This window comes from Streptomyces sp. NPDC093546 (assembly GCF_044765045.1).
Classification (GTDB): Bacteria; Actinomycetota; Actinomycetes; order Streptomycetales; family Streptomycetaceae; genus Streptomyces.
On the sequence record NZ_JBIWJG010000001.1, the window covers coordinates 515,006 to 571,612 of the forward strand.

Below are 56,607 nucleotides of genomic sequence, written 5' to 3' on the forward strand. Positions count from 1 at the left end.
GCGGTGCAGCCGCTCCGGCTCCTCCCAGGCCATGAGGATCTGGGCCGAGGAGCCGGCCTTCATGGTGAGCGTGGAGCCGACCGGCACGGTGTCCCGCAATCCGGACAGCCGCTCCGCCGCGGCGACGCAGATGCGCATGTCGCCCTGGCGCCGGTAGAGCTGCGCGCTCTCCCCGGTCACGTCACGCAGATGAGTCAGTACCGGTCCGGCCGTGGCCAGCAGGCGGTCCTCACCGGCCGCGGCGGCGAGCTCCGCCAGCCGCGGTCCGAGGATGAACCGGCCCTGCATGTCCCTCGCCACCATCCGGTGGTGTTCCAGTGCCACGGCAAGGCGATGTGCCGTGGGTCGTGCGAGCCCGGTCGCCGCGACCAGCCCGGCGAGGGTGGCCGGACCGGACTCCAGGGCGCTCAGAACCAGAGCTGCCTTGTCGAGAACGCCGACGCCGCTAGAGTTGTCCATGCAACGATATTCACGTCTCACTCTGTGAAACGCAAGTTCAATTTCCCGGGGAACTTGCCACCCTGTACTCACGGCCCGCGGACCAACGGGTCCCAAGCCGACGTCCGGCACGTGGAACGGGGTACGGACGTGGGCCCACAGATCTCTAGAGGTGCCGGCCCAAGACGCCGGCCGGAGGGAAAGCGATGGGTAGGACTCTCGCGGAGAAGGTCTGGGACGACCACGTCGTCCGGCGCGCCGAAGGCGAGCCCGACCTGCTCTACATCGATCTGCACCTGCTGCACGAGGTGACCAGCCCCCAGGCCTTCGAGGGGCTGCGCCAGGCCGGCCGGCAGGTGCGGCGGCTCGACCTCACCATCGCCACCGAGGACCACAACACGCCGACCCTCGACATCGACAAGCCCATCGCCGACCCGGTCTCCCGGGCGCAGCTGGAGACCCTGCGCAAGAACTGCGCCGAGTTCGGGGTCCGCCTGCACCCGCTGGGCGACGTCGAGCAGGGCGTCGTCCACGTCGTGGGACCGCAGCTGGGCCTGACCCAGCCGGGCACCACGGTGGTCTGCGGTGACTCCCACACCTCCACGCACGGCGCCTTCGGCGCTCTGGCGTTCGGCATCGGCACCTCCCAGGTCGAGCACGTGCTGGCCACCCAGACGCTGCCCATGGCCCGCCCCAAGACCATGGCGATCACGGTCGACGGCGAGCTGCCCGAGGGCGTCACCGCCAAGGACCTGATCCTGGCGATCATCGCCCGGATCGGCACCGGCGGCGGCCAGGGCTACGTCCTGGAGTACCGCGGCTCCGCCATCGAGAAGCTCTCGATGGAGGCCCGGATGACCATCTGCAACATGTCGATCGAGGCCGGCGCCCGCGCGGGCATGATCGCCCCGGACGAGACCACCTTCGCCTACCTCCAGGGCCGCCCGCACGCCCCGCAGGGCGAGGACTGGGACGCGGCGGTCGCCTACTGGAAGACGCTGAAGACGGACGACGACGCGGTCTTCGACGCCGAGGTCGTCATCGACGCCACCGAGCTGTCCCCGTTCGTCACCTGGGGCACCAACCCCGGCCAGGGTGCGCCGCTTTCGGCGACGGTCCCCGACCCCGCTTCGTACGAAGACGCTTCGGAGCGGCTGGCGGCGGAGAAGGCCCTGGAGTACATGGGGCTGACCGCCGGGCAGGCGCTGCGCGACATCAAGGTCGACACCGTCTTCGTGGGCTCCTGCACCAACGGCCGCATCGAGGACCTGCGCGCCGCCGCCGACATCCTGGGCGGCCGCAAAGTCGCCGACGGCGTACGGATGCTGGTGGTCCCCGGTTCGGTCCGGGTGGCCCTGCAGGCCGTCGAGGAGGGCCTGGACAAGGTCTTCAAGGAGGCCGGCGCCGAATGGCGGCACGCGGGCTGCTCCATGTGCCTGGGCATGAACCCCGACCAACTCGCGCCCGGTGAGCGTTCCGCGTCCACCTCCAACCGCAACTTCGAGGGCAGGCAGGGCAAGGGCGGCCGCACCCACCTGGTGTCGCCGCAGGTCGCCGCCGCCACCGCCGTGCTCGGCCACCTGGCCTCGCCCGCCGACCTGTCCGAAGCCCCCGCGACCGCCGGAGTCTGAGAACCATGGAAGCCTTCACCACCCACACCGGCCGGGCCGTTCCGCTGCGCCGCAGCAACGTCGACACCGACCAGATCATCCCGGCGCACTGGCTGAAGAAGATCACCCGCGACGGCTTCGAGGACGGGCTGTTCGAGGCCTGGCGCAAGGACCCCGAGTTCGTCCTCAACCGCCCCGAGCGGCAGGGTGCCACCGTCCTGGTGGCCGGCCCCGACTTCGGCACCGGCTCCTCGCGTGAGCACGCCGTCTGGGCGCTGCAGAACTACGGCTTCAAGACCGTCATCTCCTCCCGCTTCGCGGACATCTTCCGCGGCAACTCGCTGAAGAACGGCCTGCTCACGGTCGTCATCGACCAGAAGGTCGTGGACGCGCTGTGGGAGCTCACCGAGGCGGACCCGCAGGCGGAGATCACCGTCGACCTCCAGGACCGCCAGGTGCGCGCCGAGGGCATCGTCGCCGACTTCGAGCTCGACGAGAACGCCCGCTGGCGGCTGCTGAACGGCCTGGACGACATCAGCATCACCCTGCGGGAAGAGGGTGACATCGCGGCGTACGAGGCGAAGCGCCCCGCGTACAAGCCGCGCACCCTCCCGGTCTGACCCTCCCGGTCCTCCGCGCTCCCCTCCGGTGCCCCCGGCCGATCGACGGCCGGGGGCACCGGCGTGTGTGCCCTCCGGCGGCCCCCCGGCGGACCTCCGACGGCTCCGTCAGGTTGGCGTGAAAGTGACGTTGCCGGGCAGCAGGATGACGTGCGCGGGGCCATCCGGCTGACGCCTCCCGCGTGTGTCGCGGTCTCGCGCGCCCCGCCCTTCCGGAGCCGCGCGGCGTGCCCCAACTCCCTTCTCATGAAGGGGGTTTGGCGTCCGACCGGGGGGTACTCGAATGCCGTCCAGGCAAGCGGTGAAAGGCCGTTGGGGCACGACAGTTACCCCCTACGGAGGCGACAACTCGCCCCAGATGGCACAATCGGTGCATGGAACGCGACAGCCAACTCCAGCTCTACGAGGCCGTCGCAGCCCGACTGAAAGAAGCGCACACCCGCGTGCGCGCACTGCAAGTCCCGGAGGGCGTAAGGATGGCGCTGTCCCGGAAGCTGTTGGCCATCACGGCCGCGGCGAAGCACGATCTCGCAGGCGCCGCACAGCGCCTGGACCGGTTGATGAAGGACCTCGACGAGGGCCGATTCCCTGAAGGTGACTAACACTCCGAACTCCGCAGCCGCCTACTTCGTTGCGGCACTAGGGTGATTAGCCCGTTTCGTGTTTGATTTGCGGTATATATCTGCCTAACGTGCGAAAAAGCTTGAACACTTTCGTTCCGGCAATGTCTCCGAAGGGGAAGACGTGAACAAGGCGCAGCTCGTAGAAGCGATTGCCGACAAGATGGGCGGTCGCCAGCAGGCCGCCGATGCCGTCGACGCGGTGCTCGACGCGATCGTGCGTGCCGTGGTCGCCGGTGACCGTGTCTCGGTCACCGGCTTCGGCTCGTTCGAGAAGGTGGACCGTCCGGCCCGCTACGCCCGCAACCCGCAGACCGGTGAGCGCGTACGGGTCAAGAAGACCTCGGTTCCGCGCTTCCGCGCAGGTCAGGGCTTCAAGGACCTGGTGAGCGGCTCCAAGAAGCTGCCCAAGGGCGGCGAGGTGGCGGTCAAGAAGGCGCCCAAGGGCAGCCTTTCCGGCGCGCCGCCCACCATCTCCAAGGCCGTGGGCAAGAAGGCCGCCGCCAAGAAGACCACCACCGCCACGGCGAAGAAGACGGCGGCCGCCAAGAAGGCGACCCCGGCGAAGAAGACCACGGCCGCCGCGAAGAAGACCACCGCGAAGAAGGCCACCCCCGCCAAGAAGACCACCACGGCGGCGGCCAAGAAGGCGACCCCGGCGAAGACCACCGCCGCCAAGAAGACCGCGCCGGCGAAGAAGGCCACCGCGAAGAAGGCCCCCGCCAAGAAGACGACGGCCCGCAAGACCACCGCCAAGAAGACCGCCACCGCGCGCAAGTAAGCGCCGCAGGCCCACCGGGCCCCTCACGCGCCGGGCCGGGCTCCCAAGAAGGGGAGCCCGGCCCGCGGTGCGTCGTCGGTCGTGGGGCGCGTCAGAACGTCTGCAGCGTGATCAGCGTGATGCGGAGGGACTCGCCCTCGCCCTCCGTCTCGATCCGCACCCGCTGCCCCGGACGCAGCAGCCGCAGGCCGCCGGCGTCGAAGGCCGGGGCGGCGAAGGGCACCGGCGTGCCGTCGTCGAGGAGGACGCTGCCGCTGCGGGATTCGGGGTCGTACGTGTACGCGGTGGCCTGCATGGACCGCAGCCTATCCGGCCGTCCGCACTACGCGGGTTCGGGTTCGGGTTCGCCCAGGGGCCGGAGTTCGGCGGTGTGCGGGCCCACGCCCAGTTCCAGGGCGGCCCGCAGGTCCGCGCCGGTGTCCACGTCCCGGCGTACGGACGTCACGCCGTCCGGCGGAATTTCCACCGCGCCCGACGACAAATGGCGGAGCCTGGACGCCCCGCCGAAAGCCGGGAGCAATTCCATTCCGGGGGCGGCCGACAGCAAAGTCGTGCCGATTTCGGCGGCGTCCGCCAGAAATGCCCGCGGGAATTGGCCCGCCATTCCCAGGACCCGGGACAGCTCCGCCGGGCGCAGCGCCGGCAGGTCCGCGTTCAGGGCCGCCACCGGAGCGCCGGGCCGCCGCGCGCGGGCCGCGTCCGCCCCGTACGCCAGTGCGGCGTTCAGGCCCGCGGCCGGGGCGTCCGCCACCACGGCCGCCCCCAGCGCGCTCAGCGCCCCCGCCGCCAGGGGGTCGTCCGTGACGACCACCACATCCCGCACCGCCGGACAGGACAGCGCCGCGGCCACCGTGTCCTGCGCGAACGCCAGCGCGAGCCGGGGTCTGAGCATCGGCCCGACGGCGCCGGCGAGCCTGCTCTTGGCCAGCGGGAGGGGTTTGAGCGGCACGACCAGGGACCAGGAGCCGGTCGGACCGGCCGGGCCGGCGGTGTTCGCGGGGAGCTCTCCGTCCTTGCGCATCGCGCCCATTGTCCACAGCCCGGACGGTCGCTGTCCGAGGCGGGGCGTACGGTGTTCTCGACAGACCAGGGGCCTGGGGCGACACTTGACCCCCGGCGAAGCAGCCCAGAGGAAGGTGTCCGAGTGTCCCGCCGCAGAATCGGCTTCTGGTACCGCCTGGCGGCGGTCATCGCAAAACCACCGTTGGTGGTTCTGTTCAAGCGGGACTGGCGGGGAATGGAGCACATTCCGGCCGAGGGCGGATTCATCACCGCGGTCAACCACAACTCCTATCTGGACCCGTTGTCGTACGCGCACTACCAGTACAACACCGGACGGGTTCCGCGTTTCCTCGCCAAGGTCGGGCTTTTCAAGGGCTCCTTCGTCGGCATGATGCTGCGCCGCACCGGGCAGATCCCCGTCTACCGCGAGACGACCAACGCCCTGGACGCCTTCCGCGCCGCCGTCGCCGCCATCGAGCGCGGCGAGTGCGTCGCCTTCTACCCCGAGGGCACCCTGACCCGCGACCCCGACATGTGGCCGATGGCCGGCAAGACCGGCGCCGCGCGCGTCGCCCTGCTGACCAAGGTGCCCGTCATCCCGGTCGCCCAGTGGGGCGCCAACTTGGCGATGCCGCCGTACGCCAGGGAGAACAAGCTCCGCCTCTTCCCGCGCAAGACGCTGATCGTGCAGGCCGGGCCGCCCGTCGACCTCACCCGGTTCTACGACAGGGAACCCACGCCCGAGGTGCTGCGCGAGGCGACCGAGGCCATCATGGCGGCGATCACCTCCCTGCTGGAGGAGGTCCGCGGGGAGAAGGCCCCCGCGCAGCCGTACGACCACCGCAAGGCCCGCCTGGAACAGCGGCGCAGGGCCGCAGGGGAGGAAGCGAAGTGACACACGCGGACAAGGGGCGCGACGAGGCGCCGGAGAAGACGCAGCCCGTCAAGGCGGCCGTCTTCGGAACCGGCTCCTGGGGCACGGCCTTCGGCATGGTCCTCGCCGACGCCGGCTGCGAGGTGACCCTGTGGGGCCGCCGCCAGGAGGTCGCCGACGCGATCAACGCCACCCGCACCAACCCGGACTACTTCCCGGGCGCCCGGCTCCCCGACTCCGTACGCGCCACCACCGACCCCGCCGAAGCCGCGCACGGCGCCGACTTCACGGTCCTCGCCATCCCCTCCCAGACCCTCCGCGGCAACCTCGCCGACTGGGCCCCCAAGCTGGCCCCCGGCACGGTCCTCGTCTCCCTGATGAAGGGCATCGAACTGGGCACCGCCAAGCGGATGAGCGAGGTCGTCGAGGAGGTCGCCGACGTCTCCCCGGACCGGATCGCCGTGGTCACCGGCCCGAACCTCGCCAAGGAGATCGTCGCCCGCATGCCGGCCGCCGCCGTGGTCGCCTGCCGCGACGAAGCGGTCGCCCGGCGCCTCCAGGCCGCCTGCCACACCCCGTACTTCCGTCCGTACACCAACACCGACGTCATCGGCTGCGAGCTCGGCGGCGCCGTGAAGAACGTGATCGGGCTGGCCGTCGGCATCGCCGACGGCATGGGCCTGGGGGACAACGCGAAGGGCTCCCTCATCACCCGCGGCCTCGCCGAGACCACCCGCCTCGGCATGGCCATGGGCGCCGACCCGCTGACCTTCTCCGGCCTCGCCGGCCTCGGCGACCTCGTCGCCACCTGCTCCTCCTCCCTCTCCCGCAACCACACCTTCGGCTTCAACCTGGGCAAGGGCATGACCCTGGAGGAGACCATCGCGGTCACCAAGCAGACCGCCGAAGGCGTCAAGTCCTGTGAGTCGGTGCTCGATCTGGCCCGGCGCCACGGCGTCGACATGCCCATCACCGAGACCGTCGTCGGCATCGTCCACGAGGGCAAGCCCCCGATCGTCGCCCTCAAGGAGCTGATGTCGCGCGCCGCCAAGCCAGAGCGGCGCTGACCCGAACAGACGGCCACTCGGTCGCTGACGCGAGGGGTGGGAGCAGGTACGCTCATCGCGATATGAGCAGCGAGAACCTCCCCACCAGCCCCGGGCGCAAGCCGCGCGTGGCCGTCGTCTTCGGCGGCCGCAGCTCCGAGCACGCCATCTCCGTCGTCACCGCCGGCGCCATCCTGCGCGCCATCGACCGGAGCAAGTACGACGTGCTGCCCATCGGCATCACCACCGACGGCCGCTGGGCGCTGACCGCCGACGAGCCGGAGCGGATGGCCATCGCCGACCGCGCGCTGCCGAGCGTCGCCGACCTCACCGACTCGGCCGAGGGCACGGTCGTCCTCCCCGTCGACCCCGGCACCCGCGAGGTCGTCTACAGCGAGCCGGGCGCCGTGCCCAAGGCGCTCGGCGACGTCGACGTGGTCTTCCCCATGCTCCACGGCCCGTACGGCGAGGACGGCACTCTCCAGGGCATGCTGGAACTCTCCGGAGTGCCGTACGTCGGCGCCGGTGTGCTCGCCTCGGCCGTCGGCCAGGACAAGGAGTACATGAAGCGGGTGTTCCAGTCGTACGGGCTGCCCGTCGGCCCCTACGAGGTGATCCGCCCCCGCGAGTGGGCGCAGGACCCCGCCGCCGCCCGCACGCGGATCCTCGACTTCGCCGCCGAGCATGGCTGGCCGCTGTTCGTGAAGCCCGCCCGGGCCGGCTCCTCCTTCGGCATCACCAAGGTCGACGACCCCTCCCGGCTCGACGAGGCCATCGAGGAGGCCCGGCGCCACGACCCCAAGATCCTCGTGGAGGCGCTGCTCACCGGCCGCGAGATCGAGTGCGGCGTGCTGGAGTTCGAGGACGGCCCGCGCGCCAGCGCGCCCGCCTGGATCCCGCCGGTCACCGACCACGAGTTCTACGACTTCGAGGCCAAGTACATCGACTCGGCCTCCGGCGTGGTGCCCGCCCCGATCACCCCGGAGCAGACCGCCGAGGTCCAGCGGCTCGCGATCGCCGCGTTCGAGGCGGTCTCCTGCGAGGGACTGGTCCGCGCGGACTTCTTCCTCACCGACGACGGCGAGTTCGTCATCAACGAGATCAACACGATGCCCGGTTTCACGCCGATCTCGATGTACCCGCGCATGTGGGAGGCGAGCGGTGTGAGCTACCAGGAGCTGATCGACCGGCTGATCCAGGCCGCGCTGAGCCGCTCGACCGGCCTGCGCTAGAAAGCCACCCCCGTAGGGCCCGCCGGACCGCCCGCCCGGGCCCTCACAGGCTCGGCGGGACGGCCTTCTTCACCGGCCCGGCGAACGCCGCCAGCGGGCTGGCGTCGTGCGCGTACCGCTCGTCCAGCGACACCTCCACGTACGCCTGGCGATACGTGGAGGTGAAGCGCGGCCCGGTGCCCTCGCGCGGCTCCAGCAGCCAGTTCACGCCGTCCGCCTCCACGCCTTTGGCCTGGGGGTCGCTCATCCTGTCGGGCCGCGGGACACCGCAGCGCAGTACGATCGCCCCGTCCCCCCATCCGGCGGTCAGCTCCGAATCCGGCTCCGGATCGCTCCGGTCCAGTCCGGCGACGGTCGCGGGCAGCTCCTTGTCCAGCGCCCGGCAGACGGCCGCCTCCTCCGCCGTCGGGCGGGGAACCGCGACCGACGGCCCGGCGTCGTCGCCGAAGGCGGAACAGCCCGCGGCGGCCAGCAGGACGGCGGCCGTGGCGACGGCCGCGACGGCGGTGCGGACGGTGGTGGCGGAGGGGGAGGGCAAGGACCGGTGGCAGGACATCACCGGCCAAGGGTAGACGGGGGCTAGAGATGCACGACCGGACAGGTCAGAGTGCGGGTGATGCCCTCGACTTGCTGGACCTTCGCGACCACCATGCGGCCGAGCTCGTCGACCGTGTCGGCCTGGGCGCGCACGATCACGTCGTACGGCCCCGTGACGTCCTCGGCCTGGATCACCCCCGGGATCTTGGAGATGGTCTCGGCGACGGCCGACGCCTTGCCCACCTCGGTCTGAATAAGGATGTACGCCTGAACCACGGAACCTCCAGGGCGGCCACGAGGATCTTGTGGAAAGAGAAAGGGACGCCACGGTACCGCGTCGCCGCGGGCCGCGGGGAGACCTGCGCGGCCGGTGGCGTGCACGGTCGGCGTACAGGCACGGAACAGTTGACGGTCTACTTGACCTACGTGACGGTACCGAGAGCGATGACGGGTCGCGACCCGTCGCACGGTGCGTCCGCGACGACATGGAGAGGTGAACCTCGGTGAAGGGCACTGTCGGAGAGCTCGGCGAGTTCGGGCTCATCAGGGAGCTCACCTCCCGGCTCACCTCCACCCCGGCGGTACGGGTCGGGCCGGGCGACGACGCCGCGGTCGTGGCCGCGCCCGACCGGCGCGTGGTGGCCAGCACGGACATCCTGCTGGAGGGACGGCACTTCCGCCGCGACTGGTCCACCGCCTACGACGTCGGCCGCAAGGCCGCCGCGCAGAACCTCGCGGACATCGCCGCCATGGGCGCCGTACCGACCGCGCTGCTGCTCGGCCTGGTCGTCCCCGCCGAACTCCCGGTGACCTGGCCCACCGAGCTCATGGACGGCCTGCGCGACGAGTGCCAGGTCGCGGGCGCGGCCGTGGTCGGCGGCGACGTCGTACGCGGCGACACCATCACCGTCTCCATCACCGCCCTCGGCGACCTGCGCAACCACGAGCCGGTCACCCGCGGCGGCGCGCAGCCCGGCGACGTCGTCGCGTACACCGGCTGGCTCGGCTGGTCGGCGGCCGGTTACGCGGTCCTCTCGCGCGGCTTCCGCTCCCCGCGCGCCTTCGTCGAGGCGCACCGGCGCCCCGAACCGCCCTACCACGCGGGCCCCGCGGCGGCCGGGCTCGGCGCGACCGCCATGTGCGACGTCAGCGACGGGCTGATCGCCGACCTCGGCCACATCGCCGAGGCCAGCAAGGTGCGGATCGACCTGCGTTCCGGGCTCATCGACATCCCGACCCAGATGAACGACATCGGCCAGGCCGTCGGCGTCGACCCCATGCAGTGGGTCCTCACCGGAGGCGAGGACCACGCGATCGTCGCCACGTTCCCGCCGGACGTGAAGCTGCCCGCGCGCTGGAAGGTGATCGGCGAGGTGCTCAACCCCTCCGCGCTGCCCCAGGTGACCGTCGACGGCGCGCCCTGGCACACCCAGGGCGGCTGGGACCACTTCGGGGAGGGCGAGTGACCTCCCGGGCCTCCCGCGCGCTCCCGAACGTCCTGACCGTCGCCGGATCCGACTCCGGCGGCGGCGCCGGCATCCAGGCCGACCTGAAGACCATGCTGGCGCTGGGCGTGCACGGCATGAGCGTGATCACCGCCGTCACCGCCCAGAACTCCCTGGGCGTGCAGGGCGCCTGGGAGCTGCCCGTGGAGGCGGTACGCGCCCAGTACCGCAGCGTCGTGGACGACATCGGCGTCCAGGCCGTGAAGACCGGCATGCTGGCGTCCGCGCCGCTGGTGGAGGCGGTGGCGGAGCTGCTGGCCGGGACGGACGCGCCCGTGGTCGTCGACCCGGTGGGGGTCTCCAAGCACGGGGACTCCCTGCTGGCGGCCTCGGCCCTCGACTCCGTACGCACCAAGCTGCTGCCCGTCGCGACGGTGGCGACACCGAACCTGGACGAGGTCGCCCAGCTCACCGGCGTCACCGTCAGGGGCGAGGACGATCTGCGGCGGGCCGCCGCGGCGGTACTGGAGTACGGGCCGCGCTGGGCGCTGATCAAGGGCGGGCACCTGCCCGGAGCCGACGCCGACGCCGTGGACCTGCTCACCGACGGCTCCGAGGAGCACTGGCTGCGCGCCCCCCGGCACGACAACCGGCACACCCACGGCACGGGGTGCACGCTCGCCTCGGCGGTGGCGGCGGGCCTGGGCAAGGGCCTCGCGGTGCCCGAGGCCGTACGGGCCGCGAAGGAGTACGTGACCGGGGCCATCGCCGCCGGGTTCGCGCTGGGCGGCGGGATCGGCCCGGTCGACCACGGGTGGACCTGGCGGTCGTAGGAGTACGGCAAAAAGCCGGTCCACCGAGGTGGACCGGCTTTTCAAGGCAACCGCAGAGGCTGCGCTACGACGACACGTCGCCGGTATTAGCGCGAGACCTTGCCGGCCTTGATGCACGAGGTGCAGGCGTTGAGCCGCTTCGGCGTCCCACTGACCACGGCACGCACGCGCTGGATGTTCGGGTTCCAGCGACGGGACGTACGGCGGTGCGAGTGCGAGATGTTGTTGCCGAAGCCCGGCCCCTTGCCGCAGACGTCGCAGTTGGCAGCCACGGGTCACTCCAAAGACTTCAGATGCACTTACAGTGAAATCCGGCGAGCCGGAATCAGATCGGGTGACTGAAGTGGCGTTGCCGGGGGAACGGCCCGATTTTCATCGGGCAACCGGAGCAGCATACAACGGCTGCTTCGGTACAACGAAACTACCACGGCCCGCCCGGCCCCCGCGTGGGCCCCCGGGGCCGGACGGGGTCTACCCTGCGGTGCAGCCCCAGGCCGCAGCCAAGGAGGACCGCCCCGGTGCCGCAGACCCTCGACTCCACCGTGGTCCGTACCTGGTGCTCACTGGCGCTTCAGGCGCTCGGCCGGGAGCGCGAGGAGATCGACGCGATCAACGTCTATCCCGTCGCGGACGGGGACACCGGCACCAATCTCTACCTCACCGTCGAATCCGCCTCCCAGGCGGTGGACGCCGTCTTCACCGCGATCGCCGCGCCCGACTTCGGCGATGCCGTACGGGCCATGGCGCACGGCGCGCTCATCGGGGCGCGCGGCAACTCCGGGACGATCCTGGCGCAGCTGCTGCGCGGCATGAGCGAGGTGCTGGCCGAGGGCCGTGACGGGGATCACCTGGCGCGGGCGCTGCGCCGGGCGGCCGCCTCCGCGCGGCAGGCCGTGGCCCACCCGGTCGAGGGCACGATCCTGAGCGTGGCCTCCGCGGCGGCGGACTCCACCCTTCCGGGCGGCGCGGACGGGGCTGAGGGCGCGGCCGCCCCGGACGGCGCCGACGTGGTGGCGGTGGCGCGCGCCGCGTACGAAGGGGCGCGTACGGCGCTGGAGCGCACGCCCGCGCAGCTCGCCGTCCTGGAGCGCGCCGGCGTCGTCGACGCGGGCGGGCGCGGGCTGGTCGCGGTGCTGGGGGCGCTGGTCGAGGCGGTGTCGGGGCAGCGGGTGCCGGGGCGGACGCCCACGCGGCACGCACGCGGCCCCCGGGCGGCCGTGGTGCCGGACCCGGAGCCCTGCCCGGCGGGCGGCCCCGCCTTCGAGGTCATCTACCTCCTGGAAGCGGACGACACGGCCGTGGCGCGGCTCCGCGGCCGGCTGGACGCGCTCGGCGACTCCCTCGTCGTGGTCGGCGGCGACGGCCTGTGGAACGTCCACGTCCACGTCGACGACGCGGGCGCGGCCGTGGAGGCCGGCGTCGAGGCGGGACGCCCGTACCGGATCCGGATCACCCACTTCGGTACGCAGGCCACGCAGGCGCCCGAGCGCGCGGGGCGCGCCGTCGTCGCCGTCCTGCCCGGCGAGGGCCTCGCGGCGCTCTGCGCCGAGGCGGGCGCGACGACCGTACTGGCCCGGCCCGGGGAACCGCCCGCCAGCGGGGAGCTCCTCGACGCCATCCGCCGGGCCCACGCGCGCGAGGTGGTCCTCCTGCCCAACGACGCGGAGCTCCGGCACACCGCCGCGGCCGCCGCCGAGCAGGCCCGCGCGCAGGGCATCCGGGTCGCGCTCGTCCCCACCCGCGCCGCCGTCCAGGGCATCGCCGCCCTCGCCGTGCACGAACCGGACCGCCGCTTCGACGAGGACGTCGTCGCGATGACCGCCGCCGCGGGCGCCACCCGCTACGGCGAACTGGCCGTCGCCGAGCACCAGTCGTTCACCTCGGCGGGCGTCTGCCAGGCCGGGGACGTCCTCGGCCTCATCGACGGCGACGTGGCCGTCATCGGCCACGACGTGGCCGCCACGGCCGAGACGGTCCTGGACCGCATGCTCTCGGGCGGCGGCGAACTGGTCACCCTGGTCGTCGCCGAGGACGCCCCGGACTGCCTCGCCGGCCGCCTCGAAGCCCACGTCCGCGAAACGCACCTGGCGGTCGACACGGTCACCTACTCCGGCGGTCCGCAGGCGCCGCTGCTGCTGATCGGCGTCGAATAGCGCGTCCGTCCACAGGTGTGCCCGCCTGTCAGTGGTGTGGTGTGCAATGGGAGACGTGTCAGCCCTCGACGAACCACTGAAGAAGCAGCTCGGCGCCGCCACCGCCAAGGTGATGGCCGAGCACCTCGACCTGCACACCGTCGGCGACCTGCTGCACCACTACCCGCGGCGGTACGCGGAGCGCGGCGAGCTCACCACACTCGCCGACCTGCCGCTGGACGAGCACGTCACCGTGGTGGCCCGCGTGGCCGACGCGCGCCTGCTGACCTTCAACAGCGCCAAGGGGCGCGGCCAGCGGCTCGAAGTGACCATCACCGACGGCAGCGGCCGCCTCCAGCTGGTCTTCTTCGGCAAGGGCGTCCACAAGCCCCACAAGGACCTGCTGCCCGGCACCCGCGCGATGTTCGCCGGCAAGGTCTCCGTCTTCAACCGCAAGACGCAGCTCGCCCACCCCGCGTACGAACTGCTGCGCGGCGAGGACGGCGAGAGCGCCGTGGACAGCTGGGCCGGGGCACTCATCCCGATCTACCCGGCCACCACGAAGCTGGAGTCCTGGAAGATCGCCAAGGCGGTCGACGCGGTGCTGCCCAGCGCGGCGGACGCCGTCGACCCGCTGCCGCCCCGGCTCCGCGAGGGCCGCGGGCTCACCGCCCTGCCGGACGCCCTGCGCAAGATCCACCGGCCGCGCACCAAGGCGGACGTCGCCGAGGCCCGCGACCGGCTCAAGTGGGACGAGGCGTTCGTCCTCCAGGTCGCCCTCGCCCGCCGCCGGTACGCCGACACCCAACTGCCCGCCGTGGCCCGCAAGGCGGCGCCCGGCGGCCTGCTGGACGCCTTCGACGCCCGGCTGCCGTTCACCCTCACCGAGGGCCAGGAGAAGGTCTCCCGCGAGATCTTCGACGACCTGGCCACCGAGCACCCCATGCACCGCCTCCTCCAGGGAGAGGTCGGCTCGGGCAAGGCACAGCCCCTCGACGCCCTCGTGCTGACGCCGAGCGGCTTCCGGAAGATGGGCGAGATTTCCTCGGGAGACGAGGTGGTGGTGCCGTCGGGCGAGATCGCCGTCGTGAACGGCGTCTTCCCACAAGGCGAGCGAGACGTCTGGCGGCTCGTGCTCTCCGACGGAACGTCCGTCGAATGCGACGAAGAACACCTGTGGATCGTTGGTACGAGCTGCGGATGGCACCGAGGCCAGCAGCCCAAAGTCATGACCACCCGAGAAATCCGGGAGGACATGTTCAAGGCCAACGGCGCATCCAAGTGGTATCTCCCCGTGGCCGCTCCGGTGGACCTCGACTGCGGTGCGACCCTTCCACTCGAGCCCTACTTGCTGGGTGTCCTTTTGGGAGGCGGATCATTCCGGCACAACCTGCGACTCGCCGGCCTCGACCAGGAGATCATCGAAGACGTCAGAGCAATGATCGCACCTGGGTGTGACCTGGTGCCCGTCCCTGGATCTTCCTGCGATTACACCCTTCGCATGGCCGCGCCCAGGGGCGGAACCCCCAGGAATCCCGTGATCGATGCCCTGCGCCATCTCGGATTGTGGGGCCTGACCTCGCACGAGAAGTTTGTGCCCGACACGTACAAGAACTCATCGATCAAGGACCGCGTCGCGATCCTGCAAGGCCTCATGGACACGGACGGCACCCTCCAGGCGGACGGCATGAGCACTTCCTTCTGCTCGGCATCACGAAGGTTGGCGGACGACGTGGCGTGGCTGGTGCGGTCCCTGGGAGGGCGCGCACGGGTTCTGCGGAAGAAGGACGCCTTCAACGTCTCGGTGGCGTTGCCCGAGGAGTACGTGCCGTTCAGGCTGTCTCGCAAGGCGGACCGAATGACACCTCGACCGAAGTACAACACCTTCCGTCGAGGTGTCCGCGCTGTCGAATACGTGGGCAGAAAGCCAGTCCAGTGCATCAGCGTCGCCCACCCGAGCCACGCGTACGTCACAGACAACTTCACTGTCACGCACAACACGATGGTCGCCCTGCGCGCCATGCTCGCCGTCGTCGACGCGGGCGGCCAGGCGGCCATGCTCGCCCCCACCGAGGTCCTCGCCCAGCAGCACCACCGGTCCGTCACGGAGATGATGGGCGACCTCGCCGAAGGGGGGATGCTGGGCGGCTCGGACCAGGGCACCAAGGTCGTGCTGCTCACCGGCTCCATGGGCGCCGCCGCCCGCCGCCAGGCGCTGCTGGACCTCGTCACCGGCGAGGCGGGCATCGTCATCGGCACCCACGCGCTGATCGAGGACAAGGTCCAGTTCCACGACCTGGGCCTGGTCGTCGTCGACGAGCAGCACCGCTTCGGCGTCGAACAGCGCGACGCCCTGCGGGGGAAGGGCAAGCAGCCCCCGCACCTGCTGGTCATGACCGCCACGCCCATTCCGCGCACGGTCGCGATGACCGTCTTCGGCGACCTGGAGACCTCCGTCCTCGACCAGCTCCCGGCCGGCCGCTCGCCGATCGCCAGCCACGTCGTCCCGGCGGCCGACAAGCCGCACTTCCTCGCCCGCGCCTGGGAGCGGGTGCGCGAGGAGGTGGAGAACGGCCACCAGGCGTACGTCGTCTGCCCCCGGATCGGCGACGACGAGGATCAGCCCAAGAAGAAGTCCCCGGAGGACGACGCGGAGAAGCGCCCCCCGCTCGCCGTCCTGGAGGTCGCCGACCAGCTCGCCAAGGGCCCGCTCGCCGGACTGCGCGTCGAGGTCCTGCACGGCAGGATGGCGCCCGACGACAAGGACGCCGTCATGCGCCGCTTCGCCGCCGGCGAGGCCGACGTCCTGGTCGCCACCACCGTCATCGAGGTCGGCGTCAACGTCCCGAACGCCACCGCCATGGTCATCATGGACGCCGACCGCTTCGGCGTCTCCCAGCTCCACCAGCTGCGCGGCCGCGTCGGCCGGGGCTCCGCCCCCGGCTTGTGCCTCCTGGTCACCGACATGCCCGAGGCCAGCCCGGCGCGTCAGCGCCTCGCCGCCGTCGCCTCCACCCTCGACGGCTTCGAGCTCTCCCGCATCGACCTCGAACAGCGCCGCGAGGGCGACGTCCTCGGCCAGGCCCAGTCCGGCGCGCGCTCCAGCCTGCGCATGCTCGCCGTCATCGAGGACGAGGAGATCATCGCCGCCGCCCGCGAGGAGGCCGCCGCGGTCGTCGCCGCCGACCCGGACCTGGAGCACCTGCCGGAGCTGCGCACGGCGCTCGACGCGCTGGTCGACAAGGAGCGGGAGGAGTTCCTGGAGAAGGGCTGACCCGTGCGGATGCGGGCCGAGCCCATATCGTGGAGACACAGACCACCAGGGACGACGACAAGGACCGAGATGACCCGCGTGATCGCCGGCGTGGCCGGCGGACGCCGCCTGGCGGTGCCCCCGGGCCAGGGCACCCGCCCCACCTCCGACCGGGCGCGCGAGGGCCTCTTCTCCACGTGGGAGGCGCTCCTCGGCACGCTGGAGGGCATCCGGGTCGCCGACCTGTACGCCGGCTCCGGCGCCGTCGGCCTGGAGGCCCTCTCGCGCGGCGCGGCCCACGCCCTGCTCGTGGAGGCCGACGCCCGGGCCGCCCGCACCCTGCGGGAGAACGTCCGCGGCCTCGGCCTCCCCGGCGCCGAGCCCCGCCACGGCAAAGCCGAACAGATCGTGACGGGACCGGCGCCGACACTGCCGTACGACGTGGTCTTCCTCGACCCGCCCTACGCCGTCGCCGACGACGATCTTGGGGAGATACTCCTCACACTCCGCGCTCAGGGCTGGCTCGCGGCCGATGCGCTCGTCACCGTGGAGCGCAGCACCAGAGGCGGGGAATTCCCCTGGCCGGACGGTTTCGAGCCGCTGCGGTCCCGTCGCTACGGCGAGGGAACGTTTTGGTACGGTCGCGCCGCCTCTCCGTGCGAAGACGCACGATGACCGGACCTGGGAGCGAGGGACTTCAGTTGCGCCGCGCAGTCTGTCCGGGGTCGTTCGACCCCATCACCAACGGACACCTCGACATCATCGCCCGCGCCTCCAAGTTGTACGACGTCGTGCACGTCGCGGTGATGATCAATCAGTCCAAGAAAGGGCTGTTCACCGTCGAAGAGCGGATGGACCTCATCCGCCAGGTGACGACCGATTACGGAAACGTCCAGGTCGAGTCCCACCACGGCCTCCTCGTCGACTTCTGCAAGGAACGTGACATCCCCGCGATCGTCAAGGGCCTGCGCGCGGTCAGCGACTTCGACTACGAGCTCCAGATGGCCCAGATGAACAACGGCCTCTCGGGCGTCGAGACCCTCTTCGTGCCGACCAACCCGACGTACAGCTTCCTCTCCTCCTCCCTGGTCAAGGAGGTCGCCGCCTGGGGCGGTGACGTCTCGCACCTCCTCCCCCCGGTGGTCCACGAGGCCCTCGTGCGGCGCCTGCGCGGGCAGTGAGCGGCTGACGGCCCGTCACCCGCTGTCGGGTCGGCGCCGACTGGCCGTACAGTCGACCCGTCCGTCTCCAACCCGGCTGTAGAGAGTGGCGAGCACACGGTGGACGTGCAGAAGAAGCTCGACGAGATCGTCGAGACGGTCAGGAACGCCCGTTCCATGCCCATGTCGGCCTCCTGCGTGGTCAACCGCGCCGAGCTGCTCGCGATGCTCGAAGAGGTCCGCCAGGCCCTGCCCGGCTCCCTGGCCCAGGCCGAGGAGCTGATCGGCGGCCGCGAGCAGCTCGTCGAGCAGGCCCGCGCGGAGGCCGAGCGGATCATCGAGGCCGCCCACGCCGAGCGCGGCTCGCTGATCTCCGACACCCAGATCGCCCGGCAGTCCCAGGAGGAGGCCGACCGCATCCTCGCCGAGGCCCGCCGCGAGGCGGAGGAGATCCGCGCCGAGGCCGACGACTACGTCGACTCCAAGCTCGCCAACTTCGAGGTCGTCCTCACCAAGACCATCGGCTCCGTCGACCGCGGCCGCGAGAAGCTCCTCGGCCGAGGAGCCGCGACCGGCCCCGACGGCGAGGCGTACGGCGACGACGACGCCCCCGAGTACAGCGCCGACCCGCAGACCCTGATCCACCGTGCCGACGCCTACGTCGACGCCAAGCTCGGCGCCTTCGAGGCGGTCCTCTCCAAGACCCTGGAGGCCGTCGGGCGCGGCCGCCAGAAGCTGCACGGCCGGATCGCCACCGACGAGCTCGGCGCCCACATGGCGGCGCAGGACGCGGCCGGCTTCCCCCAGCAGCGGCACACCAGCGACGCGGACTACCTGGCCGGCCTCGCCGAGCTCGCCGACCCCGAGCCCGCCCGCCAGCAGCCCGTGGCGGCCTCCGCGCCGCACGTCCCGGCGGCCCCGGCCCTGACGCCCGACCCGTACACGTACGTGCCTCAGAGCGCGCCCCAGGAGGCGTACGGCTACCAGCAGGACCCGTACGCCGGCTACCCGCAGCAGGGTGGCTACGATCAGGCGTACGCCGACCCGTACGCGTACGGTCAGCACGGCCAGCAGCAGTCTCAGCCGCAGCCGGTGCCGGACGGCGGCCAGCAGGCGGCCGCGCTCGACGAGACCAGCTTCTTCGACACGAGCATGATCGACCTGGAGCAGCTGCGCCGGTACGAGCAAGGCCGCTGAGCGGCCCGCGGACCCGGAGCGCACTGCCCCGGATTGGGCTGTGAGCGAAGCGTCAAGTATCCTGGCTCTTCGGTCGCGAGTACATCCGCGATTCGGCGTGCCCGCACCGGCCTCGGCCGTGATGCCGGGCCGCCCCCCAGACGATTTCCGAAAGCAGGAAGAGCCCTGAGTACGCGCCTCGACCACCGCAACCCCCTCGTGTTCGACACGCACGAGCTGGGGCGGCGTCCTGGTGCCCTCCAGCGGCTCTCCCGCTCGGTCCAGGCCCCCGCCGACCTCGGCATCGCCGACGTCATCGGCGTGCCCGTGGGCTCGCCGGTCGAGCTGGAGCTCCGCCTCGAGTCCGTCATGGAAGGTGTGCTCGTCACAGGCACCGCCCGTGCGCGAGCCGAGGGGGAGTGCGTAAGGTGTCTGGAGCCGCTGCACCAGGACGTTGTGGCGGACTTCCAGGAGATGTTCTCGTACCCCGACACCGATGACCGGGGCCACCGCAAGGGGGCCGCGGACGACGATGCCGAGGACGACGAGGACATGACCCCCCTCGAGGACGGCATGTTCGACCTCGAGCCCGTGCTGCGTGACGCGGTGGTGCTCGCACTGCCGCTGCAGCCGGTGTGCCGGGAGGACTGTGCCGGTCTGTGCCCCGAATGCGGGGCCGGCCTGAACGACGACCCGGACCACCACCATGACGCCGTCGACATCCGTTGGGCGGCACTGCAGGGACTCGCCGATTCACTCGGGACCGGCGAGAAGGACAACATGAGCGGCGCCGAACCGGGCGTCGACGAGAAGCAGGAGAAGTAGCCGTGGCTGTTCCGAAGCGGAAGATGTCGCGCAGCAACACGCGCCACCGCCGGTCGCAGTGGAAGGCTGCGGTCCCCACCCTGGTTTCGTGTGAGCGTTGCCAGGAGCCGAAGCAGCAGCACATCGCGTGCCCCAGCTGCGGCACGTACAACAAGCGCCAGGTCCTCTCGGTCTGAGCGGGCTGGTGAGAGGCACCGTGTCTAGCCACAAAACGGCGGATGACGCCAAGAAGCAGGCGGAGAACACGGCCTCGTCCCACACGCTTCTGGAAGGGCGGCTCGGGTATCAGCTCGAGTCCGCCCTTCTGGTGCGTGCGCTGACCCACCGTTCGTACGCGTACGAGAACGGCGGTCTGCCCACCAACGAGCGCCTGGAGTTCCTCGGGGACTCCGTGCTCGGCCTGGTGGTCACGGACACGCTGTACCGCACCCACCCCGACCTGCCCGAGGGCCAACTGGCCAAGCTGCGGGCCGCGGTGGTCAACTCGCGTGCGCTGGCGGAGGTCGGCCGCGGCCTCGACCTGGGCTCCTTCATCCGGCTGGGCCGGGGAGAAGAGGGCACCGGGGGCCGGGACAAGGCTTCCATCCTCGCCGACACCCTCGAAGCGGTGATCGGTGCGGTCTATCTCGACCAGGGCCTCGAAGCGGCGTCCGAGCTGGTGCACCGGCTCTTCGACCCGCTGATCGAGAAGTCCTCGAACCTCGGCGCCGGCCTGGACTGGAAGACCAGCCTCCAGGAGCTGACCGCGGCCGAGGGCCTCGGCGTTCCGGAGTACCTGGTCACCGAGACCGGACCGGACCACGAGAAGACCTTCACTGCTGCTGCCCGCGTCGGTGGTGTCTCGTACGGCACCGGCACCGGCCGCAGCAAGAAGGAAGCGGAGCAGCAGGCCGCGGAGTCCGCCTGGCGGGCCATCCGGGCCGCCGCGGACGAGCGGGAGGCGGCGGCGAAGGCCGCGGCCGAATCCGGCGGTGACTCCGCTTCCGGTTCCGGCGGCGACTCCGCTTCCGGCTCCGGTTCCGACTCCGAAGAGGCCGCCGACACCTCTTCGGTCCCCGAAGCCGCGCACACCACGGCGAACTCGGCCACGGCCTGAGCCGCTGCACCTGCTGCACGCTTCTGCCCCCGTCGCACCGTCCCCACGGTGCGGCGGGGTTTCCCCATATCCCCCTCCACATCTCCCACCGGAGGTTCCCAGTGCCCGAGCTGCCCGAGGTCGAGGTCGTACGCCGCGGCCTGGAGCGCTGGATCAGCGGGCGGGCCGTCCGTGAGGTGGAGGTGCTGCACCCCCGTGCCGTACGGCGGCACCTGGCGGGCGGCGAGGACTTCGCGGCCCGGCTGAAGGGGCACCGCTTCGGTGTCGCCCGGCGGCGCGGGAAGTACCTGTGGCTGCCGCTGGAGGAGACCGACGCGTCCGTGCTCGGGCACCTGGGCATGAGCGGGCAACTGCTCGTCCAGCCCGAGGACGCCCCGGACGAGAAGCACCTCCGGATACGGATCCGCTTCGACGATGCCCTCGGCACCGAGCTCCGCTTCGTCGACCAGCGCACCTTCGGCGGGCTCTCGCTCCACGAGAACACCCCCGAGGGGCTGCCCCAGGCCATCGCGCACATCGCCCGCGACCCGCTGGACCCGGAGTTCGACGAGGCCGCCTTCCACACCGCGCTGCGCCTGCGCCGTACGACGGTGAAGCGGGCCCTGCTCGACCAGTCGCTGATCAGCGGCGTCGGCAACATCTACGCGGACGAGGCGCTGTGGCGCTCCCGGCTCCACTACGACCGCCCCACCGCCACTCTCACCCGCCCCCGCTCGGCCGAGCTCCTCGGCCACGTACGGGAGGTGATGACGGCCGGGCTCGCCGTCGGCGGCACCAGCTTCGACAGCCTGTACGTCAACGTCAACGGCGAGTCCGGCTACTTCGACCGCTCCCTGGACGCGTACGGCCGCGAGGGCGAGCCGTGCCGGCGCTGCGGCACCCTGATGCGCCGCCGCCCCTGGATGAACCGGTCCAGCTACTACTGCCCCCGCTGCCAGCGACCCCCGCGCACCGTCTCCTGAAGCGCGCGGGCACTGAGCAGCCTCAGCAGGCTCACGAGCCTTAAGGAGCCTCAGAAGCCGAAGTCCTGCGTCCACCACGGGCCGCCCGCGGCGAAGTGCACGCCGACGCCGAGCGTCTTGTAGTCGCAGTTGAGGATGTTGGCGCGGTGGCCGTCGCTGTTCATCCAGGAGTCCATGACCGCCTGGGCGTCGGACTGGCCGCGGGCGATGTTCTCGGCGGCGAGCCCCGACACGCCCGCCTGCGCGGCGCGGTCCCACGGGGAGTCCCCGTCCGGGTCGGTGTGCGAGAAGAAGTTCCGCTCCGCCATGTCCAGGCTGAACGCCCCGGCCAGCGACGACAGCTCGGCGTCGGGGCGGACCGGGCTGCAGCCGACCTTGGCGCGCTCGGCGTTGACGAGGCTCAGCACGGCCGCCTCGGCGGCCCGCTCCTTGCTCGCCAGGCGGGAGGCCGTGGAGCCCTCGACGGCCCCTTGGGACGCCGCCGTGGCCTCACGGGTGGGACTTGCACTCTTCGGCCGCGCCCGCTCCGTGGACTTCGACGGCTCGGGGGCCTTCGTCGGCTTCGACGGCGTGGACGACGGCTTGGTGGGGGTGGGCGTCGGCTTCGCCGTGGGCTTCTTCGACGGCGCCTGAGGCCGCTCGGCGCTCCGGCTCGTGCTGGGGCTCGTGCTCGGGCTCGGGGAGGCCGACGCGCGACCGGTGGGCGTGGCGCTCGCCCCGCCCTGGGTCAGGAGCTCCGGGCCCCCCGTGCGTATGTGCTCGGCGGACGGGCCACCGCCCACCTTGTACGTGTCTCCGCCCGGCAGCAGGCCGGAGGCGACGGCGACGGCGCCCACCGCCATCGCGGCGGAGGCGCCGAGCAGACCGGTGCGTACGGGGACCACGGCCCGCTTCTTCCGGTGGCGTCCCATCTGCTCTGCCTTCCTGATGACTAACTCACCCGAATGGGTGAGGCTCATTGCGTCGGGACTGTACGCCATGACGCGTGGGGGAGAAGTGCTCGCCGAGCAATTCGCCGGTTAGCGTGCAGCCATGAATGATCACGTAAGGCTCACCGCCTGGGTGCGCGGCCATGTACAAGGAGTGGGCTTCCGCTGGTTCACCAGGGAAAACGCATTGCGCATCGGTGACCTCACCGGATTCGCCTCGAACCTCGACGACGGGAGGGTCCAGGTGGTGGCCGAAGGGCCGAGTGAGAATTGCCACCAATTGCTGCAGTGGCTCTCCGCCGGCGACACACCCGGCCGTGTTGACGGAGTCACTGAGATCTGGGCCACGCCGCGCGGCGGTTACGACGGCTTCGAGATCCGCTGACGAGCGTCTGGCGATCTTGGTCCGGGGGCGCCGGGGCCCACCACGGCCCCCGGGCACGGAGTGCCGCGCGTCCCCTCGGACGGGGAAAAGTGCCTGGTGGTTGCCAAGAATGGCGCCGCGTGCCAGGCTGCGCGGACAACGAAGATCGACACGCCCCCGAGGCCACCGCGCGCGAGGCGCCGCCGCAGCATCCGCGGCCGCAGACCCCCCGGTTGGCCCTTGATGCGGGGCGTGATCGTGTTGACCGTCAAACTTTTTGGTGAGACTCTGGAAGCCCCGCGCACCTTAGCTGTTTGGCAGTGGGAACCGCAGCGGCACCACGCACTGCTGCCGGAACCGCGGGTGCGAACCCTCACGACCCACACCGCTTCGGTCGGTCACTCAGTGTGGAGGACCATCCATCATGGCAAAGGCGCTTCTCGGTTATGTCGGCGGTTCCGACCCGCGACTTCTCGCCGAGATGCGGCGGCTTCAGCAGCGCGTCCAGGACCTGGAATCCGAGCTCGTACGGATCCAGTCCGAGAACGACGCGCTGAACGCAGCCGCCGCGAACAGCGGCGAGTCGTTGCTCGACGGCATCGACATCGACGTATCCAAGGCGGAGCCTGCGCTCACCTGACCACAGCCCCCACGGGCAGGTGAGAAACACTCTCCCGAGATATGCGAGATATGCAAGGGACGCTTCTACGGCGTCCCTTCTTTCTTTTCTGCCCCATGAACCCCTGGCACCCCGTGTCCCCCAGGCTCCCCGGGCACCCCGTGCCTCCCGGGTGCCCCGTGTTCATCTGCCGTATCCCCTCTCCTTACGGTCTGGTCTGCCCTTCGTGTTCATGGGTCAAACGAAGGACGCCCGGTAGAGTCCGGGGGCGTGCACCTCAAGGCCCTGACCCTGCGCGGTTTCAAGTCATTCGCCTCCGCCACCACCCTGCGGTTCGAACCGGGCATCACGTGTGTCGTGGGACCGAACGGTTCGGGCAAGTCCAATGTGGTGGACGCCCTCTCCTGGGTCATGGGCGAGCAGGGCGCCAAGTCGCTGCGCGGCGGAAAGATGGAGGACGTCATCTTCGCCGGCACCACCGGGCGACCGCCGCTGGGCCGCGCCGAGGTGTCCCTCACGATCGACAATTCCGATGGCGCGCTCCCCATCGACTATGCCGAAGTCACCATTACGCGGATCATGTTCCGCGGCGGCAGCAGCGAATACCAGATCAACGGCGACACCTGCCGGCTGCTGGACATCCAGGAACTCCTCAGCGACTCCGGTATCGGCCGGGAAATGCACGTGATCGTCGGGCAGGGCCAGCTCGACTCCGTGCTGCACGCCGACCCCATGGGACGGCGGGCCTTCATCGAGGAGGCCGCGGGCGTCCTCAAGCACCGCAGGCGCAAGGAGAAGGCGCTGCGGAAGCTCGACGCGATGCAGGCCAACCTTGCCCGCGTCCAGGACCTCACCGACGAGCTGCGGCGCCAGCTCAAGCCCCTCGGCCGGCAGGCCGCCGTGGCGCGGCGGGCCGCCGTCATTCAGGCCGACCTGCGCGACGCGCGGCTGCGGCTCCTCGCCGACGACCTCGTACGCCTGCGGGAAGCGCTGCGGACCGAGCTCGCCGACGAGGCCGCGCTCAAGGAGCGCAAGGAGCGGGCCGAGGCCGAGCTCAAGACCGCCCTGAGTCGCGAGGCGGAGCTGGAGGACGAGGTGCGCAGGCTCGCCCCCCGGCTCCAGCGCGCCCAGCAGACCTGGTACGGGCTGTCGCAGTTCGCCGAGCGGGTGCGCGGCACCGTCTCGCTGGCCGACGCCCGGGTGAAGAGCGCCACCGCGCCCCCCGTGGAGGAGCGGCGCGGCCGCGACCCCGAGGACCTGGAGCGCGAGGCCGCCCGCGTGCGCGAGCAGGAGGCGGAGCTGGAGGCCGCGCTGGAGGCGGCCCAGCGGGCCCTGGAGGACACCGTCGCGCACCGCGCCGACCTGGAGCGGGACCTCGCGGCCGAGGAGCGGCGCCTGAAGGACGCGGCGCGGGCCATCGCCGACCGGCGCGAGGGCCTGGCCCGGCTGTCCGGGCAGGTGAGCGCCGCCCGCTCGCGCGCCGCCGCCGCGCAGGCCGAGATCGACCGGCTGGCCGCCGCCCGCGACGAGGCCCGCGAGCGCGCGGCCGCCGCCCAGGAGGAGTACGAGGCGCTCCAGGCCGAGGTCGACGGCCTCGACGCGGGCGACGCCGAACTCGCCGAGCGCCACGAGGCCGCCCAGCGGGAGCTCGCCGACGCGGAGGCCGCGCTCACCGCCGCCCGCGAGGCCGCCACCGCGGCGGAACGCAAGCGCGCCGCCACCCAGGCCCGCCACGAGGCCCTCGCCCTCGGGCTGCGCCGCAAGGACGGCACCGGCGCGCTGCTCGCCGCCACCGACCGCCTGGCCGGGCTGCTGGGCCCGGCGGCCGAGCTCCTGACCGTGACGCCCGGCCACGAGGTCGCGGTCGCCGCGGCCCTGGGCGCCGCCGCCGACGCGCTCGCGGTCCGCGACCCCGCGACGGCCGCCGACGCCATCCGGCTGCTGCGCAAGCAGGACGCGGGGCGGGCCGCCCTCCTCATCAACCGCACGGCAGCGTACGCGCCCGAGCCCCCGGTTCCCGGCGGGACGCGGGTCGCCGACCTCGTCCAGGGGCCCGAAGGGCTCGTCGCCGCCGTGCGCAGGCTCGTGCGCGGAATGGTGGTGGTCGGCACCCTGGAGGACGCCGAGGACCTGGTCGCGGCGCACCCCGACGCGGTCGCCGTCACCGCCGAGGGCGACGTCCTCGGGGCGCACTTCGCGCACGGCGGCTCCGCCGGGGCGCCCAGCCTCCTGGAGGTCCAGGCCTCCGTCGACGAGGCCGCCGCCGAACTGGCCGAGCTGGCCGTACGGTGCGAGGAGCTCGCCGCCGCGCAGACCGAGGCGGCCGAGCGGCGCCGCGCCGCGGCCGCCCGAGTGGAGGAGCTCGGCGAGCGGCGCCGGGCCGCCGACCGGGAGAAGTCCCAGGTCGCCCAGGCGCTCGGGCGGCTCGCCGGCCAGGCCCGGGGCGCCGCGGGCGAGGCCGAGCGGACCGCCGCGGCCGCCGCCCGCGCCCAGGAGGCCCTGGAGAAGGCGACCGAGGAGGCCGAGGAGCTCGCGGAGCGGCTCGCCGTCGCCGAGGAGGCGTCCCCCTTCGGGGAGAGAGGGGACGAGGAGCCGGACACCTCCGTACGCGACCGGCTCGCCGCCGACGGCGCCAATGCCCGCCAGACCGAGATGGAGGCCCGCCTCCAGGTCCGTACGCACGAGGAACGGGTCAAGGGTCTCGCCGGCCGCGCCGACTCCCTCGACCGGGCCGCCCGCGCCGAACGCGAGGCCCGCGCCCGCGCCGAGCAGCGCCGCGCCCGGCTGCGCCACGAGGCCGAGGTCGCCACGGCCGTCGCCTCCGGCGCCCGGCAGCTCCTCGCGCACGTCGAGGTCTCCCTCGTACGGGCCGAGCGGGAACGGGCCGCCGCCGAGTCCGCCAAGGCGGCGCGCGAGCAGGACCTGTCGGCCGCCCGGGCCCGGGGCCGCGAGCTGAAGGGCGAGCTCGACAAGCTCACCGACTCGGTGCACCGCGGCGAGGTGCTCGGCGCCGAGAAGCGGCTGCGGATCGAGCAGCTGGAGACGCGGGCGCTGGAGGAGCTGGGCGTGGAGCCGGCCGTCCTCGTCGCCGAGTACGGGCCCGACCAGCCGGTGCCGCCCTCCCCGCCCGCCGAGGGGGAGGACCTGCCCGACGATCCGGAGCATCCGCGCAACCAGCCCCGGCGTTTCGTCCGCGCCGAACAGGAAAAGCGCCTGAAGACGGCCGAACGGGCGTACCAGCAGCTCGGGAAGGTGAATCCGCTCGCCCTTGAGGAGTTCGCGGCGCTGGAGGAGCGCCACCAGTTCCTCTCCGAGCAGCTTGAGGACCTGAAGAAGACGCGTGCCGATCTTCTTCAGGTGGTGAAGGAGGTGGACGCACGCGTCGAGCAGGTCTTCACGGAGGCGTACCGGGACACGGCCCGCGAGTTCGAGGGCGTCTTCTCCCGCCTCTTCCCCGGCGGCGAGGGGCGGCTGGTCCTCACCGACCCCGACCACATGCTCACCACGGGCGTGGACGTCGAGGCCCGCCCGCCCGGCAAGAAGGTCAAGCGGCTGTCGCTGCTGTCCGGCGGGGAGCGGTCGCTGACCGCGGTCGCCCTCCTCGTGTCGATCTTCAAGGCCCGGCCCAGCCCGTTCTACGTGATGGACGAGGTCGAGGCGGCGCTCGACGACACCAACCTCCAGCGGCTGATCCGGATCATGCAGGAGCTCCAGGAGAGCTCACAGCTGATCGTGATCACGCACCAGAAGCGGACCATGGAGGTCGCGGACGCCCTCTACGGCGTCTCCATGCAGGGCGATGGCGTGTCCAAGGTGATCAGCCAGCGTCTCCGCTGAGTTGTCTTCAAGTCATGAACGCAAGTCGACACGCCGTCCGGTCAAATTCACAGACCTTCAACCCTTGACTTCGAAACTTGAAGGCATAGTCTCTGCAACGTTGCTTTTACCTTCAAGTGGTGGGCGGCGTCATGTTGTGCGCCACTGGAAGGGCTCGCCCCCCATGCTCGGCGACGCTGCCGGGCCCAGGAGTTCACCGTGACCAGCACCGCCCAGCCACCCGCCGCCCAGCCACCGGCGTCGGGAGCCCGCGAGGCCCACCCCGACCACCTCGGCCATGTCATCTTCATCACGGCCGCCGCCGCGATGGGCGGCTTCCTCTTCGGCTACGACAGCTCCGTCATCAACGGCGCCGTCGAGGCCATCCGCCACCGGTACGAGATCGGCTCCGGCACCCTCGCGCAGGTCATCGCGATCGCCCTGATCGGCTGCGCCATCGGCGCCGCCACCGCCGGCCGGATCGCCGACCGCATCGGACGCATCCGCTGCATGCAGATCGCCGCGGTGCTCTTCACCGTCAGCGCCGTCGGCTCGGCCCTGCCGTTCGCGCTCTGGGACCTCGCCATGTGGCGCGTCATCGGCGGCTTCGCCATCGGCATGGCCTCGGTGATCGGCCCCGCCTACATCGCGGAGGTCGCGCCGGCCGCGTACCGGGGACGGCTCGGCTCCTTCCAGCAGGCCGCCATCGTCATCGGCATCGCCGTCTCCCAGCTGGTCAACTGGGCCATCCTCAACATGGCCGACGGCGACCAGCGCGGCGAGATCGCCGGCATCGAGGCCTGGCAGTGGATGCTCGGCGTGATGGTCGTCCCGGCCGTGCTGTACGGCCTGCTCTCCTTCGCGATCCCCGAGTCGCCGCGCTTCCTGATCTCCGTCGGCCGCCACGACCGCGCCAAGGAGGTCCTCGCCGAGGTCGAGGGCAAGGGCGTCGACCTGGACGCCCGCGTCGCCGAGATCGAGACGGCCATGCGCCGCGAGCACAAGTCCAGCTTCCGGGACCTGCTCGGCAGCCGCTTCGGCTTCCTGCCCATCGTCTGGGTCGGCATCGGCCTCTCGGTCTTCCAGCAGCTCGTCGGCATCAACGTCGCCTTCTACTACTCGTCCACGCTGTGGCAGTCGGTCGGCGTCAACCCGGAGAGCTCGTTCTTCTACTCCTTCACCACGTCGATCATCAACATCATCGGCACCGTGATCGCGATGGTCCTGGTCGACCGCGTGGGCCGCAAGCCGCTCGCCCTCGTCGGCTCCGCCGGTATGGCGATCGCCCTCGCCTTCGAAGCGTGGGCCTTCTCCGCGGACCTCGTCGGCGGCAAGCTGCCGGAGACCCAGGGCGTCGTCGCCCTGATCGCCGCCCACCTCTTCGTGCTCTTCTTCGCCCTCTCCTGGGGCGTGGTGGTCTGGGTCTTCCTCGGCGAGATGTTCCCCAACCGCATCCGCGCCGCGGCCCTCGGCGTCGCAGCCTCCGCACAGTGGCTCGCGAACTGGGCCATCACCGCGAGCTTCCCGTCCCTGGCGGACTGGAACCTCTCCGGCACGTACATCATCTACACGATCTTCGCCGTGCTCTCCATCCCCTTCGTACTCCGGTACGTCAAGGAGACCAAGGGCAAGGCGTTGGAGGAGATGGGCTAATCCCCGCTGCCCCTCTCCTCAGCAACGAGACTGCCCCGGCTCGTCCTCCGAAGGACCGAGCCGGGGCAGTACGTTTTCAGCCCCCGAGGGGCTCAGGCGGAGGCCGCGGCCCGCTCGCGCTCCTGCTCCTCCGCCGCCCCGGCGGGAGCCGCCGCGGCGGCGCGCGGCAGCACGGCGTACAGCACCGCCGCCACCACGATCGTCACGAGCCAGCCCAACCCGTTGCGGCCGATCCAGGAACCGGCGAGCGGCCCGGCGAACCAGTCGACCTTCGTGAAGGCCAGCCCCACCAGCAGCGCCACACCCCACGCCGCCATGGCCTGCGGGGCGAAGCCGCCCCGGTACCAGTAGGCGCTGGTGCGGGTGGTGTCCATCAGCGCCTCGCCGTCGTACGTACGGCGGCGCAGCATGTCGACGCCGAAGACGCCGATCCACGCCGAGAACGCCACCGCCAGCAGCGTCAGGAAGGAGATGAACGAGCCGATGAAGCTGGTCGCCACCACCATCAGCAGGAAGCCGAAGACCAGCGAGATCACCGCGTTCACGCTGACGGCCCAGGCGCGCGGCACCGTGATGCCCAGCGTCTGCGCGGTGAAGCCCGCCGAGTACATCGACATCGAGTTGATCAGCAGCATGCCGATGAGGGCGATGATCAGGTACGGCACCGAGATCCAGGCCGGCAGCAGCTCGCCGATGAACGACACCGGGTCCTGCGCGGACGCCAGGTCCGGCGTGGACACCGCCATCACCGCGCCCATCAGCACCATCGGCAGCACCACGATCCCGGCGCCGCCGACCGTGGAGCCGACGACCGCCCGGTTCGACGCCGTACGCGGCAGGTAGCGGGTGAAGTCCGGCCCGGAGGGCACCCAGCTGATGCCGCCCGCCGCGATCGTGCCGATGCCCGCGATCAACATCGCCGTCGACCCGGCCGGCTTGTCGAAGACCGCGGCCCAGTCGGTGTTGGCGACCAGATAGACCAGCACCAGCACGGAGAAGGCGCCGAAGAGGTACGTGGACCACGTGCTGCACACGCGCAGCGCGGTGATGCCGAGCCCCGACACCACGAAGGTGGCGGCGACGAAGAACAGCAGGGTGACGACGATCAGCGGAGTGCTGCTCTTCACGCCGAACAGCAGGTCCAGCACGGTCAGCACGGCGTACGCGCCGGTGACCGCGTTGATCGTCTCCCAGCCCCAGCGGGCCACCCAGATGAGGGAGCCGGGGAAGAGGTTGCCGCGCTGGCCGAAAACCGCCCGCGACAGCGCCATGCCGGGCGATCCGCCCCGCTTGCCCGCGATCGAGATCAGGCCGACGATCCCGTACGACAGGAGGGGCGCGGCGAGCGCGACGACCAGGACCTGCCAGATGTTCAGGCCGTTGAAGACGATCAGACCGGCGCCCATGGTGAGCAGCAGCACACTGATGTTCGCGGCCACCCAGGTGGGGAACAGCTCCCGGACATGGCCGGTGCGCTCCCCGTCGGGGACCGGCTCGAGGCCGCGGGTCTCTATCGCGCCTTCGGACGCGGAGGCGTGGGGCATGGGTCAGCTCCGGGCAGAGGTGGGGGATTCACGACATCGTACATTCACCCCAAAAGCTCCAGATAGGGGCCTACGGCACTGGGGGATACTGGTCGCGTTATGGAAATCCTCATCCTTGCTGTAGTCATCGCTCTGGTCGCGGTCGGCGCGATCAGCGGCCTCGTGGTCAGCAGCCGCAAGAAGAAGCAGTTGCCGCCGCCGCAGGCGCCGTCGTCCACGCCGACCATCACCGCTCCGCCCGCCGAGCCGCACGTCGGCGAGGAGGCGGAGACACCGCGGGAGGAACCGCGCCGCACCATCGAGGAGGTGGACCTCCCGACGGCCGAGGAGGCGCTCGAAGCGCCCGCGGCCGTCGAGGACCCGCTCGTCGCGGCGCCGCCCGCACCCGAGATCGAGGTCCCGGAGCCGACCGCGGGCAGGCTGGTCCGGCTGCGCGCCCGGCTCGCCCGCTCGCAGACCTCCCTCGGCAAGGGGCTGCTCACCCTGCTGTCCCGGGAGCACCTCGACGAGGACACCTGGGAGGAGATCGAGGACACCCTCCTCACTGCCGACGTCGGCGTCGCGCCGACCCAGGAGCTCGTGGAGCGGCTGCGCGAGCGCGTGAAGGTGCTCGGGACGCGGACGCCGGAGGAGCTGCGCACGCTCCTGCGCGAGGAACTGCTCACCCTGGTCGGCACCGACCTCGACCGCTCGCTGAAGACGGAGAGCGACCTCGACACCCCGGCCGTCGTGATGGTCGTGGGCGTCAACGGCACCGGCAAGACCACGACCACCGGCAAGCTCGCGCGCGTGCTGGTCGCGGACGGGCGCTCGGTCGTCCTCGGCGCGGCGGACACCTTCCGCGCGGCCGCCACCGACCAGCTCCAGACCTGGGGCGACCGCGTCGGCGCCCGAACCATCCGCGGCCCGGAGAACGGCGACCCGGCCTCGGTCGCGTTCGACGCGGTCAAGGAGGGCATCGCGGAGGGCGCGGACGTCGTCCTGATCGACACCGCGGGCCGCCTGCACACCAAGACGGGCCTGATGGACGAGCTCGGCAAGGTCAAGCGCGTCGTCGAGAAGCACGGCCCGGTGAACGAGGTTCTGCTGGTCCTCGACGCCACGACCGGCCAGAACGGCCTGGTGCAGGCGCGGGTCTTCCGCGAGGTCGTCGACATCACCGGCATCGTCCTGACGAAGCTGGACGGCACGGCCAAGGGCGGCATCGTCGTCGCGGTCCAGCGCGAGCTGGGCGTCCCGGTGAAGCTCATCGGCCTCGGGGAGGGCCCGGACGACCTGGCCCCCTTCGAGCCGGAGGCCTTCGTCGACGCGCTGATCGGCGACTGAGACGGCGACTGACCCGCTCCGGCGGAGGGTCCGGGGCTCGGGGGTTCACCCCCCCCGGGCCCCCCTTTTTTTACGTATGAGGCTTTACGTATGAGGGCGGCGTCAGCCCGCCGAGCGGTGGCAGATGTACGCCAGCGTCCCCAGCAGCAGCCGCGCCTGCGGCGGCGCGCCCGCGTCCAACGACGGCGGCCGCAGCCACCGGGCGGGTCCCAGCCCCGCGTGGTCCGAGGGCGGGGCCGTGATGTACGCGCCCGGGCCCAGGCAGTGCAGGTCGAGGTCCGCGTCGTCCCAGCCCATCCGGTACAGCAGCTCCGGCAGCTCCGCCGCCGCGCCAGGCGCCACGAAGAACTGCGCGCGCCCCGTCGGGGTCGCGCAGACCGGGCCCAGCGGCAGGCCCATCCGCTCCATGCGGACCAGCGCCCGGCGGCCCGCCGGCTCGGCGACCTCCAGGACGTCGAACGACCGCCCCACCGGCAGCATCAGCGCGGCCCCCGGGAACCGGGACCACGCCTCGGAGACGGTGTCGAGCGTCGCGCCGGCCGGCACCTCGGGCGCGAAGTCGAAGGGATGCGCCCCCGGAGCCGTACAGGCCGGGTCGCCGCAGGAGCAGCGCCCGGAGGCGGCACGCGCGCCCGGGACCACGTCCCAGCCCCACAGGCCGGTGTACTCCGCCACCACGGTGCACTCCGCGGTGCGCATGCCGCGGCGCCGGATGTCGCGGATGCGGGTGCGGGTCCGGGTCGAGCCGATCGTGAAGCCCATGCCCCCTCCAACGGGTGTAGCTCGCCGGTGGTTACGACCCGGAGTCTTGTCGTGACGCTGCGTCGCCGCCATGCCCCAACGGGTGGCGCGCGGAGGCATCGAGGAGTGGTGCGTGTCGTCACGCGCGCCCCGCGGTACGACGATCCACCGGCTCCTGGTCGTCGTGCGTCAAGTGAATCGCGCCTGGAGCCGGGCGAGTTCATTCGAAGGGGTGGCGAATGGTGGCGTTTATGGAAACGACCTCGCCTGATCGGTGATCGTAGGATTACTTTCGGTACATGAAACCGGGGTGGTGGCCGTTCCTCGTGGGTATGCCGGGGGCAAGCCGGTTCCGCGTTTCGTACGCGGACGGTCGCGATCGACGGCATTCTGACAAGGGTTCGCGCAACAGGCGACGACAGCGGATGGGGGCGTTCCAGTGGGCGGCAGCGGCGCAGACGGTACGAATGCCGGCAAGCGCCCGAACGAGCAACTGAGCTCGTGGTTCGTGCGCAGCGGCTGGTCCAAGGGCGAGCTCGCGCGCCAAGTGAACCGCCGGGCGCGCCAGATGGGCGCACACCACATCAGCACCGACACCTCACGCGTACGGCGCTGGCTCGACGGCGAACAGCCCCGCGAACCCATCCCGCGCATCCTCTCCGAGCTGTTCTCCGAGCGCTTCGGCACGGTCGTCGCCATCGAGGACCTCGGCCTGCGCACCGCCCACCAGTCACCCTCGGTGTCCGGCGTCGACCTCCCCTGGGCAGGCCCCCAGACCGTCGCCCTGCTCAGCGACTTCTCCCGCAGCGACCTCATGCTCGCCCGGCGCGGCTTCCTCGGCACCTCCCTGGCCCTGGCCGCCGGCCCCGCCCTCATCGAGCCCATGCAGCGCTGGCTCGTCCCCACCCCCACCGGCGACACCGGCGGCCGCTCCGACCAGTCCGGCGCACCGCGCCGCGCCACCCGGCTGTCCACACCGGAACTGGACCTGCTGGAATCCACCACCGCCATGTTCCGCCAGTGGGACGCCCAGTGCGGCGGCGGACTGCGCCGCAAGGCGGTCGTCGGCCAACTCCACGAGGTCACCGACCTCCTGCAGGAGCCGCACCCCGCCGCCACCACCCGACGGCTCTTCACCTGCGCCGCCGAACTGGCCGAACTCGCCGGGTGGATGAGCTACGACGTCGGCCTCCAGCCCACCGCTCAGAAGTACTTCGTGCTCGCCCTGCACGCCGCCAAGGAAGCCGGCGACAAGCCCCTCGGCTCGTACATCCTCTCCTCCATGAGCCGCCAGATGATCCACCTCGGGCGGCCCGACGACGCGCTGGAACTCATCCACCTCGCCCAGTACGGCAGCCGCGACTGCGCCACCCCGCGCACCCAGGCCATGCTGTATGCGATGGAGGCCCGGGCGTATGCCAACATGGGCCAGCCCAGCAAGTGCAAGCGCGCGGTGCGGATGGCCGAGGACACCTTCGCCGACGCGGGCCTCGACGGCGAGCCCGAGCCCGACTGGATCCGCTTCTTCTCCGAGGCCGAGCTCAACGGCGAGAACGCCCACTCCTACCGCGACCTCGCCTATGTGGCCGGCCGCAGCCCCACGTACGCCTCCCTCGCCGAGCCCGTGATGCGGCGCGCCGTCGAGCTGTTCCGCAAGGACGAGGAGCACCGGCGCTCCTACGCGCTGAACCTCATCGGCATGGCCACCGTGCACCTGCTCAAGCGCGAGCCCGAGCAGTCCACCGCCCTCGCCGAGCAGGCCCTGCACGTCGCCAAGCGGGTGCGCTCCGAGCGGGTCAACACCCGGCTGCGCAAGACCGTCGACACGGCCGCCCGCGACTTCGGCGACGTACCGGAAGTAGCCCGGCTCACCGAGAAGCTCACCGCCCAGCTCCCCGAGACCGCCGAAGCGGTCTGACCGCGCGAGCCACCCCGAACCCCGGCCGCGACCGTCACCCCTGTACAGCCCGACTCGGCTCCCTCACGCCAGGTCAACAGGGTGACCGTCGCGGCCGGTCCCGTGCCTGCGGGAGGGTACTCCCGTTACATCCCCGTGACCCCGCGGTTCATAGCCGCGTAACACGCGAGGGCTCTTCGTCACTGCGGCGAAACATCGAGCGGCATCGACCGAAACCGCGCTGCGCCAACCTCGGTGCTCATAACCGGCCACCCCTCATAGCCGTGTAGCTACCACCGGCTCCGCCCCGCACAGGCCGACCGACGACGAGGAGACGCCGATGCCCCCAGGCATCACGACCCTTGCCGCAGACGCACCCACGCTGTCTGCCGCGAACACCGGGTTCATGCTCATCTGTTCCGCCCTGGTGATGCTGATGACACCGGCCCTCGCCTTCTTCTACGGAGGCATGGTCCGGGTGAAGTCGACCCTCAACATGCTGATGATGAGCTTCATCAGCCTCGGGATCGTCACGATCCTTTGGGTGCTGTACGGCTTCAGCATCGCCTTCGGCACCGACTTCGGCTCCCTCATCGGGTGGTCGTCCGACTACGTCGGCCTCAGCAACATCGGCGTCACCGAGCTGTGGGACGGCTACACCATCCCGGTGTACGTCTTCGCCGTCTTCCAGCTGATGTTCGCCATCCTCACCCCCGCGCTCATCAGCGGCGCCCTCGCCGACCGCGTGAAGTTCACCGCCTGGGCGCTGTTCATCGCCCTCTGGGTCACCGTCGTCTACTTCCCCGTCGCCCACTGGGTCTGGGGCGCCGGCGGCTGGCTCTTCGAGATGGGCGTCATCGACTTCGCGGGCGGCACCGCCGTCCACATCAACGCCGGAGCCGCCGCCCTCGGCGTGATCCTGGTCATCGGCAAGCGCATCGGCTTCAAGAAGGACCCGATGCGCCCGCACAGCCTCCCGCTGGTCATGCTCGGCGCCGGGCTGCTGTGGTTCGGCTGGTTCGGCTTCAACGCCGGCTCCTGGCTCGGCAACGACGACGGCGTCGGCGCGGTGATGTTCCTCAACACCCAGGTCGCCACCGCCGCCGCCATGTGCGCCTGGCTGGCGTACGAGAAGATCCGCCACGGCGCCTTCACCACCCTCGGCGCCGCCTCCGGCGCGGTCGCCGGACTCGTCGCCATCACCCCGGCCGGCGGCTCCTGCTCGCCGCTCGGCGCGATCGCCATCGGCGCCATCGCCGGTCTGCTCTGCGCCATGGCCGTCGGCCTCAAGTACAAGTTCGGCTACGACGACTCCCTGGACGTCATCGGCGTCCACCTCGTCGGCGGTGTGGTCGGCTCCCTGCTCGTCGGCTTCTTCGCCACCGGCGGCGTCCAGTCCGACGCCAAGGGCCTCTTCTACGGCGGCGGCCTGGAGCAGCTCGGCAAGCAGGCCATCGGCGTCTTCGCCGTCCTCGCCTACTCCCTGGTCGTCTCCGCGCTCCTCGCCTTCGTCATCGACAAGGCCATGGGCATGCGGGTCAGCGAGGATGACGAGGTCTCCGGCATCGACCGCGTCGAGCACGCCGAGACGGCGTACGACTTCAGCGGCGCCGGCGGCGGAGCCGGCTCGCGCAAGGCCGCCCCGGCGACGGAGGCACTGCCCGTAGTGGAGAACAAGAAGGTGGACGCATGAAGCTGATCACGGCGGTCGTCAAGCCGCACCGGCTCGACGAGATCAAGGAGGCCCTCCAGGCCTTCGGGGTCCACGGACTGACGGTTACGGAGGCCAGCGGCTACGGCCGCCAGCGCGGCCACACCGAGGTCTACCGGGGTGCCGAGTACACCGTCGACCTCGTCCCCAAGATCCGCATCGAGGTCCTCGTCGAGGACGACGACGCCGAACAGCTCGTCGACGTCATCGTCAAGGCCGCCCGCACCGGCAAGATCGGAGACGGGAAGGTCTGGAGCGTCCCCGTCGACACCGCCGTCCGGGTCCGCACCGGCGAACGCGGCCCCGACGCCCTGTAAACCCGCCACACGGCAAGGAGCCCCGGGTGACGAGCACCGATGTGAAGAGCGACGACTCGGGACCCGGCGGCTACGCGGCGGCCCGGCTGCACCTCCTGACCCAGGAGGAGCGGTCCGGGCCGCCGCGCCGTGCCGACCTGTCCCGCCTCACCGACGAATGGCTGTCGGGCCTGTTCGCCCAGGCGGCCCCCGCGCGCGGCGTGGCCCTGGTCGCCGTCGGCGGGTACGGGCGCGGCGAGCTGTCCCCCCGCAGCGACCTCGACCTGCTCCTCCTCCACGACGGCAGCGCCGACCCCGCCGCCATCGCCGCGCTCGCCGACCGCGTCTGGTACCCCGTCTGGGACCTCGGCCTCGCCCTCGACCACTCCGTACGCACCCTCACCGAGGCCCGCAGAACCGCCGCCGAGGACCTCAAGGTCCAGCTCGGGCTCCTCGACGCCCGCCACCTCGCCGGCGACCTCGGCCTCGTCACCGCCCTGCGCACCGCCGTCCTCGCCGACTGGCGCAACCAGGCCCCCAAGCGCCTCCCCGAACTCGACGCGCTCTGCCGCGAGCGCGCCGAGCGCCAGGGCGAGCTGCAGTTCCTCCTCGAACCCGACCTCAAGGAAGCCCGCGGGGGCCTGCGCGACGCCACCGCCCTGCGCGCCGTCGCCGCCTCCTGGCTCGCCGACGCCCCCCGCGAAGGCCTCGCCGAAGCCCGCCGCACCCTCCTCGACACCCGCGACGCCCTCCACCTCGTCACCGGGCGCGCCACCGACCGGCTCGCCCTCCAGGAACAGACCCAGGTCGCCGCCGCACTCGGCCTGCCCGACGCCGACGCCCTGCTCCGCAGCGTCTACGAAGCAGCCCGCACTCTCTCGTACGCGGGCGACGTCACCTGGCGCGAGGTCAACCGCGTCCTGCGCGCCCGGGCCGTACGCCCCCGGCTGCGCGCCCTCCTCGGACGCCAGCCCGCCGTGCGCTCCCCGCTCGCCGAAGGCGTCGTCGAGATGGACGGCGAGGCCGTGCTCGCCCGCACCGCCCGCCCCGAACGCGACCCGGCCCTGCCCCTGCGCGCCGCCGCCGCGGCCGCCCAGGCGGGCCTGCCCCTCTCCCCGTACGCCGTACGCCGCCTGGCCGCCGCCGGCAAGCCACTGCCGGTGCCGTGGCCCGCCGAGGCCCGCGAGGCACTCGTCACCCTGCTCGGCGCGGGGGAGTCCACCGTGCCCGTCTGGGAGGCCCTGGAGGCCGAGGGCGTCGTCAGCCGCCTGCTGCCCGAATGGGAGCACGTGCGCTGCCGCCCGCAGCGCAACCCCGTCCACACCTGGACCGTCGACCGGCACCTCGTCGAGACCGCCGTACGCGCCTCCGCGATGGCCCGCCGCGTCGGGCGCCCCGACCTCCTCCTGGTCGCCGCCCTCCTCCACGACATCGGCAAGGGCCGCCCCGGCGACCACGCGGTCGTGGGGGAGCCCCTCGCCCGTGACATCGCCGCCCGCATCGGCTTCGACCGGCACGACACCGCCGTCGTCGCCACCCTCGTACGCCACCACCTCCTGCTCGTCGAGACCGCCACCCGCCGCGACCTCGACGACCCCGCGACCGTCGACTCCGTCGCCGCGGCCGTCGGCTCCGCGTCCACGCTGGAGCTCCTGCACGCCCTCACCGAGGCCGACGCCCTCGCCACCGGCCCCGCCGCCTGGTCCTCCTGGCGCGCCTCCCTCGTCGCGGACCTGGTCAAGCGGGTCGCCGGCGCCCTCGCGGGCGATCCACCCCCCGCGCCCGAGCCCGCCGCGCCCAGCGCCGAACAGGAACGCCTCGCCATCGAGGCCCTGCGCACCGGCGAACCCGTCCTCGCCCTGCACGCCGACGGCCCGCCGGACGGCGACACCCCCGAACCCGTCGGCGTCGAGCTGCTCATCGCCCTCCCCGACCGGCCGGGCGTCCTGCCCGCCGTGGCCGGCGTCCTCGCCCTGCACCGCCTCACCGTCCGCTCGGCCGACCTCCGCGCGATCGAACTACCGCCGGAGCTCGGCGGCGGCGGAGCCGTCCTCGTCCTGAACTGGCGCGTCGCCGCCGAGTACGGCTCCCTGCCGCAGGCCACCCGGCTGCGCGCCGACCTCGTCCGCGTCCTGGACGGCTCCCTCGACATCCGCTCCCGCCTCGCCGAACGCGAGGCGGCCTACCCCCGCCGCCACGGCGCCACGGCCCCGCCACCGCGCGTCACGGTCGCCCCGGCCGGCTCGACGCTGGCGACGGTCATCGAGGTCCGCGCCCATGACGCCCCGGGTCTGCTGCACCGCATCGGGCGGGCCCTGGAGACGGCGGCGGTACGGGTGCGCAGCGCGCACGTGTCGACGCTGGGGGCGAACGCGGTGGACGCCTTCTACGTCACGGACGCCGCCGGCGCCCCGCTGGCCCCCGAGGAGGCGGCGGAAGTGGCACGCACCCTGGAAGCAGCACTGCGGGCATGACGGGGCTGCTACGGATCGGCTCAAGCCCGATACCCTTGGGTTCGACTGTCCGCCCGCCCCCTACACCCGAGGATCCGCGACCGCCGTGTTCGATACCCTCTCCGACCGCCTTGCAGCGACTTTCAAGAACCTCCGAGGCAAGGGCCGCCTCAGCGAGGCGGACATCGACGCCACGGCACGTGAGATCCGTATCGCGCTGCTCGAGGCCGACGTGGCCCTGCCCGTCGTGCGGGCCTTCATCAAGCAGATCAAAGAGCGGGCCCTCGGCGCCGAGGTCTCGCAGGCGCTGAATCCCGCGCAGCAGGTCATCAAGATCGTCAACGAGGAGCTCATCGGCATCCTCGGCGGCGAGACCCGGCGCCTCCGGTTCGCCAAGAACCCGCCCACCGTGATCATGCTCGCCGGTCTCCAGGGTGCCGGTAAGACGACCCTCGCCGGAAAGCTCGGCCTCTGGCTCAAGGGCCAGGGCCACTCGCCGCTGCTGGTCGCCTGTGACCTCCAGCGCCCCAACGCCGTCAACCAGCTCGCCGTCGTCGCCGAGCGCGCGGGTGTCGCCGTGTACGCGCCCGAGCCGGGTAACGGCGTGGGTGACCCGGTGCAGGTCGCCAAGGACTCGATCGACTACGCGAAGACCAAGCTGCACGACATCGTCATCGTCGACACCGCGGGCCGCCTCGGTATCGACCAGGAGCTGATGCAGCAGGCCGCGGACATCCGCGACGCGGTCTCGCCCGACGAGGTTCTCTTCGTCGTCGACGCCATGATCGGTCAGGACGCGGTCAACACCGCCGAGGCCTTCCGCGACGGCGTCGGCTTCGACGGCGTCGTGCTCTCCAAGCTCGACGGTGACGCCCGCGGTGGTGCCGCCCTGTCGATCGCGCACGTCACCGGCCGCCAGATCATGTTCGCCTCCAACGGCGAGAAGCTGGACGACTTCGACGCGTTCCACCCGGACCGCATGGCGTCCCGCATCCTCGGCATGGGCGACGTCCTCTCCCTGATCGAGAAGGCCGAGCAGACCTTCAGCCAGGAAGAGGCCGCCAAGATGGCCTCCAAGCTGGCGTCGTCCAAGGGCAAGGACTTCACCCTCGACGACTTCCTGGCCCAGATGGAGCAGGTCCGGAAAATGGGCTCCATCTCCAAGCTGCTCGGCATGCTGCCGGGCATGGCGCAGATGCGGGACCAGATCAACAACATCGACGAGCGCGACGTCGACCGCACGGCCGCGATCATCAAGTCGATGACCCCCGGCGAGCGCCAGGACCCGACGATCATCAACGGCTCGCGGCGCGCCCGTATCGCCAAGGGTTCCGGTGTCGACGTCAGCGCGGTGAAGAACCTGGTGGAGCGGTTCTTCGAGGCCCGCAAGATGATGTCTCGGATGGCGCAGGGCGGCGGCATGCCGGGCATGCCGGGGATCCCGGGCATGGGCGGCGGCCCCGGCCGCCAGAAGAAGCAGCAGAAGCAGGCCAAGGGCAAGCGCAAGAGTGGCAACCCGATGAAGCGGAAGGCCGAGGAGCAGGCCGCGGCCGCCCGCCGCGAGCAGGCGGCCCAGCAGGGCGGTGCCTTCGGCCTGCCGGCCGGCGAGCCGGGCAAGGACTTCGAGCTCCCGGACGAGTTCAAGAAGTTCATGGGCTGACGGCCGCGCACAGCGGTTCGGAGGGGCGTCCACCACGTTGGTGGGCGCCCCTCCGCCGTACGCCCGCCACGGCGCGCGGCGCCCGTAATGCCGCTTTCGCGGCGGTCTCGCATGATGGCAGCGTGGCCAATTCCGTACCCCCACGCGACCGCACCGACCAGCCCTGGCGCTCGGAGGGCGCGCCTCCGCCACCGCCGCCGCGCAAGAAGATGCCCGGCGGGTGGATCGCGCTCGTCCTCGCCGCGGTGGCCGTCTTCGTCCTGACCAACCTGGCCCTGTCGTACTTCGGCAACGGCGACGAGCGGACCATCTCGTACACCGAGTTCAGCCGGCAGGTCACCGACGGCAAGGTCGCCAAGATCTACTCCAAGGGCGACGCCATCGAGGGCGAACTGGACAACGGCCAGCGGTTCACCACCCAGCGTCCGGCCTTCGCCGACGACAACCTCTGGTCGGAACTGACCAAGCAGAAGGTCACCGTGACCGCCGAGCCGGTGGTCGAGAGGCCGAGCTTCGTCGCCAATCTGCTGCTCTCGCTCGCGCCGATCCTCCTCCTCGTCCTGCTGTGGGTGTTCATCTCCCGGCGGATGAGCGCCGGGCTCGGCGCCGGGGGCATGCTGGGCCGCAAGGCGCCGCCCAAGCCGGTCGAGGTCACGGCCGGACAGCGCACGACCTTCGCCGACGTCGCCGGGATCGACGAGGTGGAGGGCGAGCTGAACGACGTGGTGGACTTCCTGAAGAACCCCGACGCGTACTGGCGCATGGGCGCCAAGATGCCGCGCGGTGTGCTGCTGGCGGGGCCGCCCGGCACCGGGAAGACGCTCCTGGCGCGGGCGGTGGCCGGCGAGGCGGGGGTGCCGTTCTTCTCGGCGTCCGCCTCCGAGTTCATCGAGATGATCGTCGGCGTCGGCGCCTCGCGCGTACGGGAGCTGTTCAACGAGGCCCGCAAGGTGGCCCCCGCGATCATCTTCATCGACGAGATCGACACCATCGGGCGCGTCCGCGGCGGCTCCGCCGCCATGGGCGGGCACGACGAGCGCGAGCAGACGCTGAACCAGATCCTGACCGAGATGGACGGCTTCTCCGGCTCCGAGGGCGTCATCGTCATCGCGGCCACCAACCGCGCCGACGTCCTTGACCCGGCCCTCACCCGGCCCGGACGCTTCGACCGGATTGTCCACGTCAGCCCGCCCGACCGGGGCGGCCGCGAGGCGATCCTCAGGATCCACACCCGCGACATCCCGCTCGCCGAGGACGTCGACCTGGCCCGGGTCGCCCGTACGACCCCGGGCATGACCGGCGCCGAGCTGGCCAACCTCGCCAACGAGGCCGCCCTGCTCGCGGTCAAGCGCCGCCGCCCGCGCGTCACGCAGGCGGACCTCTCCGAGGCCCTGGAGAAGGTCCAGCTCGGTGCCGAGCGCGCGCTGGTCATGCCGCTGGAGGAGCGCCGCCGCACCGCGTACCACGAGAGCGGCCACGCGCTGCTGGGCATGCTCCAGCCCGGCGCGGACCCTGTCCGCAAGGTCACCATCGTGCCGCGCGGACGCGCGCTCGGCGTGACCCTGTCGACGCCCGACGCCGACAAGTACGCGTACACGGAGGACTACCTGCGCGGCCGGATCATCGGCGCGCTGGGCGGGATGGCGGCCGAACACGTCGTGTTCGGGGTGGTCACGACCGGCTCGGAGAGCGACCTGGAGCAGGTCACCAACATCGCGCGCGGGATGGCGGGCCGCTGGGGCATGAGCGACCGGGTCGGCCGGCTCAGCGCCATCCCGGGCGACGCGCAGCAGGCGTACGGGCTCTCCGCCGCGCCCGCGACGCTGGACGCCGTGGCCCACGAGATGCGCCGCATCGTCGACGAGTGCTACGAACGCGCCTGCCGGCTCCTCGAGGAGCACCGCCCCAAGCTGGACGCTCTGGCGGCGGCGCTCCTGGAGAACGAGACGCTGGAGGAGGCCGAGGCGTACCGTGCGGCCGGCATCCCCCGCCTCGCCAAGGCGCACGCGGGGGAACAGTGAGACGTCAGGGGGTCCTGGCCACCAGGTAGCGGAAGACGTTCGGCATCCACACCGTGCCGTCGGGCCGTACGTACGGGTGGAGGGCCTCGGTGACCTCCTTCTCGACGGTCGCCTGGTCGGACGCCTCCACCGCCGCGTCGAACAGCCCCGTCGAGAACAGGCCGCGTACGGCGCTCTCGATGTCGGCGTACCCGAAGGGGCACGCCACCCGTCCCGAACCGTCCGGGTTCAGCCCGGCCCGCGCGGCCACGTCCTCCAGGTCGTCGCGGTTCGCCGGGCGCCAGCCGGCCCGCGTGCGCAGCCGCTCGGTGAGCCGGCCCGCCACCCGCAGCACGGTCGAGGTGGCGCACCGCTCCGGCGGGCCCCAGCCCGCCAGCACCACGGCGCTGCCCCGCTCCGCCAGCCGTACGCCGCTCACCAGGGCGGGCACCAGACCCTCGGAGTCCCCGGCGGTGCAGCCGATCGGCTGGAACGCGGTGATGAGGTTGTACGCCGGACGGGTGGGGTCCGCGGTCTCGGCGGGCCCGCCGTACAGGAGTCTCGTCTCGCCGCACCGCGGGGCGGCGTCGTGCGCGCCCGCGTCGGGCATCAGCCGCTCCTTGGCCAGGTCCACGCGTGCGTGGTCGGTGTCGCAGCCGGTGACCTGCGCGCCGCGGGAGGCGGCCATCAGCAAGGCGAGTCCCGAGCCGCAACCGAGACCCAGCAGCCGCGTCCCGGTGCCGACCTCCAGGTGCTGGTACACCGCTTCGTAGAGCGGGACGAGCATCCGCTCCTGGATCTCAGCCCAGTCGCGGGCTCGGCCGGGCCCGTCCGTCGCCGGAGGGGCCGAGGCCGGGTGGGGGTGGTGCTGGACGAGCATAGGTGTCATCGAAAGCGCCCCAATCCGCCGAGAGGTCCATCTGTGCGTCTGTGCCCTGATTGACAGCCCCCGTGTGCGTGCGCGCGCACTCCCCGACGCCCAGGGAACTCCGCATCCGCCCCCGGTGTCCAGGGGTCGGGACGCAATGCTTGCGTGCCCCGGGCGTGCGCCCCCGAGTCGGCACGAACTTCTCTCATAGTGGGGGCGGCGAGCGAATCCCGCCATGGCAACGGGCCGGTGCCGCGCGCTCCCGTGCGCCGGAGTACTGTCACACCGCGGCCGCCCTCCACGAGCGCTCCGCGCCGGGGTGTGGGCGCCGGGGCGTGCGCGGCGCTACGTACCACCTTGGTGCGAGCTGCGAGCCTTCTCCGTACATCGGCGCACTGGCCCTCGTCAGGACGCATCAACGGCAACTGACGGGTACGTGCAAATTATTTGGGATGCCCCGGAATGGAACCCACAGGCAGTCCGGCTCGTTGTCACGACGTGAGCACGACACCACCTGTTCTCGCCGCAGAGCTGGCACAGGCGTGGGCCGACATTCAGCGGCACCACCCCGAGCTGCCGGATCTCGCCGCGCCCGAATCCCTGATCGGAGAGTCGTCGTCCGCCTGTGGCGCCGAGCTCTCGTTCGAACGACTGCTCCATGAGGCAGTCCACGGCATCGCCGCCGCCCGAGGAGTCCGCGACACCTCTCGCGCCGGCCGCTACCACAACCGCAGATTCCTGGCGATCGCCGAGGAGATGGGCCTCGACCACCCGGACGAGCCGCACCCGAGCAGCGGCTTCTCCCTGGTCACGCTCAGCCCCGAGGCCAAGCGCCGCTACCGGCCGACGATCGAGCGGCTCCAGCGCGCCCTGAAGGCGCACACGGCCGCCACGGCCGCCGACACCAAGCGCTCCTTCCGCGGGCCGGCCGCCCGGCACGGCTCCTCCGGTGGCGGCGTGCGGGTCAAGGCGGTCTGCGACTGCGGGCGCAACGTCCGGGTCGTCCCGTCGGTCCTCGCGCAGGCGCCGATCGTCTGCGGCGGCTGCGGGAAGCCGTTCCGCATTCCGGAAGCGGTGGGCGCGGCGAGCTGACCCCGCGTGGTGTGGCACAATGGCTAGCTGTACTCGACAGTCGAACAGGACCCCTCTCTCCTCCGGCTGACGCGTCCATCGGGCACCCGAGTACCGCAACCCCACGTGGCATTTCGTCGTGCCCAACCACGTCAAGACCAGGAGACACCACACCCGTGGCAGTCAAGATCAAGCTGAAGCGTCTGGGCAAGATCCGTTCGCCTCACTACCGCATCGTCGTCGCCGACTCCCGTACCCGCCGTGACGGCCGGGCCATCGAGGAGATCGGCCTGTACCACCCGGTGCAGAACCCGTCGCGCATCGAGGTCGACTCGGAGCGTGCGCAGTACTGGCTGTCCGTCGGCGCCCAGCCGACCGAGCCGGTCCTCGCGATCCTGAAGCTCACCGGCGACTGGCAGAAGGTCAAGGGCCTGCCGGCCCCCGAGAAGCCGCTGCTCGCCCCGGCGACCAAGGAAGACAAGCGCGCCTCCTTCGACGCCTTCGCGAAGGCGCTCGAGGGTGACGAGGCGAAGGGTGAGGCCATCACCCCGAAGGCGAAGAAGGCCGACAAGAAGGCGGACGAGGCCGAGGCCGCGTCCACCGAGTCGACCGAGGCCTGAGCATGCTCGAGGAGGCTCTCGAGCACCTCGTGAAGGGCATTGTCGACAATCCCGACGACGTGCAGGTCGCCTCGCGCACCCTGCGCCGCGGGCGCGTACTGGAGGTCCGGGTCCACCCCGACGACCTCGGCAAGGTGATCGGCCGCAACGGCCGCACCGCGCGCGCTCTGCGTACCGTCGTGGGGGCCCTCGGCGGTCGTGGCATCCGGGTCGACCTCGTCGACGTGGACCAGGTCCGCTGAACAAGTTGGCTGTTTTGCAGTAGATGCACCGGCACGGGCCGGGGAGGGCTACGGCCCTCCCCGGCCCGTGTTCGTGTGGTACGTCGTGTGTACGTCGTTTGGAGAGGTGAGCAGTGCAGCTGGTAGTCGCACGGATCGGCCGCGCCCACGGGATCAAGGGCGAGGTCACCGTCGAGGTGCGGACGGACGAGCCGGAGCTGCGGCTCGCGCCCGGCGCCGTACTGGCCACGGATCCGGCCTCCGCCGGGCCGCTGACCATCGAGACCGGCCGGGTGCACAGCGGCCGGCTGCTGCTCCGCTTCGAGGGCGTACGGGACCGCAACGCCGCCGAGGCGTTGCGCAACACCCTGCTGATCGCGGAGGTGGACCCGGAGGAGCGGCCGGAGGAGCCCGACGAGTACTACGACCACCAGCTCATCGACCTGGACGTGGTCCTCGCCGACGGCACCGAGGTCGGCCGGATCACCGAGATCTCGCACCTGCCGTCCCAGGACCTGTTCGTCGTGGAGCGGCCCGACGGCACCGAGGTCATGATCCCGTTCGTCGAGGAGATCGTCACCGACATCGACCTCGACGAGCAGAGGGCGGTCATCGCCCCGCCGCCCGGCCTGATCGACGACCGCGCCGAGATCGTCTCGACCAAGGACGCGGGAGACGAGAGCTGATGCGGCTCGACGTCGTCACGATCTTCCCCGAGTACCTGGACCCGCTGAACGTCTCGCTCGTCGGCAAGGCACGCGCGCGCGGCGTGCTCGACGTCCACGTACACGACCTGCGCCGGTGGACGTACGACCGGCACCACACGGTCGACGACACCCCCTACGGCGGCGGCCCCGGCATGGTCATGAAGACCGACCCCTGGGGCGAGGCCCTGGACGACACGCTCGCCGCCGGGTACGAGGCGGGCGCCCACGGTCCCGCGCTGGTCGTGCCCACCCCCAGCGGGCGGCCCTTCACCCAGGAGCTCGCCGTCGAGCTCTCCGAGCGGCCCTGGCTGATCTTCACCCCCGCCCGGTACGAGGGCATCGACCGCCGCGTCATCGACGAGTACGCCACCCGGATACCGGTGTACGAGGTGTCCATCGGCGACTACGTGCTGGCGGGCGGCGAGGCCGCCGTCCTGGTGGTCACCGAGGCCGTGGCCCGGCTGCTGCCCGGCGTCCTGGGCAACGCCGAGTCCCACCGGGACGACTCCTTCGCCCCCGGTGCCATGGCCAACCTCCTGGAGGGCCCCGTCTACACCAAGCCGCCGGAGTGGCGCGGGCGCGGTATCCCCGACGTCCTGCTCAGCGGCCACCACGGGAAGATCGCCCGCTGGCGGCGGGACGAGGCGCTGCGTCGGACCGCCGCGAACCGGCCCGAGCTGATCGAGCGGACCGACCCGGCCGCGTTCGACAAGAAGGACCGCGAGACCCTCTCCATGCTCGGCTGGGCACCGGAACCCGGTGGCCGATTTTGGCGCAGGCCCGGCGGCGTGGAAGAATAGGCGGCTGCTGTACGTCCGAGCGGCGCCCCTGCCACAGGGGGACACGCGCCGGCCCCGACGGCACAGCCCCTCAACCCCATCTCTAGTTGCCGTTGATGACCTGTGGCATCAGCGAGGAAGCAGACGACCATGTCTCACGTGCTTGACGCCGTCAACTCCGCGTCCCTGCGGACCGACGTCCCGTCGTTCCGTCCCGGTGACACCGTGAACGTCCACGTTCGCGTCATCGAGGGCAACCGCTCCCGTATCCAGCAGTTCAAGGGTGTCGTCATCCGCCGCCAGGGCTCGGGCGTCTCCGAGACCTTCACGGTCCGCAAGGTCTCCTTCTCCGTCGGCGTCGAGCGCACCTTCCCGGTGCACAGCCCGATCTTCGAGAAGATCGAGCTCGTGACCCGCGGTGACGTCCGTCGCGCCAAGCTGTACTACCTGCGTGAGCTGCGCGGCAAGGCCGCGAAGATCAAGGAGAAGCGCGAGAACTGAGCCCCGGCTCAGCTCCGTCGCGCGGGGGTCCACAGGGCGGCCGGATAGCATCTGGCTCCGATGGACACCGAAGCACAGCACACCGAGCGCGACTCCTCCTCCGATACGGGGGAGGAGTCGCGCTCCGTGCATTCCGGCGGGCGCGGCGGCTTCTCCTGGCGCGGACCGGGGATGATCGGCGTCGCGTGCGCCGTGTTCCTGCTGCTGTTCAGCCACTTCGTGGTGCAGCCCTTCCAGATCCCGAGCAGCTCCATGGAGCCCACTCTCCAGGTCGGGGACCGGGTGCTCGTGAACAAGTTGGCGTACCGTTTCGGTTCCGAGCCCCAGCGTGGGGACGTGGTCGTCTTCGACGGCACCGGGTCCTTCGTCCGCGAGGCACCGGAGCAGAACCCGCTCGCGGCGCTGCTCCACGCGGCGGGCGCGGCGCTCGGCCTGACCGAGCCCGCCGAGACCGACTACGTGAAGCGGGTGGTCGGCGTGGGGGGCGACCGCGTGACGTGCTGCGACAAGGGGGGAAGGGTCGAGGTGAACGGCGTACCGGTGAGCGAGGGGTATCTGCACCCCGGTGACGCACCTTCCCAGGTGCCCTTCGACATCGTCGTGCCGCAGGGCACCCTGTGGGTCATGGGCGACCACCGCAGCCAGTCGCGCGACTCCCGCGACCACCTCGGTGAACCGGGCGGCGGTGTGGTCCCGGTGGAGAAGGTGATCGGCCGGGCGGACTGGATCGGCTGGCCCTTCGGCCGCTGGTCGTCGGTGGAGCCGACGCCGGCCTTCCGCGACGTACCCGGCGCGGCGCACCCGGCAGGCGGGGGCCATGGGTAACCGGGCCAGGCGCGGCGGCCACCGGGCCGACACGCGGCTGCCCACCGGGTCCCGGCCCACGGACGGCGCCCGCGCCCTGCCCGGGCGCGCGGAGCGGCGCAAGCTCGCCCGGCGCGTGAAGCGGCGCAGGCGCAGGTCGGCGGTGAAGGAGGTACCGCTCCTCATCACCGTGGCGCTGGTCATCGCCCTCGTACTGAAGACCTTCCTGGTGCAGGCCTTCGTGATCCCCTCAGGCTCGATGGAGCAGACGATCCGGATCGACGACCGGGTGCTGGTCGACAAGCTCACGCCCTGGTTCGGCTCCAAGCCGCAGCGCGGGGACGTCGTCGTCTTCAAGGACCCGGGCGGCTGGCTCCAGGAGGAGAACGCCCCGAAGAAGGACGACCCGGTCGTCGTCAAGCAGGTCAAGCAGGCCCTCACCTTCATCGGTCTGCTGCCGTCCGACGACGAGCAGGACCTGATCAAGCGGGTCGTCGCGGTCGGCGGGGACACCGTCAAGTGCTGTGACGCGGACGGTCGCGTCACCGTCAACGGCGTACCACTGAGCGAGCCGTACCTGCACCCCGGAAACGTTCCCTCGACGATCACGTTCGACGTGAAGGTGCCGGAGGGGCGGCTGTTCGTGATGGGGGACCACCGGGCCAACTCGGCGGACTCGCGCTTCCACCTGGACGAGGCGTTCCAGGGCACGGTGTCGGAGGAGGAGGTGGTCGGGACGGCGTTCGTCATCGCCTGGCCGTTCGACCACTGGCGCCGACTGGAGGAGCCGGACGCGTTCGCGTCCGTCCCGGACTCGCGGCCGTCAGGGTAGGTGCCGTGGTCGGGGGATCGGGGGACTCGCGGGCCGGGACTGCGATGTCGCTCGGCGCTTCGCATAGTGTGTTCTCTCGGATTCTGAACGGAACGAACAGAACCATCCGGCTCCCGAGCCCTGCGGAACTCCCGCTCGTTATGGGAGTGGTGGGCCCTCCCCTGCTGTGGGGCGGGCGGTTGCACGGAGTGAGGAGTGGATGTGGGGGATTTGGCGGTCGGCGCACGATCCGGACACGACGGGCCGGAGGAGAGGCCGGAGCAGCCCTCCGCGTCCTCTGCCGCCGGGCCTTCCGGGTCGGGCGGGGAGCCCTCCCCCGGAACCGGGCACGCTGAGGGCCCCCCGGTGGGTGCGGCGGCGGACGGCGGGACGGGTGACGACGGGCCGAAGAAGCCCCGTTCCTTCTGGAAGGAACTGCCCCTGCTGATCGGTATCGCGCTGCTGCTGGCGCTGCTGATCAAGACCTTCCTGGTGCAGGCGTTCTCGATCCCGTCCGACTCGATGATGAACACGCTGCAGCGCGGTGACCGGGTCCTGGTCGACAAGCTCACCCCGTGGTTCGGCTCGGAGCCCGAGCGCGGCGAGGTCGTGGTCTTCCACGACCCGGGCGGCTGGCTGGAGGGCGAGCCGACGCCGGAGCCGAACATCCTCCAGGAGTTCCTCAGCTTCATCGGGCTGATGCCGTCCTCGGAGGAGAAGGACCTGATCAAGCGGGTCATCGCGGTCGGCGGTGACACGGTGGAGTGCAAGAAGGGCGGCAAGGTCGTCCTCAACGGCAAGCCGCTCGACGAGACGGCGTACATCGCGCCCGGCTCCACGCCGTGCGACGACGAGCCGTTCGGGCCGATCAAGGTGCCCCAGGACCGCATCTGGGTGATGGGCGACAACCGGCAGAACTCGCTGGACTCCCGCTACCACCAGGAGCTGCCCGGCAACGGCACGGTCGCCACCGAGCGGGTCGTCGGGCGGGCGGTCGTGGTGGCGTGGCCGCTCGACCGCTGGTCCACGCTGCCAGTGCCGGACACCTTCGACCAGCCGGGCCTCAGCGCGGCCGCCGCGGCGGCCGTCGGGCCGGGTGCCCTCGGGCTCGCGGGCGCGCTGCCGATCGTGCTGTGGCGCAGGAAGAGGCGTACCGCCGGGTAGGGCACCGCGGGTAGGGTTCCCTCCCAGATCGTCGATCTCCGAACGTGGGGAGCGCTGGGATGAGCCGAACGCAACGAACGGACGACGGCCGCGGCCGTCTCGGCAGCGTGCTGTCGGGGCTGGCCGTGGCCGTCGGCTGTGTGCTCTTCCTCGGCGGGTTCGCCTGGGGCGCGGTCCAGTACCAGCCGTACACCGTGCCCTCGGACTCCATGTCGCCGACCGTCACGGCCGGGGACCGGGTGCTGGCGCAGCGGATCGACGGCGCGGAGGTGCGCCGCGGTGACGTCGTGGTCTTCACCGACTCGACGTGGGGCGATCTGCCGATGGTCAAGCGGGTGGTCGGCGTCGGCGGCGACAAGGTCGCCTGCTGCGACGCGGAAGGCCGGCTGACCGTGAACGGCACCCCGATTGAAGAACCGTATCTGCGGTCGGAGGCGGCCGCCTCGACGCCGTTCTCCGTGACCGTGCCCGAGGGGCGGCTCTTCCTGCTCGGCGACGAGCGCATGGGCTCGCAGGACTCCCGCGTCCACCTCCAGGACGCGGCCCGGGGGTCGGTGCCGCGCAGCGCGGTCAGCGCCCGGGTGGACGCCGTGGCGTGGCCGGTCGGCGGCATGGTGGAGCGGCCGCGGGCGTTCGCCGCGCTGCCCGGGGGCGTGTCGCGGCCGGGGCCGGTGGTGCCGGTGGTGGGTGCTGTGGTGGTCGGTGCGGCGTTGATCCTCGGCGGTGCGGCGTACGGGCCGGTCGCGGGATTGCTGTCGCGGCGCCGGACGCGGTCGGAGGCGGTCACCCGTGGGTGAGGCGGCGCGCAGGGTCGCGCGGGTGCTGCTGCTCGACCCGGACGACCGGATCCTGCTGCTGCACGGGTACGAGCCGGACGACCCCGGCGTCACCTGGTGGTTCACGCCGGGCGGCGGGGTGGAGGGCGACGAGACCCGCGAGGAGGCCGCGCTGCGGGAGCTGGCCGAGGAGACCGGCCTCACGGACGTGGAGCTGGGGCCGGTGGTGTGGCAGCGGTTCTGCTCCTTCCCGTTCGCCGGGCGGCGCTGGGACCAGGACGAGTGGTACTACCTCGCCCGTACGCGGCGGCCGGCGGCAGCGGTGGCCCTGGCGGACCCCACGGAGCTGGAGGCGCGCAGTGTCACGGGGCTGAGGTGGTGGACCTCCGCCGAACTGTCGGCGGCCCGTGAGACGGTGTACCCGACACGACTCGCCGAGCTGCTGCGCACGCTGCTCGTCGAGGGACCCCCGAGTACGCCGGTGGTCCTCGCTCCGGAAATCGTCTAGGGGCGCAGGTGACAGGCGCACAATGGGGAGACGCACGGCTGAAGGGGAACATGCCATGAGCGCCGAGGACCTCGAGAAGTACGAGACCGAGATGGAGCTGAAGCTCTACCGGGAGTACCGCGATGTCGTCGGTCTGTTCAAATACGTGATCGAGACCGAGCGTCGCTTCTACCTCACCAACGACTACGAGATGCAGGTGCACTCGGTGCAGGGCGAGGTGTTCTTCGAAGTGTCGATGGCGGACGCGTGGGTCTGGGACATGTACCGGCCGGCGCGGTTCGTCAAGCAGGTGCGGGTGTTGACGTTCAAGGACGTGAACATCGAGGAGCTCAACAAGAGCGATCTGGAGCTGCCCGGCAGCTGAGGTCCGCGCCCCCGGTGCCGGGTCTCTGTTCACCGGTGTGGGTGAGCCGGTTGTCCACAAGCGTTCGGTTGTCCACCAAGATCCAATAGTCCGGCGCCGACCCGTCACAGTCGGTGCCGGAGGTGGTGCCGAATGAACGCGACGGGGGCACTGGGCGCCTACGGCGAAGAGCTGGCGGTGCGCCGGCTGAGCGAGTGCGGGATGGCGGTGCTCGCACGGAACTGGCGGTGCGGGCGGACCGGGGAGATCGACATCGTCGCCCGGGACGGCGACACGGTGGTCGTCTGCGAGGTCAAGACGCGCAGGGCCGGCGACTTCCAGCACCCCATGGCGGCGCTCACGCCCGCCAAGGCCGACCGGCTCAGACGGCTCGCCGCCTGCTGGCTGGACCGGCACGGCGGCCCGCCGCCCGGCGGGCTGCGCATCGACCTGATCGGCGTGCTGCTGCCCCGGCGAGGCGCCCCCGTGGTCGAGCACGCGCGGGGGGTGGCCTGACATGGGCTTCGCGCGTACGTGCTCGGTGGCGCTGGTCGGCGTCGAAGGAGTGGTGGTCGAGGTCCAGGCGGACCTGGAGCCGGGCGTCGCGGCGTTCACCCTGGTGGGACTGCCCGACAAGAGTTTGTCGGAGAGCCGGGACAGGGTGCGGGCCGCCATCGTCAACTCGGAGGCCGAGTGGCCCCAGAAGAAGCTCACGGTCGGGCTCAGCCCGGCCTCCGTGCCCAAGAGCGGATCCGGTTTCGATCTCGCCGTCGCCGCGGCGGTGCTCGGCGCCGCCGAGCGCATCGACCCCAGGACCATCGCCGATCTCGTCCTCATCGGCGAGCTGGGCCTGGACGGCCGGGTCAGACCGGTGCGCGGCGTCCTGCCGGCCGTGCTCGCCGCCGCCGAGGCCGGCTACCGGCAGGTCGTCGTACCGGAACGGACCGCCGGGGAGGCCGCGCTGGTGCCGGGCGTCTCGGTCCTCGGCGTGCGCACCCTGCGGCAGCTCATCGCCGTGCTCGCGGACGAGCCGGTGCCCGAGGAGGACCCCGACGACGAGGGGCGGCCCGACGCCATGCTCGCCGGGCTGCTGGTGCCCGGCGCCGGAGTCGGCACGGGCCTCGCGCCCGACCCGGCCGACGCCCCCGACCTCGCGGACGTCGCCGGCCAGCGGACGGCGCGCCTGGCCCTGGAGACCGCGGCGGCCGGCGGCCATCACCTGCTGCTCTCCGGGCCGCCCGGCGCGGGCAAGACCATGCTCGCCGAACGGCTGACCGGCGTGCTGCCGCCGCTCACCCGGCAGGAGTCCCTGGAGGTCACCGCCGTCCACTCGGTGGCCGGCATCCTCCCGCCCGGCGAACCGCTGGTGCGCAGGGCGCCGTACTGCGCCCCGCACCACTCGGCGACGATGCAGTCCCTGGTGGGCGGCGGCAACGGGCTGCCGCGACCGGGCGCGGTCTCCCTCGCCCATCGCGGAGTGCTCTTCCTGGACGAGGTGCCGGAGTTCTCCGGCAAGGCGCTCGACGCGCTGCGCCAGCCGCTGGAGTCGGGGCACGTGGTCGTGGCGCGCAGCGCGGGCGTGGTGCGGCTGCCCGCGCGGTTCCTGATGGTGCTGGCCGCCAACCCCTGCCCGTGCGGGCGGCACACCCTGCAAGGGGCCGGGTGCGAGTGCCCGCCCTCGGTGATCCGCCGCTACCAGGCACGGCTGTCCGGGCCGCTGCTCGACCGCGTCGACCTGCGCGTGCAGGTCGCCCCGGTCGGCCGCGCCGACCTGATGGGCCGGGGCGGGCGCGGGGAGCCCACCGCGGCGGTCGCCGCGCGGGTGCGCGAGGCCCGGGCGCGCGCCGCGGCCCGCCTGGACGCCACCCCGTGGACCGTCAACTCCGAGGTGCCCGGCCACGAACTGCGCACCCGCTGGCGCGTCGCACCGGGAGCCCTCGACGCGGCGGAGCGGGACGTCGAGCGCGGCCTGCTCACCGCGCGGGGCCTGGACCGCGTGCTCCGGGTCGCCTGGACCCTCGCCGACCTGGCGGGCCGCGACCGGCCGGAGGCGGAGGACGTCGCCCTGGCGCTGGAGCTGCGCACGGGAATCGCCAGGGGCGTACCGGTGCAGACGGGGGCGGCGCCGTGAGCGGGACCGCGGGGGAGGAGGAGCGGCTCGCGCGGGCCACCTTGACGCGGGTCCTCGAACCGGGCGACGAGCACGGCGGGCGCTGGCTGCGGGAGCTCGGGCCCCTGGAGCTGCTCGCCCGGCTGACCTCGGAGCCGTACCGGCGAGGAGCCCTCGGCGGCGTGACCGAGCGGCGGCTCCAGGGCCTGCGGATGCGGGCCGCGGGCGCCGAGCCAGAGCGGGACCTCGCGGCGGTGGACGCCGTCGGCGGACGGTTCGTCGTGCCCGGCGACGCGGAGTGGCCCCGTCAGCTCGACGACCTCGGGGACGCCCGCCCCGTGGGGCTCTGGGTGCGCGGGCGGGCGGGGCTGCGCCCCTGGGCGCTGCGCTCCGTCGCGGTGGTCGGCGCGCGGGCGTGCACGCCGTACGGGGCGCACATGGCCGCGAGCCTCGCCTCCGGGCTCGCCGAGCGCGGCTGGGTGGTCGTCTCGGGCGCCGCCTTCGGCGTCGACGGGGCCGCCCACCGCGGCGCGCTCGCCGTGGACGGCGCCACCGTCGCCGTCCTCGCCTGCGGCGTCGACGTCGCCTACCCGCGCGGCCACGCCGGGCTGATCGGGCGCATCGCCGAACAAGGGCTCGTCATCGGCGAGTTGCCCCCCGGCGCGCATCCGACACCCAGCCGCTTCCTCCTCCGCAACCGCGTCATCGCCGCGCTGACCCGCGGCACGGTCGTCGTCGAGGCCGAGTACCGCAGCGGGTCACTCGTCACGGCGCGCAGCGCCCAGCGGCTCGGCCGGTACACGATGGGCGTGCCCGGGCCCGCCACCAGCGGGCTGTCGGCGGGCGTGCACGAACTGCTGCGCGGCGAGGCCGTCCTCGTCACCGACGCCGCCGAAGTCGCCGAGCTGGTCGGCGACATCGGCGATCTCGCGCCCGCCCGGCGCGGGCCCGTCCTGCCCCGGGACCTGCTCGGCCCGGTCAGCGCACGCGTGCTCGAAGCCCTCCCGCCCCGCGGCACGCTCGTCACCGCGCGGGACGTCGCGCGCGGCGCCGGCACCGGCGTTGACGAAACCCTCGGCAGCCTGTACGAACTCCACTCCCTCGGATTCGTCGAACGCACAGGCCATGGCTGGCAGTTGACCGCGGCCGCCATGCGACGCCCGAACACCCGGCGAGGCGGTGCTTGACCTGGGGCATTCGGGTGAAAAGGTGATGCCGATGACGTCCGTAGCGCTCCCGGGACCGCCCGAGGGGCCGGTGTGTGCGCCGTCCGCCCCCGGCCCCTTCGCGGATGCCGACGTTTCCGCAGCATGCGGACTATTCGAAGATGCGGCCGACGGCACGCCCCCGAGGAGGCATGATGCGCATCCCCTAGCGCACTGCGACCGGTCAGTCACGCTACGCTCACCAGAATTACCCCTTCCGCTCCTCGGCCCTCCCTCGTTCGTTCCCCCGTCCGCCCTCACACCCAGAACGGCTCAAGGCGACGCATGCCCCAGCACACCTCCGGGTCCGACCGCGCAGCGGTGCCCCCCGCTGCACGGGGCGCCGTGCGCCCGCCCGCTCCCTCGTCTCTCGAGGAGCTGTGGCGGTCGTACAAGGACACGGGCGACGAGCGGCTGCGGGAACAGCTGATCCTGCACTACTCGCCGCTGGTGAAGTACGTGGCCGGGCGGGTCAGCGTGGGCCTGCCGTCCAACGTGGAGCAGGCGGACTTCTTCTCCTCCGGGGTGTTCGGGCTGATCGACGCGATCGAGAAGTTCGACATCGGGCGGTCGATCAAGTTCGAGACGTACGCGATCACCCGGATCCGGGGCGCGATGATCGACGAACTGCGGGCGCTGGACTGGATCCCCCGGTCGGTGCGGCAGAAGGCGCGGGCCGTGGAGCGCGCCTACGCCACGCTGGAGGCGCAGCTGCGGCGCACCCCCTCCGAGAGCGAGGTCGCCGCCGAGATGGGCATCGCGCTGGAGGAACTGCACGCGGTGTTCAGCCAGTTGTCGCTGGCGAACGTCGTCGCCCTGGAGGAGCTGCTGCACGTCGGCGGCGAGGGCGGCGACCGGCTCAGCCTCATGGACACGCTGGAGGACACCGCGGCCGACGACCCGGTCGAGGTCGCCGAGGACCGCGAGCTGCGGCGGCTGCTCGCCCGGGCGATCAACACGCTGCCCGAGCGGGAGAAGACCGTGGTGACGCTGTACTACTACGAGGGCCTGACCCTCGCCGAGATCGGCAACGTGCTCGGCGTCACCGAGAGCCGGGTCAGTCAGATCCACACCAAGTCCGTGCTCCAGCTGCGGGCCAAGCTGGCGGATGTCGGCCGCTGAGCAGTCGATCTTCCGCGCCGAGGTCGAACGGGCGGCCGTAAACCGTAAAGTGGAGCCGTGCCCAGGATTCGAGCGGCCTCCGTGGCCGAGCACCGGACCATGCAGCGCGGCGCCCTGCTGGACGCCGCGCGTTCCCTGCTGTCCGAGGGCGGTACGGAGGCGCTGACCTTCCCCGCTCTCGCCGAGCGCACCGGCCTGGCCAGGTCCTCGGTGTACGAGTACTTCCGCTCGCGCGCGGCCGTGGTGGAGGAGCTGTGCGCCGTGGACTTCCCCGTCTGGGCGGCGGAGGTCGAAGCGGCGATGGAGCGGGCGGACACGCCCGAGGGCAAGGTCGAGGCGTACGTCC

General features: G+C 71.9%; 55 protein-coding genes and 1 pseudogene (2 of these 56 only partly in view). 46 read left to right on the forward strand and 10 right to left on the reverse strand.

Annotation, left to right across the window (positions count from 1 at the left end; translation table 11 throughout):
• Positions 1–459, reverse strand: partial view of an IclR family transcriptional regulator NdgR gene (gene ndgR / locus ACIRNI_RS02235; protein WP_355356330.1) — the 5' portion only. Its footprint begins 258 nt before the window's first position; 459 of the gene's 717 nt are visible here — the first part of the coding sequence; the start codon lies at positions 457–459; its stop codon lies off the left edge, out of view.
• A 185-nt stretch (positions 460–644) separates the two neighbouring features.
• Here ndgR and leuC point away from each other — a divergent pair, with 185 nt between their 5' ends.
• The 4 genes from leuC to ACIRNI_RS02255 all read left to right on the forward strand — a co-directional run bounded on the left by leuC (position 645) and on the right by ACIRNI_RS02255 (position 4,069).
• Entirely contained in the window at positions 645–2,069 is a 1,425-nt protein-coding gene (gene leuC, locus ACIRNI_RS02240; protein WP_355356328.1) for a 3-isopropylmalate dehydratase large subunit, read from the forward strand.
• 5 nt (positions 2,070–2,074) lie between these two features.
• Positions 2,075–2,668: a 3-isopropylmalate dehydratase small subunit gene (gene leuD, locus ACIRNI_RS02245; RefSeq protein ID WP_403547531.1), complete on the forward strand. Its 594-nt coding sequence runs from the start codon at positions 2,075–2,077 to the stop codon at positions 2,666–2,668.
• A gap of 374 nt (positions 2,669–3,042) precedes the next feature.
• A complete protein-coding gene (locus ACIRNI_RS02250; protein ID WP_361428138.1) occupies positions 3,043–3,270 on the forward strand; it encodes a hypothetical protein in 228 nt (75 codons plus the stop codon).
• A 142-nt stretch (positions 3,271–3,412) separates the two neighbouring features.
• Positions 3,413–4,069: an HU family DNA-binding protein gene (locus ACIRNI_RS02255; RefSeq protein ID WP_403547533.1), complete on the forward strand. Its 657-nt coding sequence runs from the start codon at positions 3,413–3,415 to the stop codon at positions 4,067–4,069.
• A 91-nt stretch (positions 4,070–4,160) separates the two neighbouring features.
• On the opposite strand, the gene ACIRNI_RS02260 is transcribed toward ACIRNI_RS02255, so the two are convergent.
• On the reverse strand, positions 4,161–4,364 hold the full coding sequence (locus tag ACIRNI_RS02260) for a hypothetical protein (protein WP_355356320.1): 204 nt from the start codon (positions 4,362–4,364) through the stop codon (positions 4,161–4,163).
• 27 nt (positions 4,365–4,391) lie between these two features.
• Entirely contained in the window at positions 4,392–5,090 is a 699-nt protein-coding gene (gene cofC / locus ACIRNI_RS02265) for a 2-phospho-L-lactate guanylyltransferase (RefSeq protein ID WP_403547535.1), read from the reverse strand.
• A gap of 123 nt (positions 5,091–5,213) precedes the next feature.
• Between cofC and ACIRNI_RS02270 the strand changes: the two genes are divergently transcribed.
• The 3 genes from ACIRNI_RS02270 (at position 5,214) to ACIRNI_RS02280 (ending at position 8,223) form a co-directional block, all read left to right on the forward strand.
• Positions 5,214–5,966: a lysophospholipid acyltransferase family protein gene (locus tag ACIRNI_RS02270; RefSeq protein ID WP_403547536.1), complete on the forward strand. Its 753-nt coding sequence runs from the start codon at positions 5,214–5,216 to the stop codon at positions 5,964–5,966.
• Positions 5,963–7,012 carry an NAD(P)H-dependent glycerol-3-phosphate dehydrogenase gene (locus ACIRNI_RS02275; protein WP_403547538.1) on the forward strand — a complete coding sequence of 350 codons (1,050 nt, stop codon included), beginning with the start codon at positions 5,963–5,965 and terminating at the stop codon, positions 7,010–7,012. Before ACIRNI_RS02270 ends, ACIRNI_RS02275 begins: the two co-directional genes overlap by 4 nt.
• A gap of 62 nt (positions 7,013–7,074) precedes the next feature.
• Positions 7,075–8,223, forward strand: a complete 1,149-nt coding sequence (locus ACIRNI_RS02280) for a D-alanine--D-alanine ligase family protein (protein WP_403547540.1) — start codon at positions 7,075–7,077, stop codon at positions 8,221–8,223.
• Between the two features lie 43 nt (positions 8,224–8,266).
• Here ACIRNI_RS02280 and ACIRNI_RS02285 read toward each other — a convergent pair whose 3' ends face one another.
• Both ACIRNI_RS02285 and ACIRNI_RS02290 read right to left on the reverse strand, forming a co-directional pair.
• Positions 8,267–8,779, reverse strand: coding sequence for a DUF3515 domain-containing protein (locus ACIRNI_RS02285; RefSeq protein ID WP_403547542.1), 513 nt, complete (start codon positions 8,777–8,779; stop codon positions 8,267–8,269).
• 23 nt (positions 8,780–8,802) lie between these two features.
• Positions 8,803–9,036: an Lrp/AsnC ligand binding domain-containing protein gene (locus ACIRNI_RS02290; protein ID WP_355356308.1), complete on the reverse strand. Its 234-nt coding sequence runs from the start codon at positions 9,034–9,036 to the stop codon at positions 8,803–8,805.
• A 227-nt stretch (positions 9,037–9,263) separates the two neighbouring features.
• Here ACIRNI_RS02290 and ACIRNI_RS02295 point away from each other — a divergent pair, with 227 nt between their 5' ends.
• On the forward strand, positions 9,264–10,226 hold the full coding sequence (locus tag ACIRNI_RS02295) for a thiamine-phosphate kinase (RefSeq protein ID WP_355356306.1): 963 nt from the start codon (positions 9,264–9,266) through the stop codon (positions 10,224–10,226).
• Positions 10,223–11,038, forward strand: coding sequence for a bifunctional hydroxymethylpyrimidine kinase/phosphomethylpyrimidine kinase (gene thiD, locus ACIRNI_RS02300; protein ID WP_403547544.1), 816 nt, complete (start codon positions 10,223–10,225; stop codon positions 11,036–11,038). The genes ACIRNI_RS02295 and thiD overlap by 4 nt, the downstream gene beginning before the upstream one ends.
• An 86-nt stretch (positions 11,039–11,124) precedes the next feature.
• Here thiD and rpmB read toward each other — a convergent pair whose 3' ends face one another.
• Complete coding sequence (gene rpmB, locus ACIRNI_RS02305; protein ID WP_064070327.1) at positions 11,125–11,310, reverse strand: 50S ribosomal protein L28; 186 nt, start codon at positions 11,308–11,310, stop codon at positions 11,125–11,127.
• A gap of 246 nt (positions 11,311–11,556) precedes the next feature.
• Between rpmB and ACIRNI_RS02310 the strand changes: the two genes are divergently transcribed.
• The 9 genes from ACIRNI_RS02310 to mutM all read left to right on the forward strand — a co-directional run bounded on the left by ACIRNI_RS02310 (position 11,557) and on the right by mutM (position 21,642).
• Positions 11,557–13,191 carry a DAK2 domain-containing protein gene (locus ACIRNI_RS02310; RefSeq protein ID WP_403547546.1) on the forward strand — a complete coding sequence of 545 codons (1,635 nt, stop codon included), beginning with the start codon at positions 11,557–11,559 and terminating at the stop codon, positions 13,189–13,191.
• Between the two features lie 46 nt (positions 13,192–13,237).
• Positions 13,238–16,444, forward strand: a complete 3,207-nt coding sequence (locus ACIRNI_RS02315; RefSeq protein ID WP_403547548.1) for a helicase-related protein — start codon at positions 13,238–13,240, stop codon at positions 16,442–16,444.
• A gap of 69 nt (positions 16,445–16,513) precedes the next feature.
• The gene (gene rsmD / locus ACIRNI_RS02320; RefSeq protein WP_403547550.1) at positions 16,514–17,098 is read left to right on the forward strand and encodes a 16S rRNA (guanine(966)-N(2))-methyltransferase RsmD; all 585 of its coding nucleotides are present in this window, start codon (positions 16,514–16,516) and stop codon (positions 17,096–17,098) included.
• A gap of 26 nt (positions 17,099–17,124) precedes the next feature.
• Complete coding sequence (coaD, locus tag ACIRNI_RS02325; protein WP_403547552.1) at positions 17,125–17,604, forward strand: pantetheine-phosphate adenylyltransferase; 480 nt, start codon at positions 17,125–17,127, stop codon at positions 17,602–17,604.
• Positions 17,605–17,703: 99 nt separating this feature from the next.
• A complete protein-coding gene (locus ACIRNI_RS02330; protein WP_403547554.1) occupies positions 17,704–18,780 on the forward strand; it encodes a cell division initiation protein in 1,077 nt (358 codons plus the stop codon).
• Between the two features lie 198 nt (positions 18,781–18,978).
• A complete protein-coding gene (locus ACIRNI_RS02335) occupies positions 18,979–19,584 on the forward strand; it encodes a YceD family protein (RefSeq protein ID WP_403547556.1) in 606 nt (201 codons plus the stop codon).
• A gap of 2 nt (positions 19,585–19,586) precedes the next feature.
• On the forward strand, positions 19,587–19,760 hold the full coding sequence (gene rpmF, locus ACIRNI_RS02340) for a 50S ribosomal protein L32 (protein WP_030496967.1): 174 nt from the start codon (positions 19,587–19,589) through the stop codon (positions 19,758–19,760).
• Positions 19,761–19,768: 8 nt separating this feature from the next.
• The gene (rnc, locus tag ACIRNI_RS02345; protein ID WP_403547558.1) at positions 19,769–20,680 is read left to right on the forward strand and encodes a ribonuclease III; all 912 of its coding nucleotides are present in this window, start codon (positions 19,769–19,771) and stop codon (positions 20,678–20,680) included.
• A gap of 101 nt (positions 20,681–20,781) precedes the next feature.
• Positions 20,782–21,642 carry a bifunctional DNA-formamidopyrimidine glycosylase/DNA-(apurinic or apyrimidinic site) lyase gene (mutM, locus tag ACIRNI_RS02350; protein WP_403547560.1) on the forward strand — a complete coding sequence of 287 codons (861 nt, stop codon included), beginning with the start codon at positions 20,782–20,784 and terminating at the stop codon, positions 21,640–21,642.
• 50 nt (positions 21,643–21,692) lie between these two features.
• Here mutM and ACIRNI_RS02355 read toward each other — a convergent pair whose 3' ends face one another.
• Positions 21,693–22,553, reverse strand: coding sequence for a CAP domain-containing protein (locus ACIRNI_RS02355; protein ID WP_403547562.1), 861 nt, complete (start codon positions 22,551–22,553; stop codon positions 21,693–21,695).
• Positions 22,554–22,674: 121 nt separating this feature from the next.
• Between ACIRNI_RS02355 and ACIRNI_RS02360 the strand changes: the two genes are divergently transcribed.
• From ACIRNI_RS02360 to ACIRNI_RS02375, 4 genes are all read left to right on the forward strand, one after another.
• Positions 22,675–22,956, forward strand: coding sequence for an acylphosphatase (locus ACIRNI_RS02360; RefSeq protein ID WP_403547563.1), 282 nt, complete (start codon positions 22,675–22,677; stop codon positions 22,954–22,956).
• A gap of 403 nt (positions 22,957–23,359) precedes the next feature.
• Positions 23,360–23,575: a hypothetical protein gene (locus tag ACIRNI_RS02365; protein WP_355356281.1), complete on the forward strand. Its 216-nt coding sequence runs from the start codon at positions 23,360–23,362 to the stop codon at positions 23,573–23,575.
• A 249-nt stretch (positions 23,576–23,824) separates the two neighbouring features.
• Complete coding sequence (gene smc / locus ACIRNI_RS02370; RefSeq protein ID WP_403547565.1) at positions 23,825–27,391, forward strand: chromosome segregation protein SMC; 3,567 nt, start codon at positions 23,825–23,827, stop codon at positions 27,389–27,391.
• A gap of 198 nt (positions 27,392–27,589) precedes the next feature.
• On the forward strand, positions 27,590–29,023 hold the full coding sequence (locus ACIRNI_RS02375) for a sugar porter family MFS transporter (protein WP_403547567.1): 1,434 nt from the start codon (positions 27,590–27,592) through the stop codon (positions 29,021–29,023).
• A 92-nt stretch (positions 29,024–29,115) separates the two neighbouring features.
• Here ACIRNI_RS02375 and ACIRNI_RS02380 read toward each other — a convergent pair whose 3' ends face one another.
• Positions 29,116–30,567 (reverse strand): cytosine permease, encoded by a 1,452-nt coding sequence (locus ACIRNI_RS02380; protein ID WP_403547569.1) that lies wholly within the window; start codon positions 30,565–30,567, stop codon positions 29,116–29,118.
• A 99-nt stretch (positions 30,568–30,666) separates the two neighbouring features.
• Here ACIRNI_RS02380 and ftsY point away from each other — a divergent pair, with 99 nt between their 5' ends.
• Positions 30,667–31,893, forward strand: coding sequence for a signal recognition particle-docking protein FtsY (gene ftsY, locus ACIRNI_RS02385; protein WP_403547570.1), 1,227 nt, complete (start codon positions 30,667–30,669; stop codon positions 31,891–31,893).
• Positions 31,894–31,995: 102 nt separating this feature from the next.
• Here ftsY and ACIRNI_RS02390 read toward each other — a convergent pair whose 3' ends face one another.
• Positions 31,996–32,655, reverse strand: coding sequence for a bifunctional DNA primase/polymerase (locus ACIRNI_RS02390; protein WP_403547572.1), 660 nt, complete (start codon positions 32,653–32,655; stop codon positions 31,996–31,998).
• A 418-nt stretch (positions 32,656–33,073) separates the two neighbouring features.
• On the opposite strand from ACIRNI_RS02390, the gene ACIRNI_RS02395 reads away from it, so the two are divergent.
• The 6 genes from ACIRNI_RS02395 to ftsH all read left to right on the forward strand — a co-directional run bounded on the left by ACIRNI_RS02395 (position 33,074) and on the right by ftsH (position 42,672).
• Positions 33,074–34,552, forward strand: coding sequence for a hypothetical protein (locus ACIRNI_RS02395; RefSeq protein WP_403547574.1), 1,479 nt, complete (start codon positions 33,074–33,076; stop codon positions 34,550–34,552).
• 319 nt (positions 34,553–34,871) lie between these two features.
• Positions 34,872–36,224, forward strand: a complete 1,353-nt coding sequence (locus tag ACIRNI_RS02400; protein ID WP_403547576.1) for an ammonium transporter — start codon at positions 34,872–34,874, stop codon at positions 36,222–36,224.
• On the forward strand, positions 36,221–36,559 hold the full coding sequence (locus tag ACIRNI_RS02405; protein ID WP_403547578.1) for a P-II family nitrogen regulator: 339 nt from the start codon (positions 36,221–36,223) through the stop codon (positions 36,557–36,559). The genes ACIRNI_RS02400 and ACIRNI_RS02405 overlap by 4 nt, the downstream gene beginning before the upstream one ends.
• Positions 36,560–36,585: 26 nt before the next feature.
• Positions 36,586–39,012 (forward strand): [protein-PII] uridylyltransferase, encoded by a 2,427-nt coding sequence (locus tag ACIRNI_RS02410; RefSeq protein ID WP_403547580.1) that lies wholly within the window; start codon positions 36,586–36,588, stop codon positions 39,010–39,012.
• A gap of 85 nt (positions 39,013–39,097) precedes the next feature.
• Positions 39,098–40,651 carry a signal recognition particle protein gene (ffh, locus tag ACIRNI_RS02415; RefSeq protein ID WP_403547582.1) on the forward strand — a complete coding sequence of 518 codons (1,554 nt, stop codon included), beginning with the start codon at positions 39,098–39,100 and terminating at the stop codon, positions 40,649–40,651.
• Between the two features lie 122 nt (positions 40,652–40,773).
• Positions 40,774–42,672 carry an ATP-dependent zinc metalloprotease FtsH gene (ftsH, locus tag ACIRNI_RS02420; RefSeq protein WP_403547583.1) on the forward strand — a complete coding sequence of 633 codons (1,899 nt, stop codon included), beginning with the start codon at positions 40,774–40,776 and terminating at the stop codon, positions 42,670–42,672.
• A gap of 4 nt (positions 42,673–42,676) precedes the next feature.
• Here ftsH and ACIRNI_RS02425 read toward each other — a convergent pair whose 3' ends face one another.
• A complete protein-coding gene (locus ACIRNI_RS02425; RefSeq protein WP_403547584.1) occupies positions 42,677–43,540 on the reverse strand; it encodes a methyltransferase domain-containing protein in 864 nt (287 codons plus the stop codon).
• 441 nt (positions 43,541–43,981) lie between these two features.
• On the opposite strand from ACIRNI_RS02425, the gene ACIRNI_RS02430 reads away from it, so the two are divergent.
• From ACIRNI_RS02430 to ACIRNI_RS02510, 17 genes and pseudogenes are all read left to right on the forward strand, one after another.
• Positions 43,982–44,611 carry a hypothetical protein gene (locus ACIRNI_RS02430; protein WP_355356254.1) on the forward strand — a complete coding sequence of 210 codons (630 nt, stop codon included), beginning with the start codon at positions 43,982–43,984 and terminating at the stop codon, positions 44,609–44,611.
• A 155-nt stretch (positions 44,612–44,766) separates the two neighbouring features.
• Complete coding sequence (gene rpsP / locus ACIRNI_RS02435) at positions 44,767–45,210, forward strand: 30S ribosomal protein S16 (protein ID WP_031074686.1); 444 nt, start codon at positions 44,767–44,769, stop codon at positions 45,208–45,210.
• A 2-nt stretch (positions 45,211–45,212) separates the two neighbouring features.
• A complete protein-coding gene (locus ACIRNI_RS02440; protein WP_052859899.1) occupies positions 45,213–45,452 on the forward strand; it encodes an RNA-binding protein in 240 nt (79 codons plus the stop codon).
• A gap of 113 nt (positions 45,453–45,565) precedes the next feature.
• A complete protein-coding gene (gene rimM / locus ACIRNI_RS02445) occupies positions 45,566–46,117 on the forward strand; it encodes a ribosome maturation factor RimM (RefSeq protein ID WP_403547587.1) in 552 nt (183 codons plus the stop codon).
• Complete coding sequence (gene trmD / locus ACIRNI_RS02450; protein ID WP_356644247.1) at positions 46,117–46,938, forward strand: tRNA (guanosine(37)-N1)-methyltransferase TrmD; 822 nt, start codon at positions 46,117–46,119, stop codon at positions 46,936–46,938. Before rimM ends, trmD begins: the two co-directional genes overlap by 1 nt.
• A gap of 129 nt (positions 46,939–47,067) precedes the next feature.
• Entirely contained in the window at positions 47,068–47,418 is a 351-nt protein-coding gene (gene rplS / locus ACIRNI_RS02455) for a 50S ribosomal protein L19 (protein ID WP_355356247.1), read from the forward strand.
• 60 nt (positions 47,419–47,478) lie between these two features.
• On the forward strand, positions 47,479–48,243 hold the full coding sequence (lepB, locus tag ACIRNI_RS02460) for a signal peptidase I (RefSeq protein ID WP_403547589.1): 765 nt from the start codon (positions 47,479–47,481) through the stop codon (positions 48,241–48,243).
• Positions 48,236–49,371, forward strand: a pseudogene (gene lepB / locus ACIRNI_RS02465) (signal peptidase I); the annotation flags it as partial. The gene lepB (ACIRNI_RS02460) and the pseudogene lepB (ACIRNI_RS02465), both read left to right, overlap by 8 nt.
• Positions 49,265–50,197 carry a signal peptidase I gene (gene lepB, locus ACIRNI_RS02470; protein WP_403547796.1) on the forward strand — a complete coding sequence of 311 codons (933 nt, stop codon included), beginning with the start codon at positions 49,265–49,267 and terminating at the stop codon, positions 50,195–50,197. The pseudogene lepB (ACIRNI_RS02465) and the gene lepB (ACIRNI_RS02470), both read left to right, overlap by 107 nt.
• Positions 50,198–50,256: 59 nt before the next feature.
• Entirely contained in the window at positions 50,257–50,994 is a 738-nt protein-coding gene (gene lepB / locus ACIRNI_RS02475) for a signal peptidase I (protein ID WP_403547591.1), read from the forward strand.
• Positions 50,987–51,481, forward strand: coding sequence for an NUDIX hydrolase (locus ACIRNI_RS02480; RefSeq protein ID WP_403547592.1), 495 nt, complete (start codon positions 50,987–50,989; stop codon positions 51,479–51,481). Before lepB (ACIRNI_RS02475) ends, ACIRNI_RS02480 begins: the two co-directional genes overlap by 8 nt.
• Positions 51,482–51,536: 55 nt before the next feature.
• Positions 51,537–51,845, forward strand: coding sequence for a DUF2469 domain-containing protein (locus ACIRNI_RS02485; protein WP_005311352.1), 309 nt, complete (start codon positions 51,537–51,539; stop codon positions 51,843–51,845).
• 132 nt (positions 51,846–51,977) lie between these two features.
• Complete coding sequence (locus tag ACIRNI_RS02490; protein ID WP_355356239.1) at positions 51,978–52,340, forward strand: YraN family protein; 363 nt, start codon at positions 51,978–51,980, stop codon at positions 52,338–52,340.
• A gap of 1 nt (position 52,341) precedes the next feature.
• The gene (locus ACIRNI_RS02495; protein WP_403547594.1) at positions 52,342–53,955 is read left to right on the forward strand and encodes a YifB family Mg chelatase-like AAA ATPase; all 1,614 of its coding nucleotides are present in this window, start codon (positions 52,342–52,344) and stop codon (positions 53,953–53,955) included.
• Positions 53,952–55,121 carry a DNA-processing protein DprA gene (dprA, locus tag ACIRNI_RS02500; protein WP_403547595.1) on the forward strand — a complete coding sequence of 390 codons (1,170 nt, stop codon included), beginning with the start codon at positions 53,952–53,954 and terminating at the stop codon, positions 55,119–55,121. The genes ACIRNI_RS02495 and dprA overlap by 4 nt, the downstream gene beginning before the upstream one ends.
• Positions 55,122–55,424: 303 nt before the next feature.
• Positions 55,425–56,261, forward strand: a complete 837-nt coding sequence (gene whiG, locus ACIRNI_RS02505; RefSeq protein ID WP_361428052.1) for an RNA polymerase sigma factor WhiG — start codon at positions 55,425–55,427, stop codon at positions 56,259–56,261.
• 81 nt (positions 56,262–56,342) lie between these two features.
• Positions 56,343–56,607, forward strand: partial view of a TetR/AcrR family transcriptional regulator gene (locus ACIRNI_RS02510; protein WP_403547798.1) — the 5' end (the start) only. The gene runs 305 nt beyond the window's last position; the window shows 265 of its 570 coding nt (coding positions 1–265); its start codon is at positions 56,343–56,345; its stop codon lies off the right edge, out of view.

Bases quoted from the DNA above. Each gene is read 5' to 3' on its own strand.
- leuC (WP_355356328.1), top strand. From the start codon at position 645: ATGGGTAGGACTCTCGCGGAGAAGGTCTGGGACGACCACGTCGTCCGG.
- leuD (WP_403547531.1), top strand. From the start codon at position 2,075: ATGGAAGCCTTCACCACCCACACCGGCCGGGCCGTTCCGCTGCGCCGC.
- ACIRNI_RS02250 (WP_361428138.1), top strand. From the start codon at position 3,043: ATGGAACGCGACAGCCAACTCCAGCTCTACGAGGCCGTCGCAGCCCGA.
- ACIRNI_RS02260 (WP_355356320.1), bottom strand. From the start codon at position 4,364: ATGCAGGCCACCGCGTACACGTACGACCCCGAATCCCGCAGCGGCAGC.
- cofC (WP_403547535.1), bottom strand. From the start codon at position 5,090: ATGCGCAAGGACGGAGAGCTCCCCGCGAACACCGCCGGCCCGGCCGGT.
- ACIRNI_RS02280 (WP_403547540.1), top strand. From the start codon at position 7,075: ATGAGCAGCGAGAACCTCCCCACCAGCCCCGGGCGCAAGCCGCGCGTG.
- ACIRNI_RS02285 (WP_403547542.1), bottom strand. From the start codon at position 8,779: ATGTCCTGCCACCGGTCCTTGCCCTCCCCCTCCGCCACCACCGTCCGC.
- ACIRNI_RS02315 (WP_403547548.1), top strand. From the start codon at position 13,238: ATGGGAGACGTGTCAGCCCTCGACGAACCACTGAAGAAGCAGCTCGGC.
- rsmD (WP_403547550.1), top strand. From the start codon at position 16,514: ATGACCCGCGTGATCGCCGGCGTGGCCGGCGGACGCCGCCTGGCGGTG.
- ACIRNI_RS02355 (WP_403547562.1), bottom strand. From the start codon at position 22,553: ATGGGACGCCACCGGAAGAAGCGGGCCGTGGTCCCCGTACGCACCGGT.
- ACIRNI_RS02360 (WP_403547563.1), top strand. From the start codon at position 22,675: ATGAATGATCACGTAAGGCTCACCGCCTGGGTGCGCGGCCATGTACAA.
- ACIRNI_RS02365 (WP_355356281.1), top strand. From the start codon at position 23,360: ATGGCAAAGGCGCTTCTCGGTTATGTCGGCGGTTCCGACCCGCGACTT.
- ACIRNI_RS02380 (WP_403547569.1), bottom strand. From the start codon at position 30,567: ATGCCCCACGCCTCCGCGTCCGAAGGCGCGATAGAGACCCGCGGCCTC.
- ftsY (WP_403547570.1), top strand. From the start codon at position 30,667: ATGGAAATCCTCATCCTTGCTGTAGTCATCGCTCTGGTCGCGGTCGGC.
- ACIRNI_RS02390 (WP_403547572.1), bottom strand. From the start codon at position 32,655: ATGGGCTTCACGATCGGCTCGACCCGGACCCGCACCCGCATCCGCGAC.
- ACIRNI_RS02400 (WP_403547576.1), top strand. From the start codon at position 34,872: ATGCCCCCAGGCATCACGACCCTTGCCGCAGACGCACCCACGCTGTCT.
- ACIRNI_RS02405 (WP_403547578.1), top strand. From the start codon at position 36,221: ATGAAGCTGATCACGGCGGTCGTCAAGCCGCACCGGCTCGACGAGATC.
- ACIRNI_RS02425 (WP_403547584.1), bottom strand. From the start codon at position 43,540: ATGACACCTATGCTCGTCCAGCACCACCCCCACCCGGCCTCGGCCCCT.
- ACIRNI_RS02430 (WP_355356254.1), top strand. From the start codon at position 43,982: ATGGAACCCACAGGCAGTCCGGCTCGTTGTCACGACGTGAGCACGACA.
- ACIRNI_RS02440 (WP_052859899.1), top strand. From the start codon at position 45,213: ATGCTCGAGGAGGCTCTCGAGCACCTCGTGAAGGGCATTGTCGACAAT.
- trmD (WP_356644247.1), top strand. From the start codon at position 46,117: ATGCGGCTCGACGTCGTCACGATCTTCCCCGAGTACCTGGACCCGCTG.
- rplS (WP_355356247.1), top strand. From the start codon at position 47,068: ATGTCTCACGTGCTTGACGCCGTCAACTCCGCGTCCCTGCGGACCGAC.
- lepB (WP_403547589.1), top strand. From the start codon at position 47,479: ATGGACACCGAAGCACAGCACACCGAGCGCGACTCCTCCTCCGATACG.
- lepB (WP_403547591.1), top strand. From the start codon at position 50,257: ATGAGCCGAACGCAACGAACGGACGACGGCCGCGGCCGTCTCGGCAGC.
- ACIRNI_RS02485 (WP_005311352.1), top strand. From the start codon at position 51,537: ATGAGCGCCGAGGACCTCGAGAAGTACGAGACCGAGATGGAGCTGAAG.
- ACIRNI_RS02490 (WP_355356239.1), top strand. From the start codon at position 51,978: ATGAACGCGACGGGGGCACTGGGCGCCTACGGCGAAGAGCTGGCGGTG.
- ACIRNI_RS02495 (WP_403547594.1), top strand. From the start codon at position 52,342: ATGGGCTTCGCGCGTACGTGCTCGGTGGCGCTGGTCGGCGTCGAAGGA.
- whiG (WP_361428052.1), top strand. From the start codon at position 55,425: ATGCCCCAGCACACCTCCGGGTCCGACCGCGCAGCGGTGCCCCCCGCT.